Source organism: Streptomyces sp. CG 926, assembly GCF_003148825.1.
Classification (GTDB): Bacteria; Actinomycetota; Actinomycetes; order Streptomycetales; family Streptomycetaceae; genus Streptomyces.
In genome coordinates, this window is the sequence record NZ_QGGZ01000008.1 from 281,698 (window position 1) to 336,352 (window position 54,655).

General features: G+C 71.7%; 54 protein-coding genes, 2 tRNA genes and 1 riboswitch (1 of these 57 cut by a window edge). Of the genes, 34 read left to right on the plus strand and 22 right to left on the minus strand.

Going from position 1 to position 54,655, the window contains the following annotated elements:
- The 3 genes from BCL76_RS22665 to nudC all read left to right on the plus strand — a co-directional run.
- Positions 1-984, plus strand: partial view of an ATP-dependent DNA helicase gene (locus BCL76_RS22665; RefSeq protein WP_258309848.1) — the final stretch only. The gene continues 2,595 nt to the left of window position 1, outside the view; only the last 984 of its 3,579 coding nucleotides appear in the window; its start codon lies beyond the left edge, outside the window; the stop codon is at positions 982-984.
- A gap of 10 nt (positions 985-994) precedes the next feature.
- Positions 995-2,425, plus strand: a complete 1,431-nt coding sequence (locus tag BCL76_RS22670; protein WP_109781266.1) for a dipeptidase — start codon at positions 995-997, stop codon at positions 2,423-2,425.
- A 71-nt stretch (positions 2,426-2,496) separates the two neighbouring features.
- Positions 2,497-3,453 (plus strand): NAD(+) diphosphatase, encoded by a 957-nt coding sequence (nudC, locus tag BCL76_RS22675; RefSeq protein ID WP_181382668.1) that lies wholly within the window; start codon positions 2,497-2,499, stop codon positions 3,451-3,453.
- 96 nt (positions 3,454-3,549) lie between these two features.
- Here the strand turns inward: nudC and BCL76_RS22680 are convergent, their stop codons facing one another.
- A complete protein-coding gene (locus BCL76_RS22680; protein WP_109781268.1) occupies positions 3,550-3,810 on the minus strand; it encodes a mycoredoxin in 261 nt (86 codons plus the stop codon).
- A gap of 110 nt (positions 3,811-3,920) precedes the next feature.
- Here BCL76_RS22680 and BCL76_RS22685 point away from each other — a divergent pair, with 110 nt between their 5' ends.
- The 5 genes from BCL76_RS22685 to BCL76_RS22705 all read left to right on the plus strand — a co-directional run bounded on the left by BCL76_RS22685 (position 3,921) and on the right by BCL76_RS22705 (position 7,847).
- On the plus strand, positions 3,921-6,155 hold the full coding sequence (locus BCL76_RS22685; RefSeq protein WP_109781269.1) for an ATP-dependent DNA helicase UvrD2: 2,235 nt from the start codon (positions 3,921-3,923) through the stop codon (positions 6,153-6,155).
- Positions 6,156-6,322: 167 nt separating this feature from the next.
- Entirely contained in the window at positions 6,323-6,646 is a 324-nt protein-coding gene (locus BCL76_RS22690; protein WP_371588414.1) for a hypothetical protein, read from the plus strand.
- 197 nt (positions 6,647-6,843) lie between these two features.
- The gene (locus BCL76_RS22695) at positions 6,844-7,215 is read left to right on the plus strand and encodes a WhiB family transcriptional regulator (protein ID WP_109781270.1); all 372 of its coding nucleotides are present in this window, start codon (positions 6,844-6,846) and stop codon (positions 7,213-7,215) included.
- Positions 7,212-7,541 carry a hypothetical protein gene (locus BCL76_RS22700; protein WP_030764601.1) on the plus strand — a complete coding sequence of 110 codons (330 nt, stop codon included), beginning with the start codon at positions 7,212-7,214 and terminating at the stop codon, positions 7,539-7,541. The genes BCL76_RS22695 and BCL76_RS22700 overlap by 4 nt, the downstream gene beginning before the upstream one ends.
- Positions 7,542-7,640: 99 nt before the next feature.
- Complete coding sequence (locus tag BCL76_RS22705; protein WP_109781271.1) at positions 7,641-7,847, plus strand: hypothetical protein; 207 nt, start codon at positions 7,641-7,643, stop codon at positions 7,845-7,847.
- Between the two features lie 13 nt (positions 7,848-7,860).
- On the opposite strand, the gene BCL76_RS22710 is transcribed toward BCL76_RS22705, so the two are convergent.
- Positions 7,861-9,189 carry an ABC1 kinase family protein gene (locus tag BCL76_RS22710; RefSeq protein WP_109781272.1) on the minus strand — a complete coding sequence of 443 codons (1,329 nt, stop codon included), beginning with the start codon at positions 9,187-9,189 and terminating at the stop codon, positions 7,861-7,863.
- 72 nt (positions 9,190-9,261) lie between these two features.
- Positions 9,262-10,395, minus strand: a complete 1,134-nt coding sequence (locus BCL76_RS22715; RefSeq protein ID WP_109781273.1) for a TOMM precursor leader peptide-binding protein — start codon at positions 10,393-10,395, stop codon at positions 9,262-9,264.
- A gap of 125 nt (positions 10,396-10,520) precedes the next feature.
- Here BCL76_RS22715 and BCL76_RS22720 point away from each other — a divergent pair, with 125 nt between their 5' ends.
- From BCL76_RS22720 to BCL76_RS22735, 4 genes are all read left to right on the plus strand, one after another.
- The gene (locus tag BCL76_RS22720) at positions 10,521-11,159 is read left to right on the plus strand and encodes a M48 metallopeptidase family protein (protein WP_375137954.1); all 639 of its coding nucleotides are present in this window, start codon (positions 10,521-10,523) and stop codon (positions 11,157-11,159) included.
- A gap of 174 nt (positions 11,160-11,333) precedes the next feature.
- Positions 11,334-12,992 (plus strand): TerD family protein, encoded by a 1,659-nt coding sequence (locus tag BCL76_RS22725; protein WP_109781274.1) that lies wholly within the window; start codon positions 11,334-11,336, stop codon positions 12,990-12,992.
- A 20-nt stretch (positions 12,993-13,012) separates the two neighbouring features.
- Positions 13,013-13,693 (plus strand): AIM24 family protein, encoded by a 681-nt coding sequence (locus BCL76_RS22730; protein WP_030011152.1) that lies wholly within the window; start codon positions 13,013-13,015, stop codon positions 13,691-13,693.
- 17 nt (positions 13,694-13,710) lie between these two features.
- Positions 13,711-14,466: an AIM24 family protein gene (locus tag BCL76_RS22735; protein ID WP_109781275.1), complete on the plus strand. Its 756-nt coding sequence runs from the start codon at positions 13,711-13,713 to the stop codon at positions 14,464-14,466.
- A gap of 91 nt (positions 14,467-14,557) precedes the next feature.
- Here BCL76_RS22735 and BCL76_RS22740 read toward each other — a convergent pair whose 3' ends face one another.
- Entirely contained in the window at positions 14,558-15,088 is a 531-nt protein-coding gene (locus BCL76_RS22740) for an NUDIX hydrolase (RefSeq protein ID WP_109781276.1), read from the minus strand.
- Positions 15,085-16,482, minus strand: coding sequence for a zinc-dependent metalloprotease (locus tag BCL76_RS22745; protein ID WP_109781277.1), 1,398 nt, complete (start codon positions 16,480-16,482; stop codon positions 15,085-15,087). The genes BCL76_RS22740 and BCL76_RS22745 overlap by 4 nt, the downstream gene beginning before the upstream one ends.
- Positions 16,483-16,674: 192 nt before the next feature.
- Here BCL76_RS22745 and BCL76_RS22750 point away from each other — a divergent pair, with 192 nt between their 5' ends.
- The 4 genes from BCL76_RS22750 to BCL76_RS22765 all read left to right on the plus strand — a co-directional run bounded on the left by BCL76_RS22750 (position 16,675) and on the right by BCL76_RS22765 (position 20,230).
- Positions 16,675-17,841 carry an SDR family oxidoreductase gene (locus BCL76_RS22750; protein WP_109781278.1) on the plus strand — a complete coding sequence of 389 codons (1,167 nt, stop codon included), beginning with the start codon at positions 16,675-16,677 and terminating at the stop codon, positions 17,839-17,841.
- A 191-nt stretch (positions 17,842-18,032) separates the two neighbouring features.
- The gene (locus BCL76_RS22755; RefSeq protein WP_033218604.1) at positions 18,033-18,494 is read left to right on the plus strand and encodes a molybdenum cofactor biosynthesis protein MoaE; all 462 of its coding nucleotides are present in this window, start codon (positions 18,033-18,035) and stop codon (positions 18,492-18,494) included.
- Positions 18,495-18,782: 288 nt separating this feature from the next.
- Positions 18,783-18,998 (plus strand): hypothetical protein, encoded by a 216-nt coding sequence (locus tag BCL76_RS22760; RefSeq protein WP_109781279.1) that lies wholly within the window; start codon positions 18,783-18,785, stop codon positions 18,996-18,998.
- 146 nt (positions 18,999-19,144) lie between these two features.
- Positions 19,145-20,230 (plus strand): YlbL family protein, encoded by a 1,086-nt coding sequence (locus BCL76_RS22765; RefSeq protein WP_109781280.1) that lies wholly within the window; start codon positions 19,145-19,147, stop codon positions 20,228-20,230.
- Positions 20,231-20,255: 25 nt separating this feature from the next.
- On the opposite strand, the gene BCL76_RS22770 is transcribed toward BCL76_RS22765, so the two are convergent.
- Positions 20,256-20,825, minus strand: coding sequence for a PPA1309 family protein (locus BCL76_RS22770; RefSeq protein ID WP_181382669.1), 570 nt, complete (start codon positions 20,823-20,825; stop codon positions 20,256-20,258).
- A 130-nt stretch (positions 20,826-20,955) separates the two neighbouring features.
- Here BCL76_RS22770 and BCL76_RS22775 point away from each other — a divergent pair, with 130 nt between their 5' ends.
- The 3 genes from BCL76_RS22775 (at position 20,956) to BCL76_RS22785 (ending at position 26,007) form a co-directional block, all read left to right on the plus strand.
- The gene (locus BCL76_RS22775; protein ID WP_109781282.1) at positions 20,956-23,835 is read left to right on the plus strand and encodes a UPF0182 family membrane protein; all 2,880 of its coding nucleotides are present in this window, start codon (positions 20,956-20,958) and stop codon (positions 23,833-23,835) included.
- Positions 23,836-23,884: 49 nt separating this feature from the next.
- Positions 23,885-23,958, plus strand: a tRNA-Met gene (locus BCL76_RS22780).
- Positions 23,959-24,150: 192 nt separating this feature from the next.
- Positions 24,151-26,007, plus strand: a complete 1,857-nt coding sequence (locus tag BCL76_RS22785) for a tetratricopeptide repeat protein (protein WP_109781283.1) — start codon at positions 24,151-24,153, stop codon at positions 26,005-26,007.
- A gap of 117 nt (positions 26,008-26,124) precedes the next feature.
- Here the strand turns inward: BCL76_RS22785 and BCL76_RS22790 are convergent, their stop codons facing one another.
- Complete coding sequence (locus tag BCL76_RS22790) at positions 26,125-26,874, minus strand: SDR family oxidoreductase (protein ID WP_109781284.1); 750 nt, start codon at positions 26,872-26,874, stop codon at positions 26,125-26,127.
- A 70-nt stretch (positions 26,875-26,944) separates the two neighbouring features.
- Here BCL76_RS22790 and BCL76_RS22795 point away from each other — a divergent pair, with 70 nt between their 5' ends.
- Positions 26,945-27,868, plus strand: coding sequence for a LysR family transcriptional regulator (locus tag BCL76_RS22795; protein ID WP_109781285.1), 924 nt, complete (start codon positions 26,945-26,947; stop codon positions 27,866-27,868).
- A 259-nt stretch (positions 27,869-28,127) separates the two neighbouring features.
- On the opposite strand, the gene BCL76_RS22800 is transcribed toward BCL76_RS22795, so the two are convergent.
- Complete coding sequence (locus BCL76_RS22800; RefSeq protein ID WP_109781286.1) at positions 28,128-29,201, minus strand: FAD-dependent oxidoreductase; 1,074 nt, start codon at positions 29,199-29,201, stop codon at positions 28,128-28,130.
- A gap of 107 nt (positions 29,202-29,308) precedes the next feature.
- On the opposite strand from BCL76_RS22800, the gene BCL76_RS22805 reads away from it, so the two are divergent.
- Entirely contained in the window at positions 29,309-29,905 is a 597-nt protein-coding gene (locus BCL76_RS22805; protein ID WP_109781287.1) for a TetR/AcrR family transcriptional regulator, read from the plus strand.
- Positions 29,906-29,952: 47 nt separating this feature from the next.
- A tRNA-Met gene (locus BCL76_RS22810) sits at positions 29,953-30,026 on the plus strand.
- A gap of 130 nt (positions 30,027-30,156) precedes the next feature.
- Here BCL76_RS22810 and BCL76_RS22815 read toward each other — a convergent pair.
- Complete coding sequence (locus BCL76_RS22815; RefSeq protein WP_030711671.1) at positions 30,157-30,573, minus strand: Fur family transcriptional regulator; 417 nt, start codon at positions 30,571-30,573, stop codon at positions 30,157-30,159.
- 129 nt (positions 30,574-30,702) lie between these two features.
- On the opposite strand from BCL76_RS22815, the gene BCL76_RS22820 reads away from it, so the two are divergent.
- Complete coding sequence (locus tag BCL76_RS22820) at positions 30,703-32,172, plus strand: catalase (RefSeq protein ID WP_030764557.1); 1,470 nt, start codon at positions 30,703-30,705, stop codon at positions 32,170-32,172.
- Positions 32,173-32,241: 69 nt separating this feature from the next.
- Here BCL76_RS22820 and BCL76_RS22825 read toward each other — a convergent pair whose 3' ends face one another.
- Positions 32,242-32,634, minus strand: a complete 393-nt coding sequence (locus BCL76_RS22825; RefSeq protein ID WP_030385946.1) for a CBS domain-containing protein — start codon at positions 32,632-32,634, stop codon at positions 32,242-32,244.
- Between the two features lie 182 nt (positions 32,635-32,816).
- Entirely contained in the window at positions 32,817-33,620 is an 804-nt protein-coding gene (hisN, locus tag BCL76_RS22830; RefSeq protein ID WP_109781288.1) for a histidinol-phosphatase, read from the minus strand.
- Between the two features lie 124 nt (positions 33,621-33,744).
- Here hisN and BCL76_RS22835 point away from each other — a divergent pair, with 124 nt between their 5' ends.
- Positions 33,745-34,287: a TetR/AcrR family transcriptional regulator gene (locus BCL76_RS22835; RefSeq protein WP_109781289.1), complete on the plus strand. Its 543-nt coding sequence runs from the start codon at positions 33,745-33,747 to the stop codon at positions 34,285-34,287.
- On the opposite strand, the gene BCL76_RS22840 is transcribed toward BCL76_RS22835, so the two are convergent.
- The 4 genes from BCL76_RS22840 to BCL76_RS22855 all read right to left on the minus strand — a co-directional run bounded on the left by BCL76_RS22840 (position 34,253) and on the right by BCL76_RS22855 (position 37,856).
- Positions 34,253-34,576 carry a DMT family transporter gene (locus tag BCL76_RS22840; RefSeq protein WP_030711657.1) on the minus strand — a complete coding sequence of 108 codons (324 nt, stop codon included), beginning with the start codon at positions 34,574-34,576 and terminating at the stop codon, positions 34,253-34,255. The two genes, BCL76_RS22835 and BCL76_RS22840, sit on opposite strands and share 35 nt — an antisense overlap.
- 103 nt (positions 34,577-34,679) lie before the next feature.
- Complete coding sequence (rsgA, locus tag BCL76_RS22845; RefSeq protein WP_109781290.1) at positions 34,680-35,690, minus strand: ribosome small subunit-dependent GTPase A; 1,011 nt, start codon at positions 35,688-35,690, stop codon at positions 34,680-34,682.
- 8 nt (positions 35,691-35,698) lie between these two features.
- Positions 35,699-37,078 (minus strand): 3-phosphoshikimate 1-carboxyvinyltransferase, encoded by a 1,380-nt coding sequence (aroA, locus tag BCL76_RS22850; protein WP_109781392.1) that lies wholly within the window; start codon positions 37,076-37,078, stop codon positions 35,699-35,701.
- 64 nt (positions 37,079-37,142) lie between these two features.
- Positions 37,143-37,856 carry a M50 family metallopeptidase gene (locus tag BCL76_RS22855; protein ID WP_109781291.1) on the minus strand — a complete coding sequence of 238 codons (714 nt, stop codon included), beginning with the start codon at positions 37,854-37,856 and terminating at the stop codon, positions 37,143-37,145.
- A 53-nt stretch (positions 37,857-37,909) separates the two neighbouring features.
- Here BCL76_RS22855 and BCL76_RS22860 point away from each other — a divergent pair, with 53 nt between their 5' ends.
- From BCL76_RS22860 to def, 8 genes are all read left to right on the plus strand, one after another.
- Complete coding sequence (locus BCL76_RS22860) at positions 37,910-38,728, plus strand: SOS response-associated peptidase (protein WP_109781292.1); 819 nt, start codon at positions 37,910-37,912, stop codon at positions 38,726-38,728.
- Between the two features lie 19 nt (positions 38,729-38,747).
- Positions 38,748-39,398 carry an alpha/beta hydrolase family protein gene (locus tag BCL76_RS22865; RefSeq protein WP_109781293.1) on the plus strand — a complete coding sequence of 217 codons (651 nt, stop codon included), beginning with the start codon at positions 38,748-38,750 and terminating at the stop codon, positions 39,396-39,398.
- Between the two features lie 288 nt (positions 39,399-39,686).
- On the plus strand, positions 39,687-40,331 hold the full coding sequence (locus tag BCL76_RS22870) for a sigma-70 family RNA polymerase sigma factor (RefSeq protein ID WP_030385954.1): 645 nt from the start codon (positions 39,687-39,689) through the stop codon (positions 40,329-40,331).
- A complete protein-coding gene (gene rsrA / locus BCL76_RS22875) occupies positions 40,328-40,633 on the plus strand; it encodes a mycothiol system anti-sigma-R factor (protein WP_030012982.1) in 306 nt (101 codons plus the stop codon). Before BCL76_RS22870 ends, rsrA begins: the two co-directional genes overlap by 4 nt.
- Before the next feature lie 200 nt (positions 40,634-40,833).
- The gene (locus tag BCL76_RS39080; protein ID WP_181382670.1) at positions 40,834-42,375 is read left to right on the plus strand and encodes an HD-GYP domain-containing protein; all 1,542 of its coding nucleotides are present in this window, start codon (positions 40,834-40,836) and stop codon (positions 42,373-42,375) included.
- On the plus strand, positions 42,372-43,631 hold the full coding sequence (locus BCL76_RS39085; protein WP_181382671.1) for an HD-GYP domain-containing protein: 1,260 nt from the start codon (positions 42,372-42,374) through the stop codon (positions 43,629-43,631). Before BCL76_RS39080 ends, BCL76_RS39085 begins: the two co-directional genes overlap by 4 nt.
- 131 nt (positions 43,632-43,762) lie before the next feature.
- Positions 43,763-44,752 (plus strand): tetratricopeptide repeat protein, encoded by a 990-nt coding sequence (locus BCL76_RS22885; RefSeq protein WP_109781294.1) that lies wholly within the window; start codon positions 43,763-43,765, stop codon positions 44,750-44,752.
- Positions 44,753-44,834: 82 nt separating this feature from the next.
- Positions 44,835-45,470: a peptide deformylase gene (gene def / locus BCL76_RS22890; protein WP_030764526.1), complete on the plus strand. Its 636-nt coding sequence runs from the start codon at positions 44,835-44,837 to the stop codon at positions 45,468-45,470.
- A 5-nt stretch (positions 45,471-45,475) separates the two neighbouring features.
- On the opposite strand, the gene BCL76_RS22895 is transcribed toward def, so the two are convergent.
- Positions 45,476-46,441, minus strand: coding sequence for a helix-turn-helix domain-containing protein (locus BCL76_RS22895; protein ID WP_109781295.1), 966 nt, complete (start codon positions 46,439-46,441; stop codon positions 45,476-45,478).
- Positions 46,442-46,522: 81 nt separating this feature from the next.
- Between BCL76_RS22895 and BCL76_RS22900 the strand changes: the two genes are divergently transcribed.
- Entirely contained in the window at positions 46,523-46,750 is a 228-nt protein-coding gene (locus BCL76_RS22900) for a hypothetical protein (RefSeq protein ID WP_109781296.1), read from the plus strand.
- 102 nt (positions 46,751-46,852) lie between these two features.
- On the opposite strand, the gene BCL76_RS22905 is transcribed toward BCL76_RS22900, so the two are convergent.
- The 3 genes from BCL76_RS22905 to BCL76_RS22915 form a co-directional block, all read right to left on the minus strand.
- Positions 46,853-47,872 carry a ribonucleotide-diphosphate reductase subunit beta gene (locus BCL76_RS22905; RefSeq protein ID WP_030764520.1) on the minus strand — a complete coding sequence of 340 codons (1,020 nt, stop codon included), beginning with the start codon at positions 47,870-47,872 and terminating at the stop codon, positions 46,853-46,855.
- Positions 47,872-50,250: a ribonucleoside-diphosphate reductase subunit alpha gene (locus tag BCL76_RS22910; protein ID WP_030764516.1), complete on the minus strand. Its 2,379-nt coding sequence runs from the start codon at positions 50,248-50,250 to the stop codon at positions 47,872-47,874. The genes BCL76_RS22905 and BCL76_RS22910 overlap by 1 nt, the downstream gene beginning before the upstream one ends.
- A gap of 143 nt (positions 50,251-50,393) precedes the next feature.
- A riboswitch (cobalamin riboswitch) is annotated at positions 50,394-50,515 on the minus strand.
- Positions 50,516-50,566: 51 nt separating this feature from the next.
- The gene (locus tag BCL76_RS22915) at positions 50,567-51,064 is read right to left on the minus strand and encodes a GNAT family N-acetyltransferase (protein ID WP_109781297.1); all 498 of its coding nucleotides are present in this window, start codon (positions 51,062-51,064) and stop codon (positions 50,567-50,569) included.
- Between BCL76_RS22915 and BCL76_RS22920 the strand changes: the two genes are divergently transcribed.
- Positions 51,063-51,239: a hypothetical protein gene (locus BCL76_RS22920; RefSeq protein ID WP_375137955.1), complete on the plus strand. Its 177-nt coding sequence runs from the start codon at positions 51,063-51,065 to the stop codon at positions 51,237-51,239. The two genes, BCL76_RS22915 and BCL76_RS22920, sit on opposite strands and share 2 nt — an antisense overlap.
- A gap of 52 nt (positions 51,240-51,291) precedes the next feature.
- On the opposite strand, the gene BCL76_RS22925 is transcribed toward BCL76_RS22920, so the two are convergent.
- The 3 genes from BCL76_RS22925 to BCL76_RS22935 form a co-directional block, all read right to left on the minus strand.
- Positions 51,292-51,489 (minus strand): YbdD/YjiX family protein, encoded by a 198-nt coding sequence (locus tag BCL76_RS22925; protein WP_030764507.1) that lies wholly within the window; start codon positions 51,487-51,489, stop codon positions 51,292-51,294.
- Positions 51,486-53,705: a carbon starvation CstA family protein gene (locus BCL76_RS22930; RefSeq protein WP_258309850.1), complete on the minus strand. Its 2,220-nt coding sequence runs from the start codon at positions 53,703-53,705 to the stop codon at positions 51,486-51,488. The genes BCL76_RS22925 and BCL76_RS22930 overlap by 4 nt, the downstream gene beginning before the upstream one ends.
- Before the next feature lie 151 nt (positions 53,706-53,856).
- The gene (locus BCL76_RS22935) at positions 53,857-54,621 is read right to left on the minus strand and encodes a GntR family transcriptional regulator (protein ID WP_030709888.1); all 765 of its coding nucleotides are present in this window, start codon (positions 54,619-54,621) and stop codon (positions 53,857-53,859) included.
- Positions 54,622-54,655 lie beyond the last annotated feature (34 nt).

Below are 54,655 nucleotides of genomic sequence, written 5' to 3' on the forward strand. Positions count from 1 at the left end.
GACACCTGGCCCCCCGAGCCGGAGCCCGAGCCGGAGACCCAGCCCAGGACCGAGCCCGAGCCCGAAGCCGCCCGACCGCCCGGCCCCGCCGACCCGCCGTACGACGACCTCTGGGCCGGCGAGGCGCCGTCCGCGCGCGAGGACGTACCCGCCCGGCGGCAGGCCCGGCGCGACGACCTCCGCGCGGAGGCCGACCTCTGGGCCGGGGAGACGACGCCGTCCGCCGCGTCCGTACCCCGCACCGCCCGAGGCGACCTCGTACCCGAAGAGGCCCGTGCCGTCGCCTCCTGGGACCGGGACCTCGACGCCCTCGAGGGCGAGCTCCGCCGTGCCCGCGCCGCCGTCCGCGACGTCGAGCTGCCCTCCGCCCTGTCGGCCAGTCAGCTGCTTCGGCTCGCCGCCGACGAGCAGGGCTTCGTACGCGACCTGGCCCGCCCCATGCCGCGCCCCCCGCAGCCCGCGGCCCGACAGGGCACCCGCTTCCACGCCTGGGTCGAGTCCCGGTTCGACGAGCTGCCCCTGCCCTTCCTCGACGTCCTCGACCCCGTCACCGACCTCCCCGGCGCCGGTTCCGACCAGGAGATCGCCGACGAGGCCGACCTCGACTCCCTCAAGGCCGCCTTCGAACGCAGCCCGTACGCCGACCGGCCGCCCCACCGCATGGAGGCCCCGGTCCAGCTCACCCTCGCCGGCCGGGTCGTGCGCGGCCGGATCGACGCCGTCTACAAGAACCCGGACGGCTCGTACGAGATCGTCGACTGGAAGACCGGCCGTACCACCGAGGCCGATCCGCTCCAGCTCGCCGTCTATCGCGTCGCCTGGGCCGAGGCCACGAACACCCCGCTCGACCGGGTCTCCGCCGCCTTCCTGCACGTCCGCAGCGGCCGCGTGATCCGCCCCCGCAACCTCCCGGACCGAGCCCGCCTTGAGCGGATCCTCCAAGGCGAATCGGACCCGGACGGTGACCATCAGGCGGACAGCTAGGCTCGGGGGCATGAGCGACACCCCGCCGGACAGCGTCGTCCGCACGTACATCGACACCCACCGCGCCGCCTTCCTCGACGACCTCGCCGAGTGGCTGCGCATCCCCTCCGTCTCGGCCCAGCCCGAGCACGCGGGCGACGTACGCCGCAGCGCCGAATGGCTCGCGGCCAAGCTCAAGGAGACCGGCTTCCCGGTCGCCGAGGTGTGGACCCCTTCCGATCCGAAAACGGGCCCGGGCGCGCCCGCCGTCTTCGCGCACTGGCCCAGCGAGGACCCGCACGCCCCGACCGTCCTCGTGTACGGGCACCACGACGTGCAGCCCGCCGCCCTCGCCGACGGCTGGCACACCGACCCCTTCGAGCCGGTGATCCAGGACGGCCGGATGTACGGGCGCGGCGCCGCCGACGACAAGGGGCAGGTGTTCTTCCACACCCTCGGGGTACGGGCGCACCTGGCCGCCACCGGCGCCGCCGCTCCCGCCGTGCACCTCAAGCTCCTCATCGAGGGCGAGGAGGAGTCCGGTTCCCCGAACTTCCGCGCCCTCGTCGAGGCCCGCGCCGCCGAGCTCGCCGCCGACGTCGTGATCGTCTCCGACACCGGAATGTGGTCCGAGACCACCCCCACCGTCTGCACCGGCATGCGCGGCGTCGCCGACTGCGAGATCGACTTCCACGGCCCGGACCAGGACATCCACTCCGGCGCCTTCGGCGGGGCCGTGCCCAATCCGGCCACCGCCGCCGCCCGCCTGGTCGCGGCCCTGCACGACGCCGACGGACGGGTCACGATCCCCGGCTTCTACGACAACATCGCCGAGCTCACGGACGCGGAGCGCGCGCTCATCGCCGAGCTGCCCTTCGACGAGTCCGAGTGGCTGCGTACGGCCAAGTCCCACGCCGCCGCGGGCGAGGCCGGGTACTCCACCCTGGAGCGCGTCTGGGCCCGCCCCACGGCCGAGGTCAACGGCATCGGCGGCGGTTACCAGGGCCCCGGCGGCAAGACCATCGTGCCCGCCTCCGCCCACCTGAAGCTGTCGTTCCGCCTGGTGTCCGGGCAGGACCCGTACGAGGTCGAGGCCGCCGTCAGGGACTGGGTCGCGGCCGTGACCCCGGACGGGATCCGCCACTCCATCACCTTCGGCGCGCCCACCCGCCCGTGCCTGACCCCGCTGGACCACCCGGCCCTGCAGTCGGTCGTCCGGGCCATGGGCCGCGCCTTCGGCGAGAAGATCCGCTTCACGCGGGAGGGCGGCTCCGGTCCCGCCGCGGACCTCCAGGACGTGCTGGACGCGCCCGTCCTCTTCCTCGGTATCTCGGTACCGTCCGACGGCTGGCACTCACCGAACGAGAAGGTCGAGCTGGACCTCCTACTCAAGGGCGTCGAGACGACCGCGTACCTCTGGGGGGACCTGGCCGCCCACCACCGAACCACCGCCACCGCCTGACACCCGACGCACACGCCCGACGCACGCACACACCTGCCGTACCGAGCCTGCCTGTCCCACCACCGGGGGAGTTGGAAGTACCTGTGAGCACCCATACCGAGCGCCCTCTCACCGAGCGCCCTCTTTCGCTCGCCGCGCCCAGCGGGATCGACCGCGCCGCGCACCACCGCCTCGACGAGGCGTGGCTCGCCGCGGCCTGGAGTCACCCGACGACCCGCGTCTTCGTCGTCTCCGGAGGCCAGGTCCTGATCGACGACACCCCCGACGGCGGCAGCGGCATCGTGATGACCCCGGCCTTCGAGGCCCCGGTCACCGAGACCCACCGCTACTTCCTGGGCACCGACGAGGACGGCGTACGGTACTTCGCGCTGCAGAAGGACGCGCTGCCCGGCCGCATGGACCAGTCGGCCCGCCCGGCCGGCCTGCGGGAGGCCGGACTGCTGCTCTCTCCGCGCGACGCCGGGCTGATGGTGCACGCGGTGGCGCTGGAGAACTGGCAGCGGATGCACCGCTTCTGCTCGCGCTGCGGCGAGCGCACGGTGGTCGCGGCCGCCGGGCACATCCGCCGCTGCCCCGGCTGCGGCGCCGAGCACTACCCGCGCACCGACCCGGCCGTGATCATGCTGGTCACGGACGAGCACGACCGGGCGCTGCTGGGCCGCCAGGTGCACTGGCCGGAGGGCCGCTTCTCGACGCTGGCGGGGTTCGTGGAGCCGGGCGAGTCGATAGAGCAGTCCGTCATCCGTGAGGTGTGGGAGGAGGCGGGCGTCAAGGTCGGCGAGGTCGAGTACGTGGCCAGCCAGCCCTGGCCCTTCCCGTACAGCCTGATGCTGGGCTTCACGGCCCGCGCCGTCACCTCGGAGATCACGGTGGACGGCGAGGAGATCGAGGAGGCCCGCTGGTTCTCCCGCGAGGAGCTGCGCGCGGCGTTCGCGTCGGGCGAGGTGCTGCCCCCGTCGGGCATCTCCATCGCCGCCCGGCTGGTCGAGCTCTGGTACGGCGAGCCGCTGCCGAAGGCCGCCGCGTAACCTTCGTCACTTTCCCCGCCTCGTGACGACGGCAGGGCCCCCGCCGAGGCGGGGGCCCTCCGTCGTGCTCCGGTCTCGCCCGGTCCGCGCCGCCGATCAGACGGCGAGGGCCTGCTTGACCTGGGCCAGGCTCGGGTTGGTCATGACCGACTCGCTGCCCGCGGCGGACTTCACGAGCACGGTGGGAACCGTCTGGTTGCCGCCGTTGGCCTTCTCCACGAACGCGGCGGACTCCGGGTCGAGCTCGATGTTGATCTCGTTGTACGCGATGCCTTCCCGGTCCAGCTGGCTCTTCAGCCGACGGCAGTAGCCGCACCAGGTCGTGCTGTACATCGTGACGGTGCCCGTGTCCTGCATGCTGCGCTCTCCTTCGTGAGGGCTCGGTGGTCCGAGTACTCGAACGTACGGGACCGTGCGGCCATTCCCGTACGGTCGCCCCCACGCACCCGGTGTGACTGATACGACTGATTCGTGCCGCCTGTGGACAATTTTCCCGCCCGACTCACCAGACCTGGCAGCATGGCGGGGTGACAGCAGCAACGCACTCCTCATCGTTCCCGGGCGGCCCCGACTCCGTCGACTCGGCCGACGCGGTGCTCCTGGGCCTGGACCCGGAGCAGCGTGAGGTCGCGACGACCCTGCGCGGGCCGGTGTGCGTGCTGGCGGGCGCCGGTACCGGCAAGACCCGCGCGATCACCCACCGCATCGCCTACGGCGTCCGGTCCGGACAGCTCATGCCCGCGAGCGTGCTGGCCGTCACCTTCACCAACCGCGCCGCCGGCGAGATGCGCGGACGCCTGCGCACCCTGGGCGCGGGCGGGGTCCAGGCCCGCACCTTCCACTCCGCGGCCCTGCGCCAGCTCCAGTACTTCTGGCCGAAGGCGGTCGGTGGTGAGGTGCCCCGACTGCTGGAGCGCAAGATCCAACTGGTCGCCGAGGCCGGCGCGCGCTGCCGTATCCGCCTCGACCGGGGCGAGCTGCGCGACGTCACGGGCGAGATCGAATGGGCGAAGGTCACCCAGACCGTGCCCGCCGACTATCCGGTGGCCGCCCTGAAGTCGGGTCGCGAGGCCCCCCGGGACCTGGCCGAGATCGCCCAGATATACGGGACGTACGAACAGCTCAAGCGCGACCGCGGCATGATCGACTTCGAGGACGTGCTGCTCCTGACCGTCGGCATCCTCCAGGACCGCCACGACATCGCCGAGCAGATCCGTACCCAGTACCAGCACTTCGTCGTCGACGAGTACCAGGACGTCAGCCCGCTCCAGCAGCGGCTGCTGGACCTGTGGCTCGGCGAGCGCGACAGCCTCTGCGTCGTCGGCGACGCCAGCCAGACCATCTACTCCTTCACCGGCGCCACCCCCGACCACCTGCTGAACTTCCGCACCCGCTACCCGCAGGCCACGGTGGTCAAGCTGGTCCGCGACTACCGCTCCACCCCGCAGGTGGTCCATCTGGCCAACGGGCTCCTGAACCAGGCCAAGGGCCGGGCCGCCGAGCACCGGCTGGAGCTGATCTCGCAGCGCGAGACCGGCCCCGACCCCGTCCACACCGAGTACGCGGACGAGCCCGCCGAGGCCGAGGGCGTCGCCCGCCGGATCCGGGACCTGATCGCCGCGGGCATCCCGGCGGGCGAGATCGCCGTCCTCTACCGCATCAACGCCCAGTCCGAGGTCTACGAGCAGGCCCTCGCCGACGCCGGGGTCCCGTACCAGCTGCGCGGGGCCGAGCGGTTCTTCGAGCGCCAGGAGGTCCAGAAGGCTCTCGTCGCGCTGCGCGGAGCCGCCCGCTCCGGCGGGAACGACCCGCTGCTCGACGATGTCGTGGAGCTGGGTTCCCAGGTCCGGGCGGTGCTCAGCGCCATCGGCTGGGGCGCCGAGCCGCCGGCCGGCTCCGGCGCCGTGCGCGACCAGTGGGAATCGCTGGCCGCGCTGGTCCGGCTCGCCGAGGACTTCGCCCGGAGCCGGCCCGGCGCCACCCTGGCGGACCTCACGATCGAGCTGGAGGAGCGCAAGGCCGCCCAGCACGCCCCGACCGTGCAGGGCGTCACCCTGGCCTCGCTGCACGCGGCGAAGGGCCTGGAGTGGGACGCCGTGTTCCTCGTCGGCCTCACCGACGGCATGATGCCGATCACCTATGCGAAGACCGACGAGCAGGTCGAGGAGGAACGGCGACTGCTCTACGTCGGCGTCACCCGGGCGCGGGTGCACCTGGGCCTGTCCTGGTCGGTCTCCCGCACCCCCGGCGGCCGGGCCTCCAGGCGCCCCAGCCGCTTCCTGAACGGCCTGCGGCCGGGCTCCGCGGCCCCGGGCGCCCGAGCGGGTTCCGCGGCCGAGCGAGGGCCGCGTAGGCGCGGCCCCCGCGGCCCGGTGCTGTGCAGGGTCTGTGGCAAGACCCTGACCGAGGCCGGCGAGCTGAAGCTGATGCGTTGTGAGGACTGTCCGTCCGACATGGACGAAGGCCTCTACGAGCGGCTTCGGGAGTGGCGCGCGGCCGAGTCGAAGCTGCAAGGCCTGCCCGCGTACTGCGTCTTCACGGACAAGACGCTGATGGCGATCGCGGAGGCCGCGCCGTCCGAGGCGGGGGAGCTCTCGATGATCTCCGGAGTGGGCGGCCGTAAGCTTGACCGGTACGGAGCCGAGGTCCTGGCCATCTGCGCAGGTCAGGAGGTCGGGGCCGGGCATCCTGACGACGCGTAGAAACTCGTCGGAAAAATAGTTTGCACATGCCCAGCGAAGACCCATAGGTTCTTAGCAACGGAAACGGTGGCTTCTCCGAAGCCCTGGATCCGTGCTGTACTTATCCGAATACGTATGGGACAGGCCCTCGGGCCGAGTCCCCGAGACGCCGAGAGGAGGCGAGACCAGTGACCAGCTTCATGACCTTCACCAAAATGACCGATCGCTCGGTCGACGCTTCCTGCCTGCTCGGTTCCGTCTCCCTCCTGGGTACCGGTGTGTCCGCGATTTCCGCCGACCGCCCCGCCCTGCTGGCGACCCTTCCGGTCAGTGAGCGCAATGAGCGACCGACCCAGGCACCGGTGGCAGTACTGGCAGCAGAAGCGCAGACGCATGGCGCCTATGGATTTGCTGCCGCAGCCGGTGCCGGATCCCTGAAGAAGCAGACGAAGCAGCAGCACCACCTGATGTGGGCCTTCCGCGGGCTCGAACCCTGGAGTGATCCAGCCTGATCGCATGATCAGGCCGGCGCCTTCAGGGCCGCGGAACCCCACCCGGGATCCGCGGCCCTTCTGTTTGTCCCCGACCGGGGGCGACGGAGCGAAGGGGTCTCGGGACTGGCCTGGCCAGTCGGTGTGAGAGCACAACCCAGCCGAACCCGGCCGACCGGCCGGAACGACTAGCCGAACAAGACGAGGAAGAAACCACCGTGCAACTCGAAGCGCACGCCCCGTCCGTACCGCAGACCCAGCTGAACTCCCCGCCCGCAGTCCCGGAGAACCACACCTTGACCCCGCTCACCGCGCTGACCGCGCTCGACGACGCCATCGAGAACCTCGGCGTACCCGTCCCGTGCCGCACCTTCGACCCCGAGGTCTTCTTCGCCGAGTCCCCGGCGGACGTCGAGTACGCCAAGTCCCTCTGCCGCACCTGCCCGCTGGTCGAGGCCTGCCTCGCCGGTGCGACCGAGCGTCGCGAGCCCTGGGGTGTCTGGGGTGGCGAGCTCTTCGTCCAGGGTGTCGTCGTCGCCCGCAAGCGTCCCCGTGGCCGTCCGCGCAAGAACCCGGTTGTCGCGGCATGACCGCCATCGGCACCATCGACCGCCCCCTGACGCACGACCCCTTGAAGCAGGCCCTCATGACCTCCTACTCCACGAGCGAGCAGCCCCACGGCGCCGCCCACGCAGACTTCATCACCGCCGGCGCGATCACCTCGCGTCAGAACAGGACCCGCGAAATGCAACTCATCCCAGAAGCCCTGGCTCGCGCCCATATGGACGACCGCATGCGTGAGGTGGACGCCGAGCGTCACGCCGTGCGCCTGGTCGCCGCCCGCCGCATGCAGCGGCGTGCCGAGCGCGTTTCCATGCGCGCCCGGCGCGCGCTGGCCATGGCCGTCATGAACTAAGAACCGAAAGCAGCATCCCCGGGGGGACCGGTCCGCACGGACCGGTCCCCCCGGTGCGTTGCGCGGGCTGTGCGCCCCGGACGGGGATATCGTCTGGAGGTGGACCAGCCGACTCCCCACCCCGGCCCGTCGGGATCCGAGGCCCAGCCCGTCGTCTGCACGGGCTGTGGCGCCAAGGCCCCGGGCGAGATCCCACCCACCTGGACCTGCTCGGTGGAGAACGGGACCAGACAGTACTTCTGCGTCGTCTGCGCGCGCGCCAACCTCCGGGCGATCGAGGGCAGGCTCGACTCGTCCTGGTGGTGACGCGCCCGCGCACTCACTCGTCGGGGGCGAACCCCGGCAGCCAGGTGTTCAGTTCGTCCCGCAACCGCACCGTCGCGCCCAGCTGGCACAGCACCCCGATGGTGCTCAGCGTCACGCGGTGGATCAGGAGATAGGAGGGCGGCAGGTTGATCTGCCGGCCCAACTGGTGCGCGGGGGAGCGAGGATCGGCGATCCGCGCCGCCTGGCCGCGCAACCACGGCCGGGTGAAGGTGAACTCCTCGGCCTCGGCGGGCTCGATGATCGGCTTGAGATAGTCCAGCACCGCGTCGGGGTCCAACTCGACGGACTCCTTCACGAACCCCTCGGCGCACAGGTGCCCGTAGACCCCCTCGGCGTCACCGTCCAGCGTCATCCGCAGCGACCTGCCGATGGGCTTGGGCCAGCCACCGGGCAGCCGGTCCACCGTGCCGAAGTCCAGGACGCCCAGTCGCATCCGGCCGTCCGCCCCCGATATCAGCCGGAAGTTGCCCGGGTGCGGGTCGGCGTGCAGCAGACCGGTGCGCGCCGGACCGGAGAACAGGAACCCGGCCAGCAGCTGTCCGGCGCGATCCCGCTCCTCCTGGGTGCCGTCGGCTATCACCTCCGACAGCGGGGTCCCCTCCATCCACTCGGTCACCAGCACCTGGTCGCCCTGGTGCACGACGTCCGGCACGAACACGTCCGGGTCGTCCACGAAGGCGTCCGCGTGCGTCCGCTGGGCCTCGGCCTCCAGCTCGTAGTCGAGCTCCTCCGAGACCCGGTCGCGCAACTCCTTGATCAGCGGCTTGATCTCCATGCCCGGGATCAGCGGCCCGAGCAGTCCCGCGAACCGGCCCAGCTGCTTCAGGTCCGACAACAGCGCCTCACCGGCACCCGGGTACTGGACCTTGACGGCCACCCGCCGGCCGTCGTGCCACACCGCCCGATGCACCTGGCCGATGGAGGCCGCCGCGGCCGGCTTGTCCTCGAACTCCTCGAACAGGTCCCGCCAGTCGGCTCCGAGACGGTCCGTCAGCACCTGGTGCACCGTCGCCGCGGGCAGCGGCGGGGCCGCCTCCTGGAGCTTGGTCAGCGCCGCCCGGTAGGGCCCGGCGACCTCCTCCGGCAGGGCCGACTCGAAGACCGACAGGGCCTGCCCGAACTTCATGGCACCGCCCTTCAGCTCCCCGAGGGTGCGGAACAACTGCTCGGCGGTGCGCTGCTGAAGTTCGCGCGCCACGATCTCCGCGGACTTGCCCCCGATCCGCTTGCCCAGCCCCCACGTGACCCGACCCGCGATGCCGAGCGGCAGCGCGGCCAGCTTGACGGTACGGGTGACCGCCTTCCGGGGAAGATCAGACATACGCCCCTCCATGTCCCAGACAGCTGCGCCGCGAACGGCGGATTCAGGAAGGGCTCCGCCGACCCGACAGCCTCAACGCATCCTGTCATGGCCCTCCCGACCGCTCCCCGCCCGATCCTCCTCAGCTGACCCACCCGCCCCGCAAGGGCATTCGGGATGCGGGCGCACCGGGTCGGATCGCCAGTGCAGGGTGGGGAGGGCCGCCTCCCAGCGGGCGCCGGTGGAAGCGGGTAACCCTCCGTCGAGGAAGGCGAGCGCGTGGGCCGCGGCCAGTCCGGCCACCGCCGTGGACAGGCCCAGGTCGCAGGCCCCGCTCGCGCGGCGGCGGTGGGCCGAGCGCCACTGAACCAGCATCCTGGGCCAGGCCGCGTCCCGGTCCACCCGGTCGCGCTCCATGCACCCCGCGCAGGCCGTCGACCCCGGCAGCACCAAAGGCCCGACCAGCCCCGTTCCCTCCAACACCCCGGCGTACAGGTGCGGGATGCCCGCGGCGACCCAGTCCACCGCGGTGTCCGGATCCGGGGCCCAGGCCTGCAGCCCGTCCCGGGGCGCGACGATCACCAGGGCCAACCCCGGCTCCGCCCCCTCCTCCTCCCCGGCCCGCGGGGTGCGCCCCGGGGCCGAATCGCGCACCAGCCTGCCCGCGGACTCGGCCCGCGGCCGACCCACGGCCTCGGGGCCCAGCCCGCCCGGTGCCACGTCCGCCGGCTCCACCCGGCCCCCGTCGAGCACCTCGACCCGGCCCACACCGGCCCCCGCCAGGACCGCGGCGATCACGGCCCCCACCCGGCCGCTCCCGCGCACCCGGACCCGTATCGCCCGGCGGGCGGCGATCCCCCGTAGCCCCCCGCCCGGCTCCCGGTGGACCAGCGACAGCGAGCCCAGGTCGGGCCCCAGCCGTTCCACGGTCTCCGGGAGCGCCCGCAGGGCCTGGGCCCGGGGTCCACCCGCGGTGGCGTCGTCGAGCAGACCGGCCCCCGCCAGCGTCCTGACCACCTCGTCGGCCCGGCCGTCCGGCAGCCCCATCCCCGAGGCCTCGGACCGCAGCAACTCCATCCCCCGGGTTCCGTCGATCCGGTCGATCAGCGTGCCCGTGGCCGTGTCCACGGGACCGAGCACCACCGCGTGGGCGGGTGTCACCCCGAACTGAACCGTCTGAAGATCGCGCCAGGCCCGCGCCAACGCCGGCTTCACCCTCGGATACATGTCAGGTCCCCCTCGATATCCCGTGCGCACGCGCACCATCCGTTTCCCGCTCTTCCGCCACAGTGCCCGCCCGCCGGAATCCGTGCCGGAATTTGTCCACAGGTGCGAGGTATTAGGCATATGAGATGAAGGGAAATGGGGTTCCGGAAATCGGCTGTGAATCCCTCGTGTTCGAACCGCGGACGGGCGGGACTTCCGCCACCACGACCGGGTACCGTCGTGGCGTGTCCGCCGACCCACCGCAGCGCGCCGTCGAAGTCCGCCGGAGCGCGCGCCGCCGCAGGACCGTATCCGCCTATCGCGAGGGTGACCGTACGGTCGTTCTCATCCCTGCCCGGATGTCCGAGGCGGAGGAGCAGCGCTGGGTGGGGGTCATGCTCGACAAACTCGCCGCGCAGGAGAGCAAACGCACCTTCGGGGACGCGGAGCTCACCGAGCGGGCCGCGCAGCTGTCCGAGCAGTACTTCGACGGCCGAGCCCGCCCCCGGACGGTCCGCTGGGTCACCAACCAGAACACCCGCTGGGGCTCCTGCACCCCCGCCGAAGGCAGCATCCGCCTCTCGCACCGGCTCCAGGGGATGCCCGAGTACGTCGTCGACTACGTGCTCCTGCACGAGCTGGCCCACCTCCTCGTACCCGGCCACGGACCCCGCTTCTGGGAACTGCTGGAGGCCTACCCGCGCACCGAGCGGGCCCGCGGCTACCTGGAGGGCGTGGTCGCCGCCGAGCGGCTGCCGAAGGTCCCCGCCGCCCGCGAGGAATGAGCCCGCCGGCCCGACCCCCGGCCCACCCGCCGGCCCACCCGTCGACCCGCCGGCCGGCCCCCGTGCCGCGCGCAGGGTTTTGTACCGGGTCGGTACCGGCTTGGCCCGATGTCGGCAATTGCCGTTAGCCTGAGCGGCACGCATTCACAGTCGGGATGGGGGACGGTCGTACGTATGGCCAGGGAATTCCAACGCGGCCACAAGGCCAAGATCAGTGATCTCACGGCGGGCACCGATCTGTACGTAGGTGTCCAGATCGCAGGATCAGGACTCGCCTTCGACATCAGCTGTTTCGGCCTCGACGCCAACGAGCAGCTGTCGGACGACCGTTACTTCGTCTTCTTCAATCAGCCGAAGTCGCCGGAAGAGTCCATTCAGCAACTCGGTGCGCAGTCGGGCGACACCGAATCCTTCCGGGTGACGCTGGACCGCATTCCGGCATCCATCCACAAACTGTCCTTCACCGCCACCATCGACGGTGCCGGACAGATGTCGCAGATCGGCCCCGGCTACATCCGGATCGTGGCCGGCGGCGAAGAGGTCGTCCGGTACGCGTTCACCGGTGCGGAGTTCACCACCGAGCGGGCCGTGATGCTCGGCGACTTCTACCTGAAGGACGTGTGGCGCTTCGCCGCCGTCGGCCAGGGCTTCGACGGCGGCCTCGACGCGCTGCTGCGGAACTTCGGCGGCGAGGTCGCCGAGGAGGCACAGCCGGCTCAGCAGGCCCCGGCCGCCGCCTCGCCCGGGTTCGCCCCGCCGCCGCAGGCGGCCGCCCCGGCCCCGGCCTTCGGTGCCCCGGCCCAGCAGGCCCCGCAGGCCCCGGCCCCCGCGCCGTCCTTCGGCGCGCCCGTGCCCGCGCCCGGCGCCGTCCCGCAGCCGCAGTACCAGCAGCCCGCGGCCCCGACCCCGGTGCACGCCGCGCCCACCATGGCCGCGCCGCTCGCCCCGCCGGCCCCGGCCCCGTACGGCCAGCCGCCGCAGCCGCCGCAGCCCTCGTACGGACAGGTCCCCGGGCAGGTCCCGGGCCAGGTTCCCGGGCAGTACCCCGGCCAGGTCCCGCCGCCCGCCCCGGCCCCCGCGCCCTACGGGCAGCAGCCGGGCTACGGCCAGGTCCCCGGCCAGCAGCCGGGCCAGCAGCCCGGGTACGCCCCGCAGGGCGTCCCCGCCGCGGGCGCCGGCCTCGCCGCGGCACTCCAGCCGTACAAGGAAGCCCCCACCGGCACCCGCTGGACCCCGCAGAACCAGCAGCTCATGCGCGTCGACCTGTCGATGGGCGGCCAGGCCGTCCTCGCCCGCCAGGGCAGCATGGTCCTCTACCAGGGCAAGGTCGACTTCAGCTACAAGGGCGCGGGCTTCGCCGGCCGCATCGTCGGCAACGCCACCGGCCAGGAGATGCAGCTCATGCGCTGCACCGGCCGCGGCCAGGTCTTCCTCGCCGAGAACGGCGCCCACCTGCACGCCATCGAGCTCCAGGGCGACGGGATCTGCGTCTCCGCCGAGGCCGTCCTCGCCTTCGACGAGTCGCTCCAGCACGAGGTCCGCCGTATCGAGGGCCACGGCATCCCCGGCGGCGCCCTGTTCACGATGTTGTTCCAGGGCTCCGGCACGGTGATCGTCAAGACGCACGGCACGCCCGTCGTCCTGCCCGTCACCCCGACCACCTTCGCGGACAGCAACGCCATCGTCGCGTGGTCCGCGGCCTCGCAGGTGATCATCTCCAGTCAGGTCCGGCTGCGGCGCAACGCCTACCCCGGCCACAGCGGGGAGACCGTGAACCTCCAGTTCCGCGGCGCTCCCGGCAACTTCATCGTCGTCCAGCCGTACGAGGTCTGAGGGAGCCCGACATGAACGCAATGAACCAGCAACTCGCGGGCTTCGCCCCGACCCCCGTCACGGCCCGCATGGAGAACCACGGCCGGGCCATGCTCAAGGTCGCCATGCAGAGCGGCCAGGACCTCTTCGCCCGCACCGGCTCGATGGTCGCCTACGAGGGCTTCGTCCAGTACGAGCCCAACCCGCCGGCCGTCCGTCAGATGGCCTCGCAGTGGATCACGGGCGAAGGCGCACCGCTGATGAAGTGCACCGGCGACGGCCTGCTCTACCTGGCCGACTACGGCGCCGACGTGGTCGTCATCAACCTCAACAACGACTCGCTCTCGGTCAACGGCACCAACCTGCTGGCCTTCGACGCCCACCTCCAGTGGGGCGTCGAGCGGGTCAAGGGCCTCGCCAAGTTCGCCGGCCAAGGCCTGTTCAACGTGCAGATCGCGGGCACCGGATGGGTCGCCCTGACCTCCCGCGGCACCCCGATCGTGGTCGACTGCGGCCGCGGCGAGGACGAGACGTACGTCGACCCCGACGCGCTCGTCGCCTGGTCGCCGAATCTCAAGGTCAAGGGCAAGCGCAGCTTCAAGGCCTCGTCGATGATCGGCCGGGGCAGCGGGGAGGCCTACCAGATGGCCTTCTCAGGCCAGGGCATCGTCGTCGTACAGCCCAGCGAGGACAGCACCGACCGGCTCCGGGCCCGGGGCTGAGGGGGAGCGGACACATCATGCAGAGCGCACTTTTCGCCCACGCCGAGGCGCAGTCCCAGGATCGGTACGCCATCCAGAACCCGCAGCTGCTGCGGGTCTCGCTGACCGGCTCCGACGACGTGCTCGCCCGTAAGGGCGCCATGGTCGCCTACCAGGGGATCATCGACTTCGACGGCGAGTACCAGAGCAGCAGCCAGCGGGGCGCCCGCCGCCGCACCGGCGAGGGCCTGGACCTCATGCGCTGCTCCGGGCAGGGCACCGTATACCTGGCCAATCTGGCCCAGTACGTGCACGTCGTGGACGTGGACCAGGACGGCCTCACGGTCGACAGCAGCTATGTGCTGGCCCTGGACTCCACCCTGCACACCGAGGTCATCGCGGTGGACAGCCAGTACGGGATCTCCGGCTCGGGCAAGTACCAGCTCAACATCTCCGGCCGCGGCAAGGTCGCCCTGATGACCTCGGGGCAGCCGCTGATGATGCACGTCACGCCCGACAAGTACGTCAACGTCGACGCGGACGCCATCGTCGCCTGGTCCACCTCGCTGCGGGTCCAGATGCAGGCCCAGACGCACTCCAGCGGGGTGTGGCGGCGCCGCGGCAACACCGGCGAGGGCTGGGAGCTGAGCTTCCTCGGCACCGGCGTCGCGCTGGTGCAGCCCAGTGAGGTGCTGCCGCCGCAGAACGCCCAGCTGGGTCAGGGCGCCGCCGCGCAGTTCGGCATGGGCCAGCACGGCTCGCACGCGCAGAACCAGAACAACGCCTGGAACTGATCCTTCCCGGCACGACGAAGGGGCGGCCCCACCAGGGACCGCCCCTTCGTCACGTCCGCGTCGTCACGTCCGCGTCGCGGCGTCGGCGGACTCAGCCGCCGAGCCGCGCCAAGGTCGCCTCCAGCAGCCGCACGACGGACGTGTCGGCCACCGCCGCCACCTCCTCGTACGGGAACCAGCGCAGGTCCAGGGACTCCTCGCTGATCTCCGCCACGGCGCCGGCCGGAGCCAGCGCCGCGTACTGCACGTCCAGGTGCCAGTTGCACGGCGCCGGGATCGGATGCCGGTCCAGGCGCACCGGACCGCCGTCGAGCAGCGTCAGCCCCGACGCGATGCCCGACTCCTCGGCGGCCTCGCGCAGCGCCACCTCGGCGAGGGTCCGGTCGCCCGCCTCGCAGTGGCCGCCCATCTGGAGCCACATGCCGAGCTTCTTGTGCAGGGTCAGCAGTACGCGCCCCCGCGCCGGGTCGATCACCAGCGCGCTGCCCGTCACGTGCCCGGCCTCGCAGGGCTTGTAGACCCCGTCCGGGTGGGCCGCCAGGTGCTCCAGGTACAGATCGCGCAGCTCCGTCTGGTCCTCGTACGCCTTCAGTACCAGGACCGCGTCTTCGTGCAGGCTCACTTCTTCTCGTCGCCGTCCTGCTCGCGCTTCTCGGCGGCCTCGCCGAGCATCTTGTCGATCTCGGAGAAGTCCAGCTGCTCGCGGTGCACGAAGCCGTCCGGGTCGTCCAGGTCGGAGGCCGTCGGCAGCATGTCCGGGTGCTCCCAGAGGCCGTCACGGCCGTCCACCCCGCGCGCGTCCGTGAGCGAGGCCCACAGCCGCGAGGCGTCGCGCAGCCGGCGCGGGCGCAGCTCCAGGCCGATCAGCGTCGCGAAGGTCTGCTCCGCCGGGCCGCCCGAGGCGCGCCGCCGGCGCATCGTCTCGCGCATCGCGTCCGCCGAGGTCAGCCGGGGCTTGGCGGCCTCGTGCACCACCGCGTCCACCCAGCCCTCGACCAGCGCGAGCGCCGTCTCCAGACGGGCCAGGGCGGCCTTCTGCTCAGGGGTGTCCTGCGGCTGGAACATGCCGCCCTGGAGCGCTTCCTGCAGCTGCTCCGGGTTGGACGGGTCCAGCTGGCCGACGACGTCCTCCAGCTTCGAGGTGTCGACCTTGATGCCGCGGGCGTAGCCCTCGACCGCGCCGAACAGGTGCGAGCGCAGCCACGGCACGTGGGCGAAGAGCCGGGCGTGGGCCGCCTCGCGCAGCGCCAGGTAGAGCCGCACCTCGTCCGAGGGCACGCCCAGGTCCTTGCCGAAGCTCTCGATGTTCAGCGGCAGCAGCGCGGCCTTCCCGGCCGGACCCAGCGGCAGGCCGATGTCCGTGGAGCCGACGACCTCGCCCGCGAGCGTGCCGACGGCCTGGCCGATCTGCTGGCCGAACATGGCGCCGCCCATGGAGCGCATCATGCCGAGCAGCGGGCCCGCCATGGCCTGCATCTCCTCGGGCAGCACGCCGCCCATGGCCGCGCCGACCCGCTCCGCGACCGGGTCCACGAGCTCCTTCCACACCGGGAGGGTCGCCTCGACCCACTCGGCGCGGCTCCACGCCACGGCCGTGGTGGCGCCCGACGGCAGCGAGGTCACCCCGTCCAGCCAGTGGTCGGCCAGGCGCACGGCCTCCTCGACGGCAGACCTCTCGGCGACGCCGATGCTCGTGTCCTTCACACCGTCCGTGGTGCCCTGCGCGACGGTCTGGCGGGCGATGTCCTTGGCCATGTCCCAGTTCACGGGACCGCCCTCGTAGCTCAGCATCTGGCCGAGCTGCTGGAAGGCGGCACCGAGATCGTTCGGGTTCATCGCGCCGAACATCGCGGCGAACGGGTTGTCCGCTCCGGGAGCGCCCGCGCCGCCCGGCAGACCCATGCCGGGGAACCCGAAGGGATTCGCCGGGCCGCCCTCGCCGCCCTTCTTCTTGCCATCGTCGCCGTTCTCCGGCTCCTCCGGCGGAAGGCCGAATCCGAATGGGGTGTCGCTCACGGGTTTCCTCGGCTCGTAGGGCCGCCGGCGGGTGCCGACGGGCAATGGTCCGACAACACCACCCAGCGTAGACACCGCGGCCGCATCCGGGCTCGGTGCTCCGCCGACTCCTGGGCTGCGGCAGGATGGACATCACCTGGTGGGTACGCGTCACGGCGCGTCCCTACTGAAGACAACCGCTGGAGACGCCCGGTGAGTTCCCCAGATCCGCAGTTTCGCGCGATGCCCGACGACGAAAACAGCTCCGAGCACGGTGAAAGCGCCCCCGGCGTTCGCCGGCCGCGAAACCCGGACGGGATCCGCCGGCGCAGCCCGGTGATCGCCGTGACCGGCGCCGCCTCGGGAGTCGGCGCGGCCCTCGTGAGCCGGCTGGCCGCCTCCGACGAGGTCAAGCAGGTCGTCGCCATCGACGAGCGACGCGGGGACTGCGCGGCCGCACAGTGGCACATCCTCGACGTACGGGACCCGGCGATCGCCGAGAAGCTGCGCGGCGCGGACGTCGTGGTCCACCTCGCCCTGGACCTCGACCTGGAGACGGACCCGGCGGCCCGCACGGCGTACAACGTGCGCGGCACCCAGACCGTCCTGACGGCGGCCGCCGCGGCCGGCGTGCACCGGGTCGTGCTCTGCACCTCGGCGATGGTCTACGGGGCCCTGCCGGACAACGACATCCCGCTGTCCGAGGACTCCGAGCTGCGCGCCACCGCCGAGGCGACCGGGGTCGGTGACCTGCTGGAGATCGAGCGCCTGGGCCGCCGCGCCCCCCGCGCGCACCCCGGACTGAACGTCACCGTGATCCGCCCGGCCGTCCTGGTCGGGGGCACGGACACCGCCCTGACCCGGTACTTCGAGTCCCCGCGGCTGCTCGTGGTCGCGGGTTCCCGCCCCACCTGGCAGTTCTGCCACGTGGAAGACCTGGTCAGCGCCCTGGAGTACGCCGCCCTGGAGAAGGTCGAGGGCGAGCTGGCCGTCGGCTGCGAGGGGTGGCTGGAGCAGGAGGAGGTCGAGGAGCTGAGCGGCATCCGCCGCATGGAGCTCCCCTCCGCGGTCGCGCTGGGAGCCGCGGCCCGGCTGCACCGGATCGGCCTGACCCCGTCCCCGGCCGGGGACCTCGCCTACACGATGCATCCGTGGGTGGTCAGTGTCAGCGGGCTGCACGCGGCGGGCTGGCGGCCGCGCTGGACCAACGAGGAGGTGCTCGCCGAGCTCCTCCAGGAGGTCTCGGGGCGGCACACGGTCGCGGGCCGCCGGCTGGGCCGTAGGGACGCCGCCACGGCCGCCGGTGCGGCCGGCGCGACGGTGGCCCTGCTGGGCGCGGCCGCGGCGGTCCGCCTGGCGCGCAAGCGGCGCGGGATCTGACCGGCCCCCGCTCCCGGCCCCGGCGGCCGGGCCTCCCGCTCCCGGCCCAGGTGCCGACTCCGGGTGCGGCCTCCGGCCGGGCGGACCGAGGGGCTCTGCGGGCCTGCCCTGTAGGAGGCTCCCAAGGCGGCGCCCGGGCCCCGGGCGAATCTGCTATTTCGCCCTGTCAGTGGCTAGGGCACGATGAAGGCATGGCACCGCACTTCGACCACCCCGGCGAGCAGGCCGCATCGGACCCGATCCGACTGCTCCAGATCCGCGAGACCGCCCTGTCGATCGACGAGGTCTTCCAGGCCGTCGGCGACGACGCGTCGGGCGGTACGACGCTCTTCGTCGGCACGGTGCGCAACCACGACAGCGGCGCGGACGTCGACTCGCTCGGCTACTCCTGCCATCCGACCGCCGAGGCGGAGATGCGTCGCGTGGCCGAACGCGTCGTGGCCAAGTTCCCGGTCCGCGCCCTGGCGGCCGTGCACCGCATCGGTGACCTGGCCGTCGGCGACCTGGCCGTCGTCGTCGCCGTGTCCTGCCCGCACCGCGGCGAAGCCTTCGAGGCCGCCCGGATGCTGATCGACGACCTCAAGCACGAGGTCCCGATCTGGAAGCACCAGACCTTCAGCGACGGCACGGAGGAGTGGGTCGGCGCCTGCTGACCCGCGGGCTGAGCGGGCCGACGGACGGAGTCCGGCGTGGTCGGGCGAAGCCGGTGAGGCGCTCCGGCGCCGAGCGGTGCGAGTCCCGGCCGGGGGAGGGGACCTTCAGCGACGGCACGGAGGAGTGGGTCGGCGCCTGTTGAACCCCCGGCCGCGGAGCGTCACCCGGAGGGCGGTAGCCTCGCACCCGTTCGGCCGCGCAACACGCCCTCGATTTGCGTAACCCCCCCACGGGCACGAGCGTTGAAGCCACCAACGAAACGTACTTCGGGGTAGGGAGGCAGGCCCATGGCGTCTTTGGCGTGGTTGCTGATTCCGCTGTTCGCCGCGATCGGAGCGGCGATATGGGGCAGCTGGGCGGCACGCGACCGCACGCAGGGTGACATATCCGAGCTCGCGGGTTACGCACGCTTCCGCGAAGCCATGGCCAATGCCGATCAGACCCGGGTGAAGGCCGACGCCCACTCCGCTCCGTCCGCCCACTCCGCCTCCGATGCGGTCTGAAGCCCCATGAGGCCGTATGACGCTCCGCGTCCGGCCCGCTCCGGTCCGCCGCCGTCGGTGAGATTCCGCTGAGAGTTTCCCGTGCGGACCCCGTACGGACCGGCCCCGAGGGCCGTCCGTCAGGGCCGTCCCGTACTGTCGGATCCATGCCACGCCGCACCGCGACGATGCTCGCTTCCACCCTGGTGCTGTTCGCGCTGCTCTGCGCAGGGGTGTTCATCAAGGTCCCGTACTCCGAGATGAGCCCCGGCCCGACCGTGAACACGCTCGGGGACTCGAACGGCGCGCCCGTCCTGAACATCGCGGGGCGCAAGACGTACCCGACCAGCGGTCACCTCAACATGACCACGGTCCGTGTCACGGGCGCCGACTACGACATGAGCCTGGTGGAAGCGGTCTACGGGTGGCTGGCCGGCGACAACATCGTCGTCCCGCACGAGAACCTCTACCCGAACGGGAAGACCGAGGCGGAGTCCACCCAGGAGAACGCCGAGGAGTTCAGCCAGTCCCAGCAGAGCGCCAAGGTGGCGGCCCTGAAGCAGCTCGGCATCCCGGTCACCGCCCGGGTGATCGTCTCCACCGTGGTCAAGGCCAGCCCCTCCGAGGGCAAGCTGCACGCCGGTGACGTGATCAAGTCCGTGGACGGCACCGCCGTCACCGCGCCCGAGGACGTGGCCAAGCTCGTCACCCTGCACAAGCCCGGCGAGCCGGTGGAGTTCACCATCGTGCCCGCCAAGGAGGCGGTCGACGCGGCGAAGGCCGGCAACGAGAATCCCGCCCCCTCGAAGGTGACGATCACCGCGGGCAAGGCGGAGGGCGACGGTCACGCGATCGTCGGCATCCGGGCGGGCACCGACCACACCTTCCCGTTCACGATCGACATCAAGCTCGCCGACGTCGGCGGCCCGAGCGCCGGGCTGATGTTCGCCCTCGGCATCGTCGACAAGCTGACCCCGGAGGACCTGACCGGCGGGAAGTTCGTCGCCGGCACCGGCACGATCACCGACGAGGGCAAGGTCGGCCCCATCGGCGGCATCCAGATGAAGACCATCGGGGCCCGCCAGGCCGGCGCCGAGTACTTCCTCACGCCCGCCGAGAACTGCGCCTCCGCCGCCTCGAACGTGCCCGACGGGCTGACCCTGGTCAAGGTCGCCACCATCGACGATGCCACGAAGGCACTGGAGAAGATCAGCAAGGGGGACACGGCAGGACTGCCGAAGTGCAAGCCCTGACCGCGCCGTCCCCCTGACGACCGGGCTACGAGAAGGTCGCCGCCAGGGCCTCCGCCAGGCCGGGCACCAGGCCCGCACCGGTGAGGACCTCCGTCGAGGAGTCCTTCTCGCGCAGCCGTACCGCGGACTCCCGCGAGCCGTCGCGCAGCACGGCCACGGTGAGGCGGACCTCCTGCCGCTCCGGGTGCCCGGCGACCCACTTCGACAGCTGCTTGTCGTCGAGTCCCTCCGGTACGGAGGCCTCCGCGGACGGCGGCAGCATCAGCCGCTCCACCGTCAGCGCGCAGCCGACGACGGCGTCGGGCCAGGCGATGGTGCCGAGGAACTTGTCGAGCGGGGTCCCCTTCGGGACCTCGTCCTGCTCGATGGGGGTGAGGGAGGACTTGCCGGCGTCGTCCTGGTCGAGACCGAGCTGGCTCGCCAGCCGCGGCTCCTGCTTCTTGAGCCGGGCGGTGTCGACGAGGGCGAAGAGCCGCGCGGGCTTGTCCCAGCCGAGGCCGGCCGCGTACTCGTCGATCTCGAGGCAGGCGCGGGTCAGCGGACTGGCCGCCATGGGGGTGCCGGGGGAAGGCGAAAGGTTGGACATGGGCAACATCCTGCCTCCTTTCCATCGATTACCGGGAACTGACCAAAGCCTCAGTAAGTTGCATGAGTGGGCTCTACGATCGGGGGCCCGTTCATTACCAGACTCAGCGACTTTCGAGGTGCGCACCTTGGCTTTCCAGATGCCGGACCGCGGCGGAGGCCCTTCCGGGCCACGGATGAGAGTCGGCCGCCCCTCCCGGCGATCCCGAACTCTCCTGATGACCTTGGGCGTGCTGGCCGTCCTGGCCATGCTCTTCATCATGTTCGCGGGCTTCTGGACTGACTGGCTCTGGTTCCGCTCCGTGAAGTACTCGACCGTCTTCACCACCACCCTGTGGACCAAGATCGGCCTCTTCGCCGTGTTCGGTCTGCTGATGGCCGGTGCCGTCGGTTTCAACATCTGGTTGGCGCACCGGCTGAGGCCGCCGCTCAGCGCGATGTCGATGGAACAGCAGAGCCTCGACCGCTACCGGATGAGCATCGCCCCGTACAAGAAGTGGCTGCTGCTGGGCATCGCCGTGCTCGTCGGCCTGATCGCGGGCGCCTCGGCCGCCGGTCAGTGGAAGACCTGGCTCATGTATGTGAACGGGGTGGCCTTCGGTACGAAGGACCCGCAGTTCCACATGGACGTGTCCTTCTACACCTTCGACCTGCCCTGGTACCGCTTCCTGCTCGGCTTCGGCTTCGCCGCCGTCGTGCTGTCGGTGATCGCCGCGGCCGTCGTGCACTACCTGTACGGCGGACTGCGCGTGACCAGCCCGGGCGCCCGGGCCACCGCCGCCGCCACCGGGCACCTGTCGGTGCTCCTGGGCCTGTTCGTCACGCTCAAGGCGATCGCCTACTGGCTCGACCGGTACGGGCTGGCCGTGAAGTCCAGCGACTTCAAGGCCGCCGACAACTGGACGGGCCTGCGCTACGTCGACGCGAACGCCTACCTGCCGGCGAAGACGATCCTCGTCGCCATCGCCGCGATCTGCGCCGTGCTGTTCTTCGCGACGCTGTGGCGTCGCACCTGGCAGCTGCCGGTCATCGGCTTCGGCCTGATGGTGCTCTCGGCGATCCTGATCGGCGGGCTCTACCCGGCGATCGTGCAGAAGTTCCAGGTCCAGCCGAACGAGCAGGCCAAGGAATCCCCGTACGTCCAGAAGAACATCAAGGCCACGCGCGACGCCTACGGCATCGCCGGCGCCGAGGTCTCGGACTACCCGGGCGTCCCGCAGACGGAGGACCGGACCAAGCTGCGTTCGCAGGCCGACACCACGGCCAGCATCCGCATCCTCGACCCGAACATCGTCTCGCCGGCCTTCCAGCAGCTCCAGCAGGTCAAGGGCTACTACGCCTTCCCGTCCACGCTCGCCGTGGACCGGTACAGCGGCCAGGACACGGTCATCGGGCTGCGCGAGCTGAACATCGGCGGCATCCCGAAGAACAACTGGATCAACGACCACTTCAAGTACACGCACGGTTACGGCGTGGTCGCGGCCAAGGGCACCACCGTGAAGGAGGGCGCTCCCGACTTCACCCAGTCCGACCTGCCCTCCAAGGGAGTGTTCGGGACGGACTTCGAGCAGCGCATCTACTACGGCGAGCAGACGAGGCAGTACTCGATCGTCGGCGGGCCGCAGAAGGAGCTCGACTACTCGGACGACAACGGCGAGAAGGAGACGAGCTACAAGGGCGACTCCGGCGTCAACCTCGACAACCCGGTCAATCGGGCCGCCTACGCGCTGACCTTCAACGAGCCGCAGATCCTCTACTCGGGCGCCATCGGCGACGGCTCGCGGATCCTCTACAACCGCACGCCCAAGCAGCGCGTCGAGGCCGTCGCCCCCTGGCTGACCATCGACGGCGCCCCCTACCCGGCCGTGATCGACGGCCGGATCAAGTGGATCGTCGACGCGTACACGACCACCAACGGTTACCCGTACGCCTCGCGCACCACGCTGGGCCAGAGCACCACGGACTCGCTGACCAACAGCCAGCGCGCGGTGGTCGCCCAGGAGAACCAGGTCAACTACATCCGTAACTCGGTGAAGGCCACCGTCGACGCGTACGACGGCTCGGTGGACCTGTACCAGTGGGACACCCAGGACCCGGTCCTGAAGACCTGGATGAAGGCGTTCCCGGGCACGGTCAAGCCCAAGGCCGACATCGCCAAGCCGCTCATGGACCACCTCCGGTACCCGCAGGACCTCTTCAAGGTCCAGCGCGAGCTGCTGACCCGCTACCACGTCACCAACCCGCAGACCTTCCTCAGCGGCAGTGAGGCGTGGGCGGTCCCGGACGACCCGACGACCAAGGCCGGTACGGCCGTTCCGCCGTACTACCTGTCGATGAAGATGCCGGACCAGAAGGAGAAGGACCAGGTCTTCTCGCTCACCACGACGTTCACGCCGAACGAGCGGCCCAACCTGAGTGCCTTCATGGCGGTCAACGCCGATCCGGGAACCCCGGAGTACGGCAAGATCCGCATTCTGAAGATGCCGACCAGCAAGCCGCCGGACGGCCCGAGCCAGGTGCAGAGCAAGTTCCAGTCGGAACCGAAGATCGCCGAATCCATCCGCCTGCTGCGCGGTGGTGACTCGGAGATCGAGTACGGCAACCTGCTCGCGGTGCCGCTCGACGGCGGGATGCTCTACGTGGAGCCGGTCTACGTCCGCAGCTCCACGCTCAAGTACCCGCTGCTGCGTAAGGTGCTGGTGACCTACGGCAACCAGACCGCCTTCGAGGACACCCTGGAGAAGGCGCTGAACGTGGTCTTCGGGGCCGAGGCGCCGACCGTTCCGGTGCCCCCGGCGCAGCCGCCGGGCGACGGCACGGTCACGCCGCCGAAGGTCCAGGACCCCACGGTCAAGGCGGCCCTCGGTGACGCGCAGAAGGCCATCGAGGACGCCGAGAAGGCCCGGCAGGCCGGCGACTGGGCGGCCTTCGGCAAGGCCCAGGACGAGATCAAGGCGGCGCTGGAGCGGGCGATCGCGGCCGAGGCGAAGGCCACGACTCCCGCGCCATCGGGTCAGTGATCAATGGGTAATGGTTCCACCCCGCGTCGTGATACTGTGGTTTCACCGACGCGGGGTGGAGCAGCTCGGTAGCTCGCTGGGCTCATAACCCAGAGGTCGCAGGTTCAAATCCTGTCCCCGCTACTGAAGATGAAGGCCCGGATCCATGGGATCCGGGCCTTCGTCATGTCCGGGCCGGACACGCGGTAGCCGGGGAGGGTGACTTGTGGGTGGAGCGTGTTTGACTTACCCCACTGTGGGCATGTCGACAAAACGCTGTAGTGACCTCACTGGCTGCGACATACCAGGTGTACGCGGGTAGCAGGTGATGCGACGATGGGATTTATGGGGGACAGGTCAACTCTGCTGGAGACAGGGCGGTTTGTGAGGGCGGAGTCCGGAACGGGCACAGAGGCCGAGGGGGCGGCTCCGGTCGTCGACGCGCAGACCGCACTGACCGATGCGGATTTCGCTGAGGAGATGTTCGCCGAGACCGACACGGCGAGCGACGCCGAGCTCGAAGCCCGGCACCGGGTGGCCGCCGACAAGGGCGACCCCGGAGCCATGAGCGTGCTCGGTGCGCTGCTGCTGCGCCGTGGCGACCTCGACGGTGCCGAACCCTACCTGCGGGGAGCCACGGGCGAAGGGGACCGCGCCGCCGCGAACAACCTCGGCGTCCTGCTCCACCAGCGGGGATACCCCGAGGACGCGGCCGGCTGGTGGCGGGTCGCCGCCGTCGCCGGTTCGGCGCCCGCCGCGCACGCCCTCGGCCGCTACTTCCGCGAGCGCGGGGACGAGCCGGCCGCCGAGTACTGGATGCGGCAGGCGGCCGAGTCCGGCCACGCGCTGGGCGCGTACGGGCTGGCGGACCTGTTGGAGCACCGCGGTGACAACGGTGTCGAGCGGTGGTTCCGCGCTGCCGCCGAACAAGGGCACCGCGAAGCCGCGTACCGGCTGGCGCGGCACCTGCGCAAGGGCGACCCCGCCGAGGCCGAGCAGTGGTACCGGCAGGCCGCCGCGCGCGGGCACCGCCGCGCCGCCCTGCACCTGGGCGCCCTGCTGGAGGCGCGCGGCGAGCTCAAGGAGGCCGGGCGCTGGTACCTGACCTCCGCCAAGCAGGGGGAGGCGCGTGCGGCGTGCGCGCTCGGCTTCCTGCTGCGCGACGCCGGTGACGAGGAGAGCGCCGCCGTGTGGTGGCACAGGGCGGCCCAGGACGGCGACGGCAACGCCGCGAACGCCCTGGGCGCGCTGCACGCCGCCCGCGGCGAGACTCAGACCGCGGAGCGCTGGTACCGGACCGCCATGGACGCGGGCGATCAAAACGGGGCGTACAACCTTGCTCTGCTGTGTGTCGCACAGGACCGGACCGCGCAGGCCGAGCAGTGGTACCGGCGTGCCGCGTACGCCGGGCACCGCGAGGCCGCCAACGCGCTCGCGATCCTGCTGCTCCAGGGCGGGGACGCGGCGGGCGCGGAGCCGTGGTTCTCTAAGGCGGCCGAGGCGGGCAGCGTCGACGCCGCCTTCAACCTCGGGATCCTGTTCGCCAGCCGCGACGAGGACCGGACCGCGCTGAAGTGGTACGAGCGGGCCGCCTCGGCCGGTCACACCGACGCGGCGCTGCAGGTCGGCATCGCGCTGGTGCGGGACGGCGAGGACCGGGCGGCCGAGCGGCACCTGCGCTGCGCGGCCGGCGGCGGCAGCGCGGAGGCGGCGTTCCGCCTGGCCGCGCTGCTGGAGTCGCTGGCCCCGCCGCCGGAGCCGGTGGCCCTGGGCGAGCCCGTGGGCGGCGCCCCGCGGACCGAGAGCGAGGAGTGGTACGAGCGGGCCGCCGAGCTGGGGCACCGCCGGGCCCAGGTGCGGGTCGGCATGCTGGCCGCAGCCCGTGGTGACCTGGCGGTCGCCGCGCGCTGGTACCGGGAGGCGGCCGAGGCCGGCTCCCGCAACGGAGCCTTCAACCTCGGGCTGCTGCTGGCCCGCGAGGGCAACGAGCCGGAGGCCGCGCTGTGGTGGACCCGCGCGGCGGTGGCGGGCCACGGCCGCGCCGCCCTGCGCCTCGGTCTGCTGGCAGCCCGCCACGGGGACCTCGCGGAGGGCCAGAAGTGGTGCGTACGCGCCATGGAACTGGGCCCGGCCGAGGTCTCGCAGCGCGCTGCCCGGCTCCGCGAGGCCTTGGCCGAGGAACTCTCCGCCTAGGGCGTGTCTTTCGGATCAGGCCGGATCAGGCCGGATCAGGCCCGATCGGAAAGCGGTGATCGCCGGCCGGTCCTCCCGTCGGGGCCGGGTGCGCCCCGCGCCCGGGCGTCCGACGGCTCACCAGGGCGCCGGGCCCTCGTCGTCGGTGAAGGTGCCGGTCGGCCCGTCGGCGCCGATGGTGGCCATCCGGACGGCGGCCACCGCGCCTTCGGCGGGGGTGCGGTGGCCCCGGTGGCCGTTCAGGTCGGTGGCGACGTAGCCGGGGCAGACCGCGTTGACCTTGATGCCGTCCGGCACCAGGTCCCGGGCGTACTGCAGGGTGAGCGCCGTCAGCGCGGACTTCGACGGGACGTACCCGGCGGAGTTCGGGATCGGCGAGTCGGCGGCGCGCACCAGGCCCGCGTTGATGCTCAGTGAGCCCACGGAGCTGGACACGTTGACGATCCGCGGAGCAGTCGATCGGCGCAGCAGCGGCAGCATCGCATTGGTGACGGCGATCACCCCGAAGTAGTTGGTCTCGAAGATGGCGCGCAGCACGTCGAGGTCCGCCGTGCTGGGGCGCTGGTCGCCAGGGTCGCTGCTCGGAGGGCCGCTGATGCCGGCGTTGTTGACCAGTGCGTCGAGCCTGCCGTAGCGGGAGTCGATCTCGGTGGCGGCCGCGGCGGCCGAGACCGGGTCCGTCACGTCGAGCACGACCGAAGCCGCATCGGTGCCGCTCTCGCGCAGCTCCGCGGCGGCCTTCCGGCCGAGCTCGGCATCGCGGGCGCCGATCACGACGATGTGGCCCAAGGCCCCGAGCTGTGCGGCGATCTGGCGGCCGATGCCCTTGTTCGCGCCGGTCACCAGAGTGATCATGGATTCGTTCATGGACCCAGCACAACACCGCACCGAACGCGCGGGCCAACACCGTTAGCGTCTTGAGCGATACCCTGCGGGTATGGATGTGCCGGAGACGCGGGAGCTCACCTACTTCGTCGCCGTCGCCGAGGAACTCCACTTCGGGCGCGCCGCACAGCGCTTGGGGATGGCGCAGCCGCCGCTGTCCCGAGCCATCGCCCAGTTGGAGCGGCGCATCGGCGTGCGGCTGCTGGAACGCACCAGCCGGGCGGTGAACCTCACCGCCGCCGGCCAGGTCTTCCTGACGGAAAGCCGCAAAGCACTGGACGCGGTCTCGGCATCGGTCCGGCGCGCGCAACGGGCGGGACGGACCGATCCGAAACTCACCCTGGCGATGAAGCCCAACGGGGATGCGGGGCTGCTGGATTCGATCCTGCGGCGCTACCGCCTCGATGCCGATGCCGTCGACATCGAGGTGATCGTCTGCGGCATCGGGGAGCAGGTGCCGATGCTGCGCGACGGCAGGGCCGATGTCGCGTTCCTGACCGCGCCCTACGACGACGTCGCGGGACTCGACACCGAACCGCTGGTGACGCAGGACCAGGTGGCCATGGTTTCCCGGGCCCATCGTCTCGCCGGCCGCGCCGCCTTGACCCTCGCCGACCTGGCCGGGGAACAGCTGCCCCGATGGCCTGGTGACGATGACGACGTGCCCGCCGCCGATGGCTGTCCTCCCCAGGTGCGTGACCTCTCGCAGCTGATGCAGCTGGTCGCTCTGGGGCAACTGGTCGCGGTCCTGCCCGAGTCGGTGCGCCGGCACGCCCGGCCCGACGTGGTGTGCGTGCCGCTGCTCGATGCGCCGCCCACCGCGGTGGTCGTGGCCTGGCCGGAGCGGACGACGTCACGGGCGGTGGCCGCGCTGATCCGCGCCGGCGCGGAGGCGGCGGAGGCGGCAGGGGCGGGCGCCGCAGGAGCGGGCGCGCCGCATCGGGACGAGCACCGCGGCCAGGACGCCCTGGCCTAGGCCGCCCCTTCCGGATCTTGTCCGGCCCGGCCCGGCCCGCCCGGCACGGCACCTCGCCGTCGTGGCGCCTCCCAGCCGTAGCCGGGGGAGAGGAACCGCACCGGACGACCCGGGCTCACCCGACAAGATCCGGAAGAGACGGCCCGGGCGTCGCGCCTTGCCGTCGGCGGTCGCGGGCGGTTCGGGCTGTTCGGCGGCGATGCCCTTCGACCGCGACCGTCCGCACGAGCACCGCCCGGCCCCGTCCGGCCACCGGCTCTCAGCGGTAGAGCCAGGAGGTGGAGCGGGCGTAGACGTGCCGGAAGGCGAGCGGCATCAGCAGGTCGTTGACGCGGCGCTGCACCGTGCCCGGGGTCTTCGAGTCGCGGTTGGTCGACGCGGCCCGGGTCATCCGGGCCACCCGGGGGCGGCGTACGCGGGTGTACTCGGCCAGGGCGCCGGCCACGCCCGGTACGTCCGTCACGCAGCGCGCCAGGGCCACCGCGTCCTCGATCGCCATCGACGCGCCCTGGCCGGCCCCGACCGGGTGCGCGGCGTCGCCGATCAGCACGGTGCGCCCGTCGTGCCAGACGGGCACGTCCGCCAGCCGGTGCATCGGCATCGGGCGGTCCACGCGGGTCGCCGCCCGGATCAGGGACAGCGGCAGGTCCTCCTTGCCGTAGAGCTCCGCCAGCAGGCCCTGGGTGACCTCCGCCGGGTCCGGGGGCTCCGGCGAGGGCACCTGGGCCGACCACCAGACCGTGCCGTCCGCCGCCGGGACGCACAGGAACGCCCCGCGCCGGCCGAAGACGAAGTGGTAGGTGCCGGGGGTGAGGCGCACGCCCTCGGAGACCCCCGACACGCTGTAGAGCCCGGCGTACCGCACCTGGGGCGCCGCCGGGTCGAGCGCCGGGCGGGTGGCGGACCAGATGCCGTCGGCCGCCACCACCAGGTCCGCGTCCAGGTCCGCCGGGACCACCCGCCGCCCCGTCTCGATCCGGGCGCCGGCCCGCACCGCCTCGGCGCGCAGCACCTCCACCAGCCGCCCGCGCAGCAGCGTCGTGCTGTGCAGGCCGTCCGAGGCGCGGCGGCCGCGCGGCACCTCCCCGAGGAGCTTGCCCGAGGAGGACCACATCCGCTGCAGGGCGACCGGGAACCCGGCGGCCTGGACCTCGGCGAGGCAGCCCAGCGAGTCCAGCCCCCGCAGCCCGTTGACGGCGAGGCTGAGGAACGAGCCCACCTGACCGGCCGGGTCCGCGTACGCCTCGTGGACCGTGACCTCCGCTCCGGTCGCGCGCAGTGCGATCGCGCTCGCCGCCCCGGCGACTCCGCCCCCGATGACCGACACACGCATGTCCTGCCCCTTTCGCTGAATCTACATTCACTGAACTTTGATTCAGTGAAACTCGGTTCAGTATGATGAGCTCGAGAAGGCGGCGTCAAGAGGGAACGGGGATCGCGGTGGGAGTGCGCAAGGAGCGGGCGGCCGGCACGGAGGCGGCGCTCAAGGAGGCCGCGCGGGCGCTCTTCCTGGAGCGCGGCTACGCGCAGACGAAGATCACCGACATCACCAAGGCCGCCGGCCGGTCCACCGGGTCGTTCTACGAGCACTTCGCCGGCAAGGACGAGCTGCTGGACGCCCTCCTCGCGGACATGGAGGCCCAGGTGGACGAGGAGGTCGGCGCCCACGACCACCCGCGCGAACACGACCTCGCCGACCGGGAGCAGCTGCGGACGCATGTGGCGGTCACCTGGCGCGTCTTCCGGGATCATCTGCCCGTCGTGGTCGCCCTCTTCCAGAAGTCCATGGCCGAGCCGCCCGGCTCGGGTCAGGCGTGGGGGCGGCTCCTGGGGGACACCGCGCCGCTGCGCGAGCACCTCGCGTACATGCGCGAACAGGGGCGTGAGCTGCCCGGGGATCCCGAGCTGGTCGCCGCGGCGATGGGGGCGATGATCTCGATGCTGGGGTACGCCGCCATGACCGGCGGGGCCCGGCTCGACGACGACGAGGTGGTGGAGACCTTGACCGCGCTCCTGCACCGCGGGCTGGCCGGTTAACCGATTTGCATCTGCCGTGGGCCTTCACGTAACGTTGGGTTTACCGACGCGGGGTGGAGCAGCTCGGTAGCTCGCTGGGCTCATAACCCAGAGGTCGCAGGTTCAAATCCTGTCCCCGCTACTGAAGACTCAGGGCCCGGATCCATTGGATCCGGGCCCTGAGTCGTTTCCGGCCGTTTCCGCCTGCACGAAGGCGAACGCAAAGGGCCCGGACCCCCCGAGGGGGTCCGGGCCCTTTCGCGTGCGTGTGCTCAGGCGGCCGCGCAGTTCGGGCAGACGCCGCGGTAGGTCACCTCGACCGCCGACACGACGAAGCCGAAGCGTTCGGTGTCCGGCAGGTCGGCCAGCGGGTTGCCCGCCGGGTGCACGTCGCGGATCGCGCCGCACCGGGCGCAGACCAGGTGCTGGTGGGGTCGGTGGGCGTTCGGGTCGTACCGCTTGGCGCGGCGGTCCGTGGAGACCTCCAGCACCTCACCGAGGGTGACGAGCTCGCCCAGGGTGTTGTAGACGGTCGCCCGCGAGATCTCGGGCAGCTTGGCCACCGCGAGCGCGTGCACCTCGTCGGCCGTCAGGTGCACGTGGTCACCGTCGAGCACCTCGGCCACGACACGTCGCTGCGCCGTCATGCGCCAGCCACGTCCGCGAAGTCGATCCAGCAGGTCACTCATGGACACCAGCCTAACAGCGAGGGGATTCGGTGTAACTCCCGAACCGGTGCGGACTTGGATGCTTACTTGACTTAGACAAAGTCCATCGTAGGATCGGTTACGGCAAACGCCAAGGACAGGACGCAGGGAATGACGCAGGAGGCGCACGTGACGCAGGGACCGCTCACCACGGAGGCCGGAGCGCCGGTCGCCGACAACCAGAACAGCGAGACCGCCGGCCTCGGCGGCCCCGTTCTGGTCCAGGACCAGCTGCTGCTGGAGAAGCTCGCGCACTTCAACCGCGAGCGCATCCCGGAGCGCGTGGTGCACGCCCGCGGCGCCGGTGCGTACGGCACCTTCACGCTGACCCGTGACGTCTCGCAGTGGACCCGGGCCAAGTTCCTGTCCGAGGTCGGCAAGGAGACCGAGACCTTCCTGCGCTTCTCCACCGTCGCCGGCAACCTCGGCAGCGCCGACGCGGTCCGTGACCCCCGCGGCTGGGCGCTGAAGTTCTACACCGAAGAGGGCAACTACGACCTCGTCGGCAACAACACCCCGGTGTTCTTCATCAAGGACGCCATCAAGTTCCCCGACTTCATCCACACCCAGAAGCGCGACCCGTACACGGGCTCGCAGGAGGCGGACAACGTCTGGGACTTCTGGGGTCTGTCGCCCGAGTCGACCCACCAGGTGACCTGGCTGTTCGGTGACCGGGGCATCCCGGCGTCCTACCGCCACATGAACGGCTTCGGCTCGCACACGTTCCAGTGGAACAACGAGGCCGGCGAGGTCTTCTGGGTCAAGTACCACTTCAAGACCGACCAGGGCATCAAGAACCTCACCCAGGACGAGGCCAACAAGCTCGCCGGTGAGGACCCCGACTCGCACCAGCGCGACCTGCGCGAGGCCATCGAGCGCGGCGACTTCCCGTCCTGGACCGTGCAGGTCCAGATCATGCCCGCCGCCGAGGCGGCCGGGTACCGCTTCAACCCGTTCGACCTCACCAAGGTGTGGCCGCACGCGGACTACCCGCTGATCGAGATCGGCAAGCTGGAGCTCAACCGCAACCCGGAGAACGTCTTCGCCGAGGTCGAGCAGTCGATCTTCTCCCCGGCGCACTTCGTCCCCGGTATCGGTCCCTCCCCGGACAAGATGCTCCAGGGTCGCCTCTTCGGCTACGGCGACGCCCACCGCTACCGCGTCGGCATCAACGCCGACCACCTGCCGGTGAACCGCCCGCACGCCACCGAGGCGCGCACCAACTCCCGCGACGGCTACCTGTACGACGGCCGACACAAGGGCGCGAAGAACTACGAGCCGAACAGCTTCGGCGGCCCGCACCAGACGGACCGCCCGCTGTGGCAGCCCATCGAGGTGACCGGTGGCACGGGCAACCACGCCGCCGCCGTCCACAGCGAGGACAACGACTTCGTCCAGGCGGGCAACCTCTATCGCCTGTACTCGGAGGACGAGAAGGCCCGTCTGATCGAGAACCTGTCCGGCTTCATCGCCAAGGTCTCCCGTGACGACATCGTCGAGCGCGCGATCGACAACTTCCGCCAGGCGGACGGTGACTTCGGCAAGCGGCTCGAAGCCGCGGTCCAGGCCCTCCGCGGCTGACACGGAGCGCTTGCCGTCGCAGGACGCCGGGCCGCAGCCCTCTTCGGAGGACTGCGGCCCGGCGTCGTTTCACGCGGGGACCGTGCGCCGCGCCGGGACCCAGCAGCGGATGACGTCCCGTACGGACACGATGCCGACGGGTCCGCCGTGCTCCAGCACGATCAGGTGCCGGAAGCCGCCGTGGGCCATCGCCTCGGCGGCTTCCTGCACGGTGGCCTCCGGGGTGCAGAACACGACGTTGTTGGTGGTGTGCGCGCCCACGGACTCCCGGTCAGGGTCGTGGCCCGCGCCGATCGAGTTGAGGATGTCGCGCTCGGTCAGGATGCCGATGCCGCTGTGGTCGGGGTCGAGGACGACGGCCGCGCCGACGCGCCGGCCGGACATCAGGCAGGCCGCCTGCCGGAGGGTGTGTGCGGGTCCGAGGGTGAGGATCACGGTGCTCATGGCGTCACGGACGAGCATGAAGAGAGCCACCTCCTGGGGTGAGTCCCCCCGCCTGGGTGGGTGCGCCCGCGGAATCGCCCCAAGAGAAACGATTCACAAGCGCACAAGCGTGGGGAGTATCAGATTCCCATGGACCCGCAGGGCCGACAAGAAGGCGCGCGACGGCGCGCGAGCGGCGCCGGGGGCTGTCGCCGGCGGACTCAGGCGCGCGGGCGCAGCAGGTCCAGCATCTGCGCGTGGAGCAGTCCGTTCGAAGCCGCGGCGTTCCCGCCGTGCACCCCGTCCACCCCGTCCAGGCTGGTGAAGCGGCCGCCCGCCTCCTGGACCACGACCGCGATCGCCGCCATGTCCCAGAGGTTGAGCTCCGGCTCCGCGCACAGGTCCAGCGAGCCCTCCGCGACCATCATGTACGGCCAGAAGTCCCCGTAGCCGCGGGTCCGCCAGCAGGCCCGGGTCAGGTCCAGGAACCCGGCGAGCCGGCCCTGCTCCTCCCAGCCGCTCAGCGAGGAGTACGCGAACGAGGCGTCGCCCAGCCCGCCCACCTTGGAGACACCGATGCCGGTGGTCTCCCCGAGCGCGCCGCCCGCGTACGCGCCCCCGCCCCGGGTCGCCCACCAGCGGCGGCCCAGCGCCGGCGCGGACACCACGCCCACCACCGGGCGGAACTCGCCGTCGCCGTCCTCGGCCATCAGGGAGATCAGGGTCGCCCAGATCGGGACCCCGCGCACGTAGTTCTTCGTACCGTCGATCGGGTCCACCACCCAACGGCGCGGACCGCTGCCCTGGAGCCCGTACTCCTCGCCCAGGACGGCGTCCTTCGGCCGGGCGGCCGCGATACCGGCCCGGATGATCTCCTCGGCCGCCTTGTCCGCCTCGCTCACCGGCGTCATGTCCGGCTTCGTCTCGACCTGCAGGTCGAGGGCGCGGAACCGCTCCATGGTGGCGGCGTCCGCCGCGTCGGCGAGTTCGAGGGCAAGGCGCAGGTCATCGTCATACTCGGGCATGCCCGAACAGTATCGAGACTCCCGGAGCCGGACCAACGCTGTCCACGGTGCGGCCCCGACGCGCCCTTGACAGGATCTGGCGACCCGTCAACTCTGGCCGGAGAGAGCCGAACGGGGAGGCAAGATGCCGGCAGCCCGGGAGTCCTTGCTGGAGGCGGCGGGAGCGGCGCTCTCGGCGCGCCCCTGGCCGGACGTGCGGATGGTCGACGTGGCCGCCGCCGCCGGGGTGTCCCGGCAGACCCTCTACAACGAGTTCGGCGGCAAGGCGGGCCTGGGCCGCGCGCTGATCCGCCGCGAGGCCGACCGCTACCTCGACGGGGTGGACCGGGCCCTCGCCGCCCCGGACCGGGCCGCCGAGCGGCTCGCCGCCGTCGCGGAATGGACCGTACGGGCGGCCCGCGCCCAGCCGCTCTTACGGGCGCTGCTCACCGGCGCCTGGGACGCGGGGCTGCCCGCGGCGGGCCGGCGGGCACCGGGGCCCGGAGAGCTGGCCCGGGTCGTCCGGGACCGGGCGGCCGCCGCGCTGACACCGGGGGAGGGCCCGCAGCGCTGCGAACTCGCCGTACGCCTCGCCCTCTCCTACGTGATCGCCCCGGGGGAGGAGTCGGGTCCGGGCGAGCTGCGCAGGCTGCTCAGTGCGCCGACCCGGACAGCTGGAGCCCGATGACGCCCAGGATGACCAGCGAGATCGAGACGAGTTTGAGGGTGGAGACCAGGTCGCCGAGGAAGACCATGCCGTAGATCGCCGTCCCGGCCGCGCCGATGCCCGTCCACACCGCGTACGCCGGGCCCACGTCCAGCTTCTTGAGCGCCAGGGTCAGCAGACCGAAGCTGCCGAGCGCGAAGCAGGCGAAGGCGATGGTCGGCCCCAGTCGGGTGAACCCGTGGGAGAGCTTGAGGCAGACCGCGAAACCGGTCTCCAGGAGTCCGGCGACCACGACCAGCAGCCACGCCATGTCGAATGCCTCCCCGCGTCACGTGACATCGCGTCACTTGGTGCGATTATGCATTTATCCCGACAGCGGCCTCGACAAACGCGGCCGGACCTCCGCCGGACGGTCAGTCGCCCTCGCGCCGCTCGCGCGTCTCCAGCAGCCGGCGCAGCGAGTACAACCGCGCCGGGTCCGCGTGGCCGTCCTCCACCCACTTGTCCAGGGCGCAGTCCTGCTCGTCGTGGCTGCACGCGCGCGGGCACTCCTCGGTGCCCGGCACCAGGTCCGGGAAGGCCAGGATCACCCGGGACGGGTCCACGTGGTGCAGGCCGAAGGAGCGCACGCCCGGGGTGTCGATGACCCAGCCGTCGCCGCCCGGCAGCGGCAGCGCCAGCGCCGAGGTGGTGGTGTGCCGGCCGCGCCCGGTCACCGCGTTGACGTGCCCGGTGGCGCGCTGGCGGCCCTCGGCGACCAGCGAGTTCACCAGGGTGGTCTTGCCGACGCCCGAGTGTCCGACGAAGGCGGTGATCCGGCCGGTCAGCCGCTCGCGCACCCGGTCGGCCGCGTCGCCCGTGGCCAACTCCTCGCGGTTGGTCACCACATAGTTCAGGCCGAACGTGGAGTAGATCTCCAGGATCTTGTCCGCGGAGGTCAGATCGGACTTGGTGAGCACCAGCAGCGGCTCCAGCCCGGCGTCGTACGCCGCCACCAGACAGCGGTCGATCATGCGGGGCCGCGGCTCCGGGTCGGCCAGGGCCGTCACGATGGCCAGCTGGTCGGCGTTGGCGACGACCACCCGCTCGTACGGGTCGTCGTCGTCGGCGGTGCGCCGCAGGACGGACCTGCGCTCCTCGATCCGCACGATGCGGGCCAGGGTGTCCTTCTTGCCGGACAGGTCACCGACGATCCAGACCCGGTCGCCGACCACGGCCGCCTTGCGGCCCAGCTCGCGGGCCTTCATCGCGTGCACGGAACGGCCCTCGACCAGGCAGGTCAGCCGGCCGCGGTCCACCGTGAGGACGAAACCCTCGGCGGCGTCCTCGTGCTTGGGGCGGATGCTGGTCCGAGGCCGGTTGCCCTTGGGGTTCGGGCGCTGGCGGATGTCGTCCTCGTCGGTGTGCTTGCCGTACCTGCGCATGACGGGCCCTACGCTCCCGCTCCCGCACCCGCTCCGGGCACCCCGCAGGCGTCGGCGTCCCCGGCGAGCATGTCGGTCCACATCTTCGGGAAGTCCGGCAGGGTCTTCGCGGTCGTCGCCACGTTCTCGATCTGCACGCCCTCCACCGCCAGGCCGATCACCGCGCCCGCGGTGGCCATCCGGTGGTCGTCGTAGGTGTGGAACACGCCGCCGTGCATCCGGCGCGGCCGGATGCGCAGGCCGTCGGCGGTCTCGGTGACATCGCCGCCGAGCCCGTTGATCTCCTTGGTCAGCGCGGCCAGCCGGTCCGTCTCGTGCAGGCGCAGGTGCGCGACACCGCGCAGCACCGACTCGGAGTCGGCCAGGGCCGCCACCGCCGCGATGCCCGGGGTGAGCTCGCCGACCTCGCGCAGGTCCACGTCGATGCCGTGGATCTTGCCGGTGCCGGTGAAGACCAGGCCCGCGTCGGTCAGCTCGCAGGAGCCGCCCATCTCGGTGAAGATCCGGCGCAGCGCGTCGCCCGGCTGCGTGGTGCGGCGCGGCCAGTCCGGGACGGTCACCGTGCCGCCGGTGATCAGGGCGGCTGCCAGGAAGGGCTGGGCGTTGGAGAGGTCCGGCTCCACGGTCATGTCGCGGCCCAGCAGCGCGCCGGGGGTGACCCGCCACACGTCCTTCTCGCCCCCGGCCTCGGGGGTGTCGACCTGGGCGCCCGCCGCGCGCAGCATCTCCACGGTCATCCGGATGTGCGGCATCGACGGCAGGTCGCCGCCCACGTGCCGGACCTCGACGCCCTGGTTGAAGCGCGGGGCGGAGAGCAGCAGCGCGGAGACGAACTGCGAGGAGTTGCCTGCGTCGATCTCGACCGTGCCGCCCTCAAGGGCCCCGCCGCCCAGGACGGTCATGGGCAGCGCGCCCCGGCCGTCGTCGTCGATCCGGGCGCCGAGGGTGCGCAGGGCGCTGATGACCTGGCCCAGTGGGCGCTCGTAGGAACGCGGGTCGCCGTCGAAGCGGATGTCGCCGTCGGCGAGGGTGGCGACGGGCGGCAGGAAGCGCATGACCGTGCCCGCGTTGCCGACGTCCACGGTCGCCGGGCCGTGCAGGGCCGCCGGGATGACCCGCCAGGCCTCGCCGCCCGCCCCCGCGCCGGCGGAGCTGGACGAGACGGTCTCCTCGATGCCGACGCCCATCGCGCGCAGCGCGTCGGCCATCAGCTGGGAGTCGCGCGAGCGCAGCGGGCGACGCACCCAGCCGGGCTCGGCGGCGAGCGCGGCGAGCACGAGGGCCCGGTTGGTGACGGATTTGGACCCGGGCACCGTGACGGTGGCGTGGACGGTCCCATCGGCGAGCGGAGCGGGCCAGAGGGCAGGGAGCGCGGGGGTCTCGGTCATGGCCACCACTTTAGTGGCTTCCCCCGACCCCAGATCTTGATCCCGGCCCCGTCTCAGGGAGCGGTCACAGGGCGAGGAGCCAACGGGCGCCGCCGATCAGCGAGCAGAGCGCGACGACGTGGAAGAAGAGCAGCCACACCACCGGGTGCAGGTGGGTGAGCTGGCCGAGTTGGTCGGCGTCGGAATCGGGTGCCCCGCCGCCCCGGCGCTTGGCCCCCAGCTCGAAGACCGGTCGGACCCCGCCGAACAGCAGGAACCACACCACCAGGTAGGCGAATCCGGCCTGCACCTCGGCCGGGGTCAGCCAGGAGACCAGCAGGAAGGTTCCGCCGGTCAGTACCACCGTCAGCGCCCCGTACGCGTTCCGGATCATCACCAGCATCACCAGCAGCAGGGCGGTGGCCGCCCACAGCAGCAGCGTGATCCGGTGCGCGGACAGCAGCGCCGCCCCGCCCAGGCCGAGCAGCGAGGGCGCCGTGTAGCCGCCCGCGGCGGTCAGGATCATCCCGACCCCGGTCGGCCGCCCCCGGCTGACGGTGACCCCGCTGGTGTCGGAGTGCAGCCGTATGCCGCTCAGGCGCCGCCCGGTCAGCAGCGCCAGCAGCCCGTGCCCGCCCTCGTGCGCGATGGTGATCGCGTTGCGCGACAGCCGCCACACGGGGCGGGGCCCCACCGCGGCCAGCGCGACCACACCCGTCGTGATCACCAGCCACAGGTCGGGCGTGGCCTGTATGCCCGTGAGCCGGTCCCACAGACCGGCGGTCGTGCTGCTGTCCATAAGGTGGCGGACTCCTTGCGGTGAGGTGCGGGTGGCATGGCAGTGTGACAGGCATGTGCGGACGGTATGCGGCGAGTCGTAGGCCCGAGGACCTCGTGGAGGCCTTCGGCATCGAGAAATGGGAGCCGGAGGAGGCCCTGGCCCCCGATTTCAACGTGGCGCCGACGAAAGAGGTCCATGTGGTCCTCGACCGTCCCCTCAAAGACGCCTCGCACCCGCGTCCGGTTCGCCAGCTGCGCGTCCTGAAGTGGGGGCTGGTCCCCTCCTGGGCCCAGAACCCCGACGGCGCCGCCCGGATGATCAACGCCAGATCGGAGACCCTGCACGAGAAGCCGTCCTTCCGCCGGCCCTTCGCGCAGCGCCGCTGCATCGTCCCCGCCGACGGCTACTACGAGTGGGTCACCGCCCACGACGAACGGCAGCTGGAGGTGGAGGGCAGGAAGAAGCGGGCCCGCAAGCAGCCCTACTTCGTCCTCCCCTCCGACGGCTCGGTCTTCGCCATGGCCGGGATATACGAGTTCTGGCGCGACCGGACCCTGCCCGACGAGCACCCGCTCTCCTGGTGGGTGACCTGCTCGGTGATCACCACGGAGGCCGAGTCCGGTCCCCTGGGCGTGGCTCCCGCCGAGGGACCGCGCTCGCTCGCCGACATCCACCCGCGGATGCCGCTGATGCTGACGCCGGACCGGTGGGACGCCTGGCTGGACCCGGCGAACACCGACACCGAGGGCTCGCTGCGCGAGCTGCTCGCCCCGCCGCCGGGCGGGCTGATGCGGGCCTACCCGGTGTCCACCGCCGTGAGCAGCGTGCGCAACAACGGCCCGGAGCTGCTGACGGAGCTGGCCGCGCCGGAGGAGGGCACCCTCTTCTGACCCGGGCAGGATGGGACGCATGACCACGCGTACCCAGAGCGTCGACACCCCGGCGGGCGAGGCCCGCATCACCTGGCACCGCGCGCCGCGACCGCGGCTCGTGCTCGCCGTGAGCCACGGCGCCGGCGGCGGCATCGAGGCCCGCGACCTCCAGGCCCTGGCCGCCGCCCTGCCCGCCCGCCGGATCACGGTGGCCCTCGTAGAACAGCCCTGGCGGGTCGCCGGGAAGAAGGTCGCCGCCGCGCCCAAGGTGCTGGACGAGGGATGGCGCGGGCTGTGGCCGGCGCTCGCGGAGCCCGGCCTGCCCGTGGTCGCGGGCGGGCGCAGCGCCGGGGCCCGGGTGGCCTGTCGGACCGCCGCCGAGCTGGGGGCCGCCGCGGTGCTGGCGCTGGCCTTCCCGCTGCACCCGCCGGGCCGGCCGGAGAAGTCCCGCGCCGAGGAGCTGACCGGGTCCGGCCGTCCGACCCTGGTGGTCCAGGGCGACCGGGACCCCTTCGGGCGGCCCGAGGAGTTCCCGCCGCCGGGCGCGCGGGACCCGTACGAGCTCGTGGAGGTGGCGCACGCCGATCACGGCTTCGCGGTCCCGAAGAAGGCGGACACCACCCAGGAGGAGGCACTCCTGACGATCACCGAAGCGGTGGGGGAGTGGCTCGGGCGGCTTCCCGGGTGAGGCCCGCGGGCCGCGGCCGGCCGCACGCCGAAAACCCGTCCGGCGCCCGGGAATGTGGCGCCCGCTCCTTCTGTTGTCTCGGATGTCGGAACGTACGGGAACTCGTCGGAGGAGAGGGAGCGCATGACCCAGGTCATCAGCCAGAACCGTCGGCAGGCCGCTGACCTGGACTGGACCGTGCTGCCGGCGCCCAAGCGCAGCTCGCTTCGGGCGGCGGAGGGCCGGGAAGGTCGACTATTCTCCGATTCGAGCGGATCCGCTTTCGGAGCCGCCACGCTGTCGGAGGAGGTGGGTCCTGTCGCTGGGACCGACGAAGGCCACGCGGAGGAGACGACCCTGGAGCGCAACGCGCGCTTCGAACGGGACGCCCTCGGCTACCTCGACCAGATGTACTCGGCCGCGCTGCGCATGACGCGCAATCCGGCCGACGCCGAGGACCTGGTCCAGGAGACGTACGCGAAGGCGTACGCGTCCTTCCACCAGTTCCGCGAGGGCACCAACCTGAAGGCGTGGCTGTACCGCATCCTGACCAACACCTTCATCAACTCCTACCGCAAGAAGCAGCGTGAGCCGCAGCGCAGCGCCGCGGAGGAGATCGAGGACTGGCAGCTGGCGCGTGCCGAGTCGCACATGTCGACCGGACTGCGGTCCGCCGAGTCGCAGGCGCTCGACCACCTGCCGGATTCCGATGTGAAGGAAGCCCTGCAGGCCATTCCGGAGGAGTTCCGCATCGCGGTCTACCTTGCCGACGTAGAGGGCTTTGCGTACAAGGAGATCGCGGACATCATGGGTACACCCATCGGTACGGTCATGTCGCGACTGCACCGTGGCCGCCGTCAACTCCGCGGAATGCTGGAGGACTATGCCCGTGAGCGCGGGCTGGTTCCCGCGGGCGCGGGAGAGTCGAACGACCGGAAAGGCTCGGGCTCATGAGCTGCGGAGAGCCGCACGAGACAGAGTGCTCCGAGGTCCTGGATCACCTGTACGAGTTCCTCGACCAGGAAATGCCGGACAGTGACTGCACGAAGTTCGAGACCCACTTCGGCGAGTGCAATCCCTGCCTGGAGAAGTACGGCCTGGAACAGGCCGTGAAGAAGCTGGTCAAGCGCTGCTGCGGGTCGGACGACGTGCCGACCGACCTGCGGTCGAAGGTGATGGGCCGGATCGAACTGATCAGGTCCGGTCAGGCGGTGCCCGACCACGATGTCACCGCCGACAATCCCGCTCCCGGCTGACCCGCGTCGGTGACCGGATAGACGAGTGAACAGCCGCCCCCGGAAGAGCACTTCCTTCACCCGAATGTGCTAATCCGGGGGCGTCCGCATGGCCCAAAGCGGAAATGTGGCCCACCTCGCTCCGGGCCCCACCTATTCTCCCCATTCGGCGCCGGCTCGATTCGGCGACCGGTGTGCACGGCACAGGGGAGGAGAGCGCCATGCGGGCACTTCCGCCGGGGGCGCGCGGATACATCCTGTGCGTCGTCCTCGCGGCCGCCGCGTGCGTCACCCCCGCTCTCACGGATTCCGGTACGCCCTGGACGGCCGTCGCCCTGCTCGCCCTGCTCTACCTCGGGTGCGAACTGGCCAAGGTCTGCCCGCTGCTGGGCAGCCGGGTGCCCGAGGGCATCGGCTCCTTCTTCCCCGTGGTGCTCGCCGCCGTCCTGCTGCTGCCACCCGCCGCCGCCGCGCTCGTCGCGCTGCCCGGGGGACTCGCGGGGAGCGTCGGCCGGCGGCCCGCCGGGGTGCGCCGCGTGTGGCACGGCGCGCAGCAGGCGACGGCCGCCTGGGTCGCGGGCCGGGCCTACGGGCTGCTGCACGGCCCGGCCACCCTCGGCGGCGGCCCCTCCACCGGATCCGGGCCCCCCGCCGGACCGGCCGACTTCCCCTTCGCGCTGCTCCCCGCGACGGGGGCGGCCGTCGTGTTCTGCCTGGTGCTCACCGCCCTCGACGGCGGCATCCTGGCCACCGCCGAACGCCGACCGGCCGCCACCGCCTGGCGCGGGTCGGCCGCCTCCTCCCTCGCCCCGTACTGCGTCCACGGCCTCGCCGGGCTGATGATGGCCGTCATGTGGCGCAGCCCCTACGGCCCCCCGGCCGCGCTGCTCGTCCTGCTGCCGATGTACATCTCCTGCTGGGTCTTCGCCCAGTACCACCGCGAGCGCGCCGCCCACCAGGCCACCATCCGCGCCCTGGTCCAGGCCGTCGACATCAAGGACCGCTACACGCGCGGCCACAGCGAACGGGTCGGCCAGGCCTCCGCGATGATCGCCCGGGAGCTGGGCATGACCGAGGACCGCCTGGAGACGGTGCGCATCGCCGGGATCCTGCACGACGTGGGCAAACTCGGCGTCCCCACCCGACTGCTGCGCAAGGACGGGCCGCTCACCCCCGATGAGCGCCGCATCATCGAGCTGCACCCCGAGTACGGGCACGAGATGGTGCGCGGCATCGGCTTCCTCGGCGAGGCCCGGTCCGCGATCCTGCACCACCACGAGCGGGTCGACGGATCCGGCTACCCCTACGGGCTGACCGGCGAGCAGATCCCCGTACTGGCGCGGGTGGTGGCGGTGGCCGACGCCTTCGACGCGATGACCTCGACCCGCTCGTACAGCCGGGCCCGGCCGGTGCCGGTCGCCCTCGCGGAGCTGGAACGGTGCGCGGGGGCGCAGTTCGACCCGTCGATGGTGCGGGCACTGGTCGACGCGATCGGCCGGACCGGCTGGCACCCGGTGGTGACCTCGGACGAGGACCTCCAGGTGATCCCGGCCGCCGCCGCCGGCGCGGGGCCGCCGGGGCCCGGCCCACGGCCGGCGGCCCTGGCCGGGATGCCGGAGCAGGGCTCCCGTCCCCTCGCACCGGCTCCGTCGCCCGGCAGGGTCCCCGCGGTTCCCGGTCCGGCCGGCGGCTCCGGTCCGGCCGGCGGCCGTGGGCCGGACGCGGACGCCGCGGGGGCGGACGTCGCCGGGGCGGGCGGATGAAGGCCCCGGCCGCGTGGACCGTGCGCGGGGCCGCCGGGCTGCTCACCGGCGCCGCGCTCGGCCACACCCTGTGGCACGGCGTCGACGAGCCCGGCGCCGCCCTGGCCTTCGCCACCCTGATCACCGTCGGCGAGCTCGCCCGCCGGGACCGCCGGGACCCCCTCGGCCGCCACCCCGCACCGCTCGGCTCCGCCGGATCCCTCGCCTACGCCCTGCTCGGCCAGAACGCCGGCCAGTCCACCCAGCACGGGGTGCTGCAGACCGTCGCGGTCGTCGTCGCCGCCGTCCTCGCCGGGATCGTCCCGCACATCGCCCGCGGCCGGGGACCCGCCCTCGACCACCTGTCCCGCCGGGTGCTCACGGTCGCCTTCGCCGCCGCCTGTTTCCAGCCGCTCCACAACTCGGGCCGGCTGGAGCAGTGGGTGGGCCAAGGCCCGTACCTCGTCGGCTTCCTGCTCCTCCTGCTCGGCCTCACCGCCCTGTGCGACGCCGTGCTCGCCGCCGCGCTCGCCGGGGCCCGGACCGGCCGGCCGTACGGGCCGGTGCTGCGCGACGAACTGCGCGCCCAGCTCGGCGTCGGCTCGGCGATCTGCGCCACCGGGGTCGTGATGGCGCTCGGCACGGCCGTCGCGGGCCTGTGGGCCCTGCCCGTCTTCAGCGTCCCCCTGCTGCTGACCCAGCTGTCCTTCCACCGGATCACCGCGATCCGCACCACCTACCGCCAGACCATCACCTCCCTGGCCCGCGCCACCGAGATCGCCGGCTGCACCCGCCCCGGGCACTCCCGCCGGGTGGCCGCCCTGAGCTGCGCCGTAGGCCGGGAGCTGGGCCTGTCGGAGCGGGAGCTCACGGTGCTGGAGTACGCCGCCCTGATGCACGACATCGGGCAGCTCTCCCTCGTCGACCCGGTCCCGGACGGGGCCACGGCCGGGCTGCCGGGCGCCGAGGCCCGCCGGATCGCCGAGCTGGGCGGGGAGGTGGCCCGGCAGACCGGGGTGCCCGCCGAGGTCGCCGTGGTGGTGGAGCGGCAGGCGGATCCGTACCGGGAACAGCCCACGGCGGCCCGGATCGTGCGTACGGTGAACGCGTACGACGATCTGGTCGGCGGGAGCCGTCACCCGGGTGGCTCACTGGCCGCCCTGGAGCGGCTCCGCCTGGGCACCGGGCACGATTACCAGCCGGAGGTCGTGGAGTGCCTGGCAAGGGTTCTGGCCAGGGGCGGACGTGGCAGAGTGGTGCCCGTCCCACCTGGGTAACCCATGGGTAATGAGCGGCCGTCCGAGTGGGCATGGTTGGATGCCAGTAAGAGGGACCGTAGGAGTGTCCGCAAGGCTGCACCGTTGTTCCCCAGCGACCGCTGGGAGGTGCCCCCAGGCAGGCGGGAATCGTGAGGATCTTCGGGAAGGTACGGCATCGGCCCTCCGCCTCGTGGCGGCAGGCCACCGACCGCGCGTTCACGCTGATCGGCGACGGGCGGTACGAGGACGCGGGCGCGCTCCTGACGAGAGCGGCGGACCTGGAGCCCTGGCTGTCCGAGTCCTGGTTCAATCTGGCCCTGCTGCACAAGTTCCGGCATGACTGGGAGCAGGCGCGGGCCGCCGGGCTGCGCGCCGTGGCCCTGCTGGACCGGGAGACCGGCGCCCCGGACTGGTGGAACGTCGGGATCGCCGCCACCGCGCTGCAGGACTGGCCGCTGGCCCGGCGGGCCTGGCAGGCGTACGGGCTGAGGGTGCCCGGGGACGCCGCCGGTGCGGGCGAGCCGGTCGGGATGGAACTCGGCAGCGCCGCCGTGCGGCTGTCGCCCGAGGGCGAGGCCGAGGTGGTCTGGGGCCGCAGGCTGGACCCGGCCCGGCTGGAGGTCCTGTCGATCCCGTTGCCGTCCTCGGGGCGGCGCTGGGGCGAGGTCGTGCTCCACGACGGGGTCCCGCACGGAGAGCGGGTGACCGCCGCCGGCCCCTCGTACCCCGTGTTCGACGAGATCGAGCTGTGGGCGCCGTCCCCGGTGCCGACCTGGGTGGTGCTGCTGGAGGCGGCCACCGAGGCGGACCGCGACGCGCTGGAGCAGCTGGCCTCGGACGCCGGATTCGCCGCCGAGGACTGGTCCTCGTCGGTGCGGCTGCTGTGCCGGACCTGCTCGGAGAGCGAGATGCCGAGCGACGAGGGCGACGGCGAGCAGCACCTCGATCCGCACGACCACAGCGAGCCCGGACACCCCGGACCGCTCGGGCACCGTACGACCGGCTCGGGCTCCCTGTGGGTACCCGAGCGCGAATGCGGGATCGCCGCGCCGGCCGGTCTGGTGCGCGGACTGCTCGACGGGTGGGTCGCGGACAGCCCGGGCACCCGCGAGTGGCGGGATCTCGAAGAAGTCTGCTGACCTGTGGCCGTAGGCTGTACGGGCACATCGGTGGCCATCACGACCATCGGTGACCGGGACTTACGGAAGGCGTACGGCGGACATGGCGCAGCAGGAGAACGAGGTTGTCGAGAGCGTGAACGACGGGTACGTCGTGGACACCGAGGACTGTGAGGCGCGCGAGCTCGCCCACCGTCAGCGCGGCACGGCCCGTCCGATCACCGTGGTCGGCAACCCGGTCCTGCACCGGGAGTGCAAGGACGTCACCGAGTTCGGCGACGAGCTGGCACAGCTGATCGACGACATGTTCGCCAGCCAGAAGGCCGCCGAGGGCGTGGGCCTGGCCGCGAACCAGATCGGCGTGGACGCCAAGGTCTTCGTCTACGACTGCCCGGACGACGACGGCAAGCGGCACACCGGTGTCGTGGTCAACCCGAAGCTGGTCGAGCTGCCGGCCGCCGGGCGCGTGCTGGACGACTCCAACGAGGGCTGCCTGTCGGTACCGACCGCCTACGCCTCGCTGGCCCGCCCGGACTACGCCGAGGTCACCGGCCAGGACGCGCAGGGCAACCCGATCAAGGTGCGCGGCACCGGTTACTTCGCCCGCTGCCTGCAGCACGAGACCGACCACCTGTACGGCTACCTGTACATCGACCGCCTCTCGAAGCGGGACCGCAAGGACGCCCTGCGGCAGATGGACGAGGGCACCCCGCGCTACGAGACCGTCCCCAACGCCTGAGGGACCTAGGCGGCCTGCGGGCCCCGGAAGGCGCGCCGGAACGAGTTCGGCGTGGTGCCCAGGGTCCGCAGGAAGTGGTGGCGCAGGGCCGCCGCGTTGCCGAAGCCGCAGCGGCCCGCGATCGCGTCCACCGTCTCGCCGGTCGACTCCAGCAGCTCCTGCGCCAGCAGCACCCGCTGGCGCAGCACCCACTGGTACGGGGTGGTGCCGGTCTCCTGGAGGAAGCGACGGGCGAAGGTCCGCGGGGACATGTGCGCCCGTTCCGCGAGCTGCTCGACGGTGATCTCCTCGCCCAGGTGGCGGGCCATCCACTCGATCACCTCGCCCACCGTGTCGCAGGCCGTGCGCGGCAGCGGCCGCTGGATGAACTGGGCCTGCCCGCCGTCCCGGTGCGGCGGTACGACCATCCGGCGCGCAATGATGTTGGCCACCTCGGCCCCGTGCTCCTGGCGCACCACGTGCAGGCACGCGTCGATGCCCGAGGCCGTGCCGGCGGCGGTGATCACCGGGCCCTCGTCGACGTAGAGCACGTCCGGGTCGACGACCGCCTGCGGGAAGCGCCGGGTCAGGGCCGCGGCGTGCATCCAGTGCGTGGTGCACCGGCGGCCGTCCAGCAGTCCGGCGGCGCCCAGGATGTAGGCCCCGCTGCACACGCTCAGGACCCGCGCACCCCGTTCCACGGCCCGCCGCAGGGCCGCGAGCAGGGGCTCGGGGTAGATGCGTACGCCGGCGTCGTTGGCGGCGGGCAGGCAGATCAGATCGGCCTCCTCCAGTCGCTCCAGCCCGTGCGCGGGGGCGATCGCGAAGGCGCCCCCGGCCACGGTCAGCGGTCCGTCCTCCGCCGCGCAGACGGCGAAGTCGTACACCGGTACGCCCATGTCACTGCGATCGATCCCGAACACCTCGCAGAAGATCCCCAGCTCGAAAGGGGCGACTTTGTCGACGAGGGCCACGGCCACGTTGGTCAGCATGACCCCAGTGTGGCAGTAATTCGGTCTTCTATGACAGTACTGCCACTGTCGATCATGGGCGATCAGGCGGACAGTAGAGCTATGACCACCTTCGTGAGTTACCTCGTCGTCCTCGCCTTCGTCGCCCTCGTGCTCGGGCCCAGCCTCTACGGGATCCTGCGCGACCGGCGGATCGACCGGCAGATCCGAGCCGTCGCGACCCGGCTGGTGTGGCTGCCCCGCCAGCGGGCGGGCGGCCTCCCGCCCACCCCGCGCCGGCACACCTTCCGGCCCGCCGCCCGGCGGTACTGGGGCCCCATCGCCCACTGAACACCGGGGAACGCGAGAAGCCGGGACACGGAAACCTCCGCATCCCGGCTCCCCGGTCGCTCACCGTCCCGGAACCCCGGGAAGTCGTGGAACCGCCGGCCCCTAGAAGTCCTCGTCCAGGTCGACCGTGCCCTCGACCGCGACCTGGTAGGCCGACGGACGCCGCTCGAAGAAGTTCGTCAGCTCCTGCACACCCTGCAGCTCCATGAAGGAGAACGGGTTCTGCGAGCCGTACACCGGCGGGAACCCGAGGCGGACCAGACGCTGGTCCGCGACGCACTCCAGGTACTCGCGCATCGACTCGGTGTTCATGCCCGGCAGGCCGTCACCGCACAGGTCGCGGCCGAACTGCAGCTCCGCGTCCACCGCCTCCTTGAGCATGTCGGTGACCTGCTGCTGGAGCGCGTCGTCGAAGAGCTCCGGCTCCTCCTTGCGGACCGTGTCCACGACCTCGAACGCGAAGTTCATGTGCATGGTCTCGTCACGGAACACCCAGTTGGTGCCGGTGGCCAGACCGTGCAGCAGACCGCGCGAGCGGAACCAGTACACGTACGCGAAGGCGCCGTAGAAGAACAGGCCCTCGATGCACGCCGCGAAGCAGATCAGGTTCAGCAGGAAGCGGCGGCGGTCGGCCTGCGTCTCCAGCCGGTCCAGCTTCTCGACCTCGTTGATCCACTTGAAGCAGAACTGCGCCTTCTCGCGGATGGAGGGGATCTCCTCGACCGCGTCGAAGGCGGCCGCGCGGTCGTCCGGGTCGGGCAGGTAGGTGTCGAGCAGCGTCAGGTAGAACTGGACGTGCACGGCCTCCTCGAACAGCTGGCGCGACAGGTACAGGCGCGCCTCCGGGGAGTTGATGTGCTTGTAGAGCGTCAGCACCAGGTTGTTCGAGACGATCGAGTCGCCCGTCGCGAAGAACGCGACCAGCCGGCCGATCATGTGCTGCTCACCGGGCGTCAGCTTCGCGAGGTCCGCGACGTCCGAGTGGAGGTCGACCTCCTCGACGGTCCAGGTGTTCTTGATCGCGTCCCGGTAGCGCTCGTAGAAGTCCGGGTAGCGCATCGGGCGGAGCGTGAGTTCGAAGCCCGGGTCGAGCAGGTTCTTCTTCTTGTCGTTGGAGCTCATCACTGGCAGGCCTCGCAGGACTCGGGGTTCTCAAGGGAGCAGGCCAGCGCCTCGGCGTCGGCGACCGCCTGCGGCAGCTCGACGGGGGTGGCCGCCTGCGCGGCGCGGGCGATCTTCGTCGCCGGGCGCGAGCGCAGGTAGTAGGTGGTCTTCAGGCCCTGCTTCCAGGCGTACGCGTACATCGAGCTGAGCTTGCCGATGGTGGGCGTCTCCAGGAACAGGTTCAGCGACTGCGACTGGTCCAGGAACGGCGTACGGGCCGCCGCCATGTCGATCAGACCGCGCTGCGGGATCTCCCACGCCGTGCGGTACAGCTCGCGGACCTCGGCCGGGATCCAGCCGAAGCCCTGGACCGAGCCGGAGGACTCGCGCAGCGCCTCGCGGGTCTGGGCGTCCCACACGCCGAGCTGCTTCAACTCCTCCACCAGGTAGCCGTTCACCTGGAGGAACTCACCGCTGAGCGTCTCGCGCTTGAACAGGTTGGAGACCTGCGGCTCGATGCACTCGTACACGCCGGCGATCGAGGCGATCGTCGCCGTCGGCGCGATGGCCAGCAGCAGCGAGTTGCGCATGCCGGACTTCGCGACGCGGGCGCGCAGCGCGTCCCAGCGCTCCGGCCAGTTCAGCTCGACGTCGTAGTGGTCCGGGTGCAGGACACCACGGGCGGTACGGGTCTGCTCCCAGGCCGGCAGCGGGCCGCTGCGCTCGGCGAGGTCGCAGGAGGCCTCGTAGGCGGCCAGCATGATGCGCTCGGAGAGCTTGGTGGACAGGGCCTTCGCCTCGGGGGAGTCGAAGGGGAGCTTCAGCTTGAAGAAGACGTCCTGGAGGCCCATCGCGCCCAGGCCGACGGGACGCCAGCGGGCGTTGGAGCGGCCGGCCTGCTCGGTCGGGTAGAAGTTGATGTCCACCACGCGGTCGAGGAAGGTCACGGCCGTGCGGACGGTCTCGTCGATCCGCTCCCAGTCGATCTCGCCGTCCACGACGAAGGCGCCCAGGTTGACCGAGCCGAGGTTGCAGACGGCAGTCTCGCCGTCGTTCGTGACCTCGATGATCTCGGTGCACAGGTTCGAGGAGTGCACGACGGTGCCCGGCTCGGCGGTCTGGTTCGCCGTGCGGTTGGAGGCGTCCTTGAAGGTCATCCAGCCCTGGCCGGTCTGCGCGAGGGTGCGCATCATCCGGCCGTACAGGTCGCGGGCGGGCATGGTCTTGCGGGCCAGGCCGTCCGCCTCGGCCTTGCGGTAGGCGGCGTCGAAGTCGTCGCCCCACAGGTCGACCAGCTCGGGCACGTCGGCCGGGGAGAACAGCGACCAGTCGGCGTCGGCGTTCACGCGGCGCATGAACTCGTCCGGCACCCAGTGGGCGAGGTTCAGGTTGTGCGTACGGCGCTGGTCCTCACCGGTGTTGTCGCGGAGCTCCAGGAACTCCTCGATGTCCGCGTGCCAGGTCTCCAGGTACACGGCGGCGGCGCCCTTGCGGCGGCCACCCTGGTTCACGGCGGCGACGGAGGCGTCGAGGGTCTTCAGGAACGGCACGATGCCGTTGGAGTGGCCGTTGGTGCCACGGATCAGGGAACCGCGGGCGCGGATACGGGAGTACGAGAGGCCGATGCCACCGGCGTGCTTGGAGAGCCGGGCCACCTGGTGGTAGCGGTCGTAGATCGAGTCGAGCTCGTCCAGCGGGGAGTCCAGCAGGTAGCAGGAGGACATCTGCGGGTGCCGGGTACCGGAGTTGAAGAGCGTCGGGGAGGACGGCAGGTAGTCCAGACGGCTCATCAGCCGGTACAGCGAGGCCACTTCCTCGACGGCCTGCACGCTCTCGTCGGCGGCCAGACCGCAGGCCACGCGCAGCATGAAGTACTGCGGGGTCTCGATGACCTGACGGGTGATCGGGTGGCGCAGCAGGTAGCGGCTGTGCAGGGTGCGCAGGCCGAAGAAGCCGAAGCGGTCGTCGGCGCCCTCGGCGAGGGTCAGTTCGACGAGCGAGTCGAGCCGGCTCGCGTGCGTACGGACGAACTCGGCCGTGCGGTCGGCGATGAGGCCCTCGCGGTGGCCGACCTCGACGGACGCCGAGAAGGAGGTGGAGCCCTGGCTCGCGGCCTCGTCGCGCACGGCCAGCGTCAGCAGGCGCGCGGCGAGCCGGGAGTAGGCCGGGTCCTCGGAGATCAGACCGGCGGCGGCCTCGGTGGCCAGCCCGCGCAGTTCGGCGTCGTCGGCGGCGGCGCTGCGGCCGCGCAGCGCGGAGGCCGCGACCCGGCCGGGGTCGGTGTCGGGGAGGTCCGCCGTCAGTTCGGTGAGGGTACGCAGCAGCGTGGCCCCCGGGCCCTCGGTGTTGTCGCCAGAAGTGGACTCGGCGCGCGGTGCGGAAGGCGCGATGGTCACGGCGGGAGCTCTCCCTCGCTCGGCCCGGTCATCGACGGGGCGGGGCGCGAGCGGGCGCATGCGGGCGTGACGAGAACGCGTACCCCGCATGGCGTCCACCGGCCCAACCGCGAGGCCCGGACGAATCGGCACCCGGTTCGGTCGAGCCGGGCGCGCTGTCGGCAGGTCATCGGACTTGGTGTCCGGTAGCCGGACACTTCATACCGTTGCGGGACAGTTCCGGATTCGCACCGGATTCCCCTGCGGCGACAGCAGGCATGAGCATACATGTGGGGGCGGCCCTCTGCGGTAACCCCCACATGTAGTGTCGGCGTGGCTACAGCTTGAGCCGGTAAGTGAGGAGTGTCAGGCCTTCGATCGGCGCCCAGTCCCGCTCCGGAGTGCGTACGAAACCCAGGCGCGCGTAGATCCGATGGGCCTCGGCCATGCCGCCCTGGGTGGAGAGAACGAGGCCGGTCACGCCCTCCAGAGACCGCGCCCGCTCGACGCAGGCCCGCACCAGAGCCTCGCCGGCGCCCTGGCCGCGTGCCTCGCGGGCCACCGCGAGCATCCGGAACTCGGCCTCGTCCGGGGCCGCGATGTCGGCGAGCGCACTGCCCGGAGCGGCGAAGGTCACACCGCCCAACAGTCGTTCGTCCCGCACGGCGACGAGCACCTCGCCCTGGGCGGCCCGGCCGGCCACGTCGCGCAGCACGTTCAGGTAGCCGTCGTCCTCGTTGAAGTCCAGATGCCCGTCGGCGAGGTAGGCCCCCGACGTGATCTCACCCAGCTCCGCGTACTCGGCGGGCAGCGCCGTCCTGATCACCATGTCCATGCGGTCGAGTGTGCAGGACGGGTGTCGGGGTGCGGCGCTGTCGTCGAGGGACAGCGACCCGGACGGCCACCGTTACGAGACCGTCCGCACCGTTCCCTTCGGCAAGGAGGTCCGCCTCCCCGATCCCGTCGGCATCACCCTCCCGACCGAACCCCTCAAGGACTGGGTGCGCTGAGGAACGCCGAAGGGGCCCCGCCGCGTCGTGCGGCGGGGCCCCTTCGCATGGTTCAGCAGCAGCGGAAGCCCTCGCGGGGGTCCGCCTCGCGGGCGTCCGTACGGGCGCGTTCGAAGGCGCGGCGGGTCAGGACCTCCGCGTCCGGGTCGTGGGAGCGGGTGTGGGCCACGTACCGGTCGTACGCGGCCTCCCCGGAGAACTCCCGTACGTAGAACCGGGCCCTGGCCAGCACGCTCCGTACGGTGCTCACGCCACCGGCTCCTTGACGTGTCCGCCGCCGGCGTCGCGGTCGGCGGCCGCGAGCTCAGCCCGCTCCTCGGCGGTCGCGATCAGCCCGGCCGGCGCGACGATCTTCGACTCGGTCCACGGGGTCTCCGACAGGGTCGCCGACCCCGGGTCGCGGACCGCCTTCAGACAGGTCCGGGCCGCGTCCGCGAGGACCACGATGATCAGGAGCGCGAAGAGGGCGCACAGGACGCCGTCGACCGTGGCGTTGGTGACCACGGTGTGCATGTCGCCCATGTTCTTGGCGGGCGGCAGGACCTTGTCGGCGTCGATGCCGGCCTGGTACTTGTCGCGCTGGGCGAAGAAGCCGACCTTCACGTCCTCGGAGAAGATCTTCTGGTAGCTCGCGGTGAGGGTCACCGTGGCGTCCCAGACCAGCGGAACGCCCGTCACCCAGGCCCACTTGAGCCGACCGGACTTGATCAGAAGCGTGGTGCAGACGGCCAGCGCGACCGCGGCGAGCAACTGGTTGGCGATGCCGAAGAGCGGGAAGAGCTGGTTGATGCCGCCGAGCGGGTCCTTGACGCCGACCCACAGGAAGTAGCCCCAGCCGGCGACGACGATCGCGCTCGCGAACCACACGCCGGGCTTCCAGCTGACGTCCTTGAAGGACTTGTGCACGTTGCCGAGGGTGTCCTGGAGCATGAACCTGCCCACACGGGTACCCGCGTCGAGCGTCGTCAGGATGAAGAGCGCCTCGAACATGATGGCGAAGTGATACCAGAACGCCTTCATGCCGGCGCCGCCGGCCACGGCGGAGAAGATCTCCGACATTCCGAGTGCGAAGGTCGGAGCACCGCCGGTGCGCGAGAGCAGAGTGGCTTCCTCGACGTCCTTGGCGGCCTGGGCGAGCGCCTCCGGGGGGATGGCGAAACCGAAGTTGCCCACCGCCTGGGAGGCGGATTCGACCGTGGTGCCGATGATCCCGCCGGGCGAGTTGACGGCGAAGAAGAGGCCGGGCTCGATGATGCAGGCCGCGATGATCGCCATGACGGCGACGAAGGACTCGGTCAGCATCGCGCCGTAGCCGATCATGCGGACCTGGGTCTCCTTCTGGATCATCTTCGGGGTGGTTCCCGAGGAGACCAGGGCGTGGAAGCCGGAGAGCGCGCCGCAGGCGATGGTGATGAAGACGAAGGGGAACATCGACCCGGCGAAGACCGGGCCGTCGCCGCGGGCCGCGAAGTCGGTGACGGAGGGCATCTTCAGGGTGGGCATCGCGATGACCACGCCGATGGCGAGGAGCGCGATGGTGCCGACCTTCATGAAGGTGGAGAGGTAGTCGCGGGGTGCGAGCAGCATCCACACCGGCAGCACCGATGCCAGGAAGCCGTACACCACCATCCAGATGACCAGCGTCTCCTTCTCCAGGGTGAAGGTGTCCGCGAAGGAGGACTCGGCGACCCAGCCGCCCGCGACGATGGCGAGCAGCAGCAGCGCGACGCCGATGACGGAGACCTCGGTGACCCGGCCCGGCCGCAGGACGCGCAGGTAGAAGCCCATGAAGACGGCGATCGGAATGGTCATGCCGATGGAGAAGACGCCCCAGGGCGAGTGCGCCAGGGCGTTGACGATGACGAGGGCCAGGACCGCCAGCAGGATGATCATGATGGCGAACACGGCGATCAGGGCGGCGGCCCCGCCGACGGGGCCGATCTCGTCCCGGGCCATCTGACCGAGCGAACGCCCGTCGCGGCGGGTGGAGAAGAACAGCGTGACCATGTCCTGGACGGCCCCGGCGAAGATGACGCCGGCGACGATCCAGATGGTGCCCGGCAGATAGCCCATCTGCGCGGCGAGGACGGGTCCGACGAGCGGGCCCGCGCCGGCGACGGCCGCGAAGTGGTGGCCGAAGAGCACCCGGCGGTCGGTGGGGTGGAAGTCGACACCGTTGTCGAGGCGTTCGGCGGGGGTGGCCCGGGTGGCGTCCACCTTCAGTACGCGGTCCGCGATGAAGCGCGAGTAGAAGCGGTAGCCGATCGCGTACGAGCCCAGCGCGGCGGCGAGCAGCCAGGCGGCGGAGATCTCCTCGCCGCGCGAGAGGGCCAGCACGCCCCAGCCGATGGCGCCGACGAGCCCGACGAGCACCCACGCGGCGATGGACCTGGGAGAAGGCGAGCCCGACGTACTGCCCGGACTCGCCGCGTCCCGTTCTGTCCCTGTTGCTTCCGGTTCAGGCATGACCTCGTCCCCTCGTCGATCATCTGCGTAAGCGCAGGGAATCTACGGGGGTTTGCCCGCTGAGCGTAAGACCCCGTCCGTATTCCGGTATGTGAAGGAATCGGGGACACGGGGTCCGACGGCCAGGTCGGGCGGGGTCGGACGGGCCAGGTCAGACGGCCGGGCGCTTGAGCCTGGCGACGAACTTGTACCGGTCGCCGCGGTACACCGACCGCACCCACTCCACCGGTTCGCCGTCGGCGTCCAGGGAGTGCCGGGAGAGCATCAGCATCGGCAGCCCGACGTCGGTGCCGAGCAGGCCGGCCTCGCGCGGGGTGGCCAGCGAGGTCTCGATGGTCTCCTCGGCCTCGGCCAGGTGCACGTCGTAGACCTCGGCGAGAGCGGTGTAGAGGGAGGTGTACTTGGCGAGCGAACGACGCAGCGCGGGGAAGCGCTTGGCCGACAGGTGCGTGGTCTCGATGGCCATGGGCTCACCGCTGGCCAGGCGCAGCCGCTCGATGCGCAGCACCCGCCCGCCGGTGGTGATCTTGAGCAGTCCGGCGAGGGTGTCGTCGGCCGTCACGTAGCCGATGTCGAGGAGCTGGGAGGTCGGTTCCAGCCCCTGGGCCCGCATGTCCTCCGTGTACGAGGTCAGTTGCAGCGCCTGGGAGACCTTGGGCTTGGCGACGAAGGTGCCTTTGCCCTGGATCCGCTCCAGTCGCCCCTCTACGACCAGTTCCTGGAGGGCCTGTCGGACGGTGGTCCGCGAGGTGTCGAATTCGGCCGCGAGCGTGCGCTCCGGCGGCACCGGGGTGCCGGGCGGCAGCGTCTCGGTCATGTCGAGCAAGTGCCGCTTGAGTCGGTAGTACTTGGGAACACGTGCCGTGCGGGTGGCTGCCCCGCCGTCCGGCTCCGTGGTCGCCCCTTCGGTGGCCATCGCCGCCCGCCTTCCCGACTCCAGTTTCGCTGCC

What these genes read in the sequence shown, in the direction of transcription:
- BCL76_RS22815 (WP_030711671.1), bottom strand. Translation starts at nt 30,573, where the DNA reads ATGAGTGACCTGCTGGATCGACTTCGCGGACGTGGCTGGCGCATGACG.
- BCL76_RS22770 (WP_181382669.1), bottom strand. Translation starts at nt 20,825, where the DNA reads ATGTTGCCCATGTCCAACCTTTCGCCTTCCCCCGGCACCCCCATGGCG.
- BCL76_RS22795 (WP_109781285.1), top strand. Translation starts at nt 26,945, where the DNA reads ATGGATGTGCCGGAGACGCGGGAGCTCACCTACTTCGTCGCCGTCGCC.
- BCL76_RS22835 (WP_109781289.1), top strand. Translation starts at nt 33,745, where the DNA reads ATGCCGGCAGCCCGGGAGTCCTTGCTGGAGGCGGCGGGAGCGGCGCTC.
- BCL76_RS22715 (WP_109781273.1), bottom strand. Translation starts at nt 10,395, where the DNA reads ATGTATCCGAGGGTGAAGCCGGCGTTGGCGCGGGCCTGGCGCGATCTT.
- BCL76_RS22735 (WP_109781275.1), top strand. Translation starts at nt 13,711, where the DNA reads ATGCAGAGCGCACTTTTCGCCCACGCCGAGGCGCAGTCCCAGGATCGG.
- BCL76_RS22775 (WP_109781282.1), top strand. Translation starts at nt 20,956, where the DNA reads ATGCCGGACCGCGGCGGAGGCCCTTCCGGGCCACGGATGAGAGTCGGC.
- BCL76_RS22820 (WP_030764557.1), top strand. Translation starts at nt 30,703, where the DNA reads ATGACGCAGGAGGCGCACGTGACGCAGGGACCGCTCACCACGGAGGCC.
- BCL76_RS22855 (WP_109781291.1), bottom strand. Translation starts at nt 37,856, where the DNA reads ATGGACAGCAGCACGACCGCCGGTCTGTGGGACCGGCTCACGGGCATA.
- BCL76_RS22905 (WP_030764520.1), bottom strand. Translation starts at nt 47,872, where the DNA reads ATGAGCTCCAACGACAAGAAGAAGAACCTGCTCGACCCGGGCTTCGAA.
- BCL76_RS22670 (WP_109781266.1), top strand. Translation starts at nt 995, where the DNA reads ATGAGCGACACCCCGCCGGACAGCGTCGTCCGCACGTACATCGACACC.
- BCL76_RS22725 (WP_109781274.1), top strand. Translation starts at nt 11,334, where the DNA reads ATGGCCAGGGAATTCCAACGCGGCCACAAGGCCAAGATCAGTGATCTC.
- BCL76_RS22730 (WP_030011152.1), top strand. Translation starts at nt 13,013, where the DNA reads ATGAACCAGCAACTCGCGGGCTTCGCCCCGACCCCCGTCACGGCCCGC.
- BCL76_RS22710 (WP_109781272.1), bottom strand. Translation starts at nt 9,189, where the DNA reads ATGTCTGATCTTCCCCGGAAGGCGGTCACCCGTACCGTCAAGCTGGCC.
- BCL76_RS22785 (WP_109781283.1), top strand. Translation starts at nt 24,151, where the DNA reads ATGGGATTTATGGGGGACAGGTCAACTCTGCTGGAGACAGGGCGGTTT.
- BCL76_RS22915 (WP_109781297.1), bottom strand. Translation starts at nt 51,064, where the DNA reads ATGGACATGGTGATCAGGACGGCGCTGCCCGCCGAGTACGCGGAGCTG.
- BCL76_RS22755 (WP_033218604.1), top strand. Translation starts at nt 18,033, where the DNA reads ATGGCACCGCACTTCGACCACCCCGGCGAGCAGGCCGCATCGGACCCG.
- BCL76_RS39080 (WP_181382670.1), top strand. Translation starts at nt 40,834, where the DNA reads ATGCGGGCACTTCCGCCGGGGGCGCGCGGATACATCCTGTGCGTCGTC.
- rsgA (WP_109781290.1), bottom strand. Translation starts at nt 35,690, where the DNA reads ATGCGCAGGTACGGCAAGCACACCGACGAGGACGACATCCGCCAGCGC.
- aroA (WP_109781392.1), bottom strand. Translation starts at nt 37,078, where the DNA reads ATGACCGAGACCCCCGCGCTCCCTGCCCTCTGGCCCGCTCCGCTCGCC.
- BCL76_RS22900 (WP_109781296.1), top strand. Translation starts at nt 46,523, where the DNA reads ATGACCACCTTCGTGAGTTACCTCGTCGTCCTCGCCTTCGTCGCCCTC.
- BCL76_RS22935 (WP_030709888.1), bottom strand. Translation starts at nt 54,621, where the DNA reads ATGGCCACCGAAGGGGCGACCACGGAGCCGGACGGCGGGGCAGCCACC.
- BCL76_RS22720 (WP_375137954.1), top strand. Translation starts at nt 10,521, where the DNA reads ATGAAGGGAAATGGGGTTCCGGAAATCGGCTGTGAATCCCTCGTGTTC.
- BCL76_RS22825 (WP_030385946.1), bottom strand. Translation starts at nt 32,634, where the DNA reads ATGCTCGTCCGTGACGCCATGAGCACCGTGATCCTCACCCTCGGACCC.
- BCL76_RS22840 (WP_030711657.1), bottom strand. Translation starts at nt 34,576, where the DNA reads ATGGCGTGGCTGCTGGTCGTGGTCGCCGGACTCCTGGAGACCGGTTTC.
- BCL76_RS22790 (WP_109781284.1), bottom strand. Translation starts at nt 26,874, where the DNA reads ATGAACGAATCCATGATCACTCTGGTGACCGGCGCGAACAAGGGCATC.
- BCL76_RS22700 (WP_030764601.1), top strand. Translation starts at nt 7,212, where the DNA reads ATGACCGCCATCGGCACCATCGACCGCCCCCTGACGCACGACCCCTTG.
- BCL76_RS22860 (WP_109781292.1), top strand. Translation starts at nt 37,910, where the DNA reads ATGTGCGGACGGTATGCGGCGAGTCGTAGGCCCGAGGACCTCGTGGAG.
- BCL76_RS22865 (WP_109781293.1), top strand. Translation starts at nt 38,748, where the DNA reads ATGACCACGCGTACCCAGAGCGTCGACACCCCGGCGGGCGAGGCCCGC.
- BCL76_RS22930 (WP_258309850.1), bottom strand. Translation starts at nt 53,705, where the DNA reads ATGCCTGAACCGGAAGCAACAGGGACAGAACGGGACGCGGCGAGTCCG.
- BCL76_RS22800 (WP_109781286.1), bottom strand. Translation starts at nt 29,201, where the DNA reads ATGCGTGTGTCGGTCATCGGGGGCGGAGTCGCCGGGGCGGCGAGCGCG.
- def (WP_030764526.1), top strand. Translation starts at nt 44,835, where the DNA reads ATGGCGCAGCAGGAGAACGAGGTTGTCGAGAGCGTGAACGACGGGTAC.
- BCL76_RS22895 (WP_109781295.1), bottom strand. Translation starts at nt 46,441, where the DNA reads ATGCTGACCAACGTGGCCGTGGCCCTCGTCGACAAAGTCGCCCCTTTC.
- hisN (WP_109781288.1), bottom strand. Translation starts at nt 33,620, where the DNA reads ATGCCCGAGTATGACGATGACCTGCGCCTTGCCCTCGAACTCGCCGAC.
- BCL76_RS22760 (WP_109781279.1), top strand. Translation starts at nt 18,783, where the DNA reads ATGGCGTCTTTGGCGTGGTTGCTGATTCCGCTGTTCGCCGCGATCGGA.
- BCL76_RS39085 (WP_181382671.1), top strand. Translation starts at nt 42,372, where the DNA reads ATGAAGGCCCCGGCCGCGTGGACCGTGCGCGGGGCCGCCGGGCTGCTC.
- BCL76_RS22680 (WP_109781268.1), bottom strand. Translation starts at nt 3,810, where the DNA reads ATGCAGGACACGGGCACCGTCACGATGTACAGCACGACCTGGTGCGGC.
- BCL76_RS22920 (WP_375137955.1), top strand. Translation starts at nt 51,063, where the DNA reads ATGCGGTCGAGTGTGCAGGACGGGTGTCGGGGTGCGGCGCTGTCGTCG.
- BCL76_RS22765 (WP_109781280.1), top strand. Translation starts at nt 19,145, where the DNA reads ATGCCACGCCGCACCGCGACGATGCTCGCTTCCACCCTGGTGCTGTTC.
- rsrA (WP_030012982.1), top strand. Translation starts at nt 40,328, where the DNA reads ATGAGCTGCGGAGAGCCGCACGAGACAGAGTGCTCCGAGGTCCTGGAT.